The organism is Ruegeria sp. E5, assembly GCF_056534105.1.
Map to the genome: position 1 here is coordinate 1 of NZ_JBQFPA010000002.1, position 57671 is coordinate 57671.

Genomic DNA, 57671 nt, shown 5'->3' on the forward strand with positions numbered 1-57671 from the left:
CTGCGGTCAGCGTGGTCTTGCCGTGGTCAACGTGCCCAATCGTGCCGATGTTGACGTGCGGCTTATTACGCTCAAACTTTTCCTTTGCCATGATGGCCTCCTTTTTCGGTAATGAAGGGAGCGCGTTAGCCGCGCTCCCTCAAATCTTCGCTTATGCGTATTTCGCCTGAATCTCGTCCGAGATGTTCTGCGGAACCGGATCGTAGTGATCGAACTGCATGGTGAACTGGGCACGGCCCGACGACATCGAACGCAGAGTGTTGATGTAGCCGAACATGTTGGCCAGCGGAACGAACGCATCAATCGCAATTGCGTTGCCGCGCGGCTCCTGACCAGAGACCTGGCCACGACGCGAGGTCAGGTCGCCGATGATACCGCCGGTATATTCTTCCGGGGTGATCACTTCGACCTTCATGATCGGTTCCAGCAGTTTCGCGCCAGCTTTGCGCATGCCTTCGCGCATACACATCCGCGATGCGATTTCGAACGCCAGAACGCTCGAGTCAACGTCGTGGAACTTACCGTCCAGCAGGGCAACCTTGAAGTCGATCACGGGGAAGCCAGCCAGCGGGCCGCTGTCCATGACCGAGTTGATGCCTTTTTCAACACCGGGGATGTATTCCTTCGGAACGGCACCACCAACGATGCGGCTTTCGAACGAATAGCCTTCGCCTGCCTCGGTCGGCTGGATCTCCAGCTTGACTTCCGCGAACTGACCCGAACCACCCGACTGTTTCTTGTGGGTGTAGGTGTGCTCAACCGGCATCGAGATGGTTTCACGATAGGCCACCTGAGGTGCACCGATGTTCGCTTCAACCTTGAACTCGCGCTTCAGACGGTCAACCAGGATGTCCAGGTGAAGTTCGCCCATGCCCTTCATGATGGTCTGACCGGATTCCAGATCAGTTTCCACACGGAAGGACGGGTCTTCGGCGGCCAGACGGGCCAGACCCTGAGACATCTTCTCTTGGTCGCCCTTGGTTTTGGGCTCAACCGCGATCTCGATAACCGGATCGGGGAAGGTCATGGTTTCCAGAACCACCGGATCCTTCGCGTCACACAGGGTGTCACCGGTGGTGGTGTCTTTCAGACCCGCCAGCGCGATGATGTCGCCTGCAAACGCTTCTTCGATCTCTTCCCGGTTGTTCGAGTGCATCATCATCATACGACCGATGCGCTCTTTTTTACCTTTGGTCGAGTTCAGGATCGAGTCACCCTTGTTCATGGTGCCCGAGTAGATCCGGGTGAAGGTCAGCGAGCCAACGAAGGGGTCGTTCATGATTTTGAACGCCAGGCCTGAGAAGGCCATGTCGTCGTCTGCACGACGGGCGATGTCACGAACTTCTTCCTCGTCGCCGGGTTTGAAGCCCATGTAATCAACAACGTCCAGCGGGCTGGGCAGATAGTCGATCACAGCGTTGAGCAGCGGCTGAACGCCTTTGTTCTTGAACGCCGAACCACCCAGAACCGGAACGAACGCGATTTCCAAAGTACCTTTACGCAGCAGGGCGCGCAGGGTTGGAACGTCGGGCTCATTGCCTTCCAGGTATTCCATCATCGCGTCGTCGTCCATTTCGACGGCCGCTTCGATCATCTTGCCGCGCCATTCGTCAGCCATGTCCTTCAGGCTGTCGCGGATCGGAGCTTTGATCCAGCTTGCGCCCAGATCTTCGCCCTGCCACAGCCACTCTTCCATGGTGACCAGGTCGATCAGACCTTCCAGCTCGGACTCGGCACCGATCGGAATACCAACCGGAACAGCGCGTGCGCCGGTGCGGTCTTCGATCATGTTGACGCAGTTGAAGAAGTCAGCGCCGATCTTGTCCATTTTGTTGACGAAAACCATACGCGGAACCTTGTAGCGGTCAGCCTGACGCCACACGGTTTCGGTTTGGGGCTCAACACCGGCGTTTGCGTCCAGAACGCAGACAGCACCGTCGAGAACCGCCAGCGAACGCTCAACTTCGATGGTGAAGTCAACGTGGCCGGGGGTGTCGATGATGTTCAGGCGGTGCTTAGGAGTTTCGGCGGTCTGACCGTCTTCGGTGCGCTCCCAGAAAGTGGTGGTCGCAGCCGAAGTGATGGTGATGCCGCGTTCCTGCTCCTGCTCCATCCAGTCCATGGTGGCTGCACCATCGTGCACCTCACCGATGTTGTGGGATTTACCAGTGTAATACAGGATACGCTCCGAGCAGGTGGTCTTACCTGCGTCGATGTGCGCCATGATACCGAAGTTACGGTATAGTTCGAGCGGATATTCGCGTGCCATTTTTGATAAGCCTCTGAATTACCAACGGTAGTGGCTGAAGGCTTTGTTCGCCTCGGCCATCTTGTGGGTGTCTTCGCGCTTCTTCACGGCAGTACCGCGGGACTGTACAGCGTCCAGCAGCTCACCGGCGAGGCGTTCTTCCATGGTGTTTTCGTTGCGGCCGCGCGCAGCGGTGATCAGCCAACGGATGGCCAGTGCTTCGCGGCGCTCAGGGCGCACTTCGACCGGAACCTGATAGGTTGCACCACCAACCCGGCGCGAGCGAACCTCGACCGACGGTTTGATGTTGTCGAGCGCTTCGTGGAACACTTCGACAGGAGCGCGCTTTACCTTGTTCTCAACGCGATCAAAGGCGTTGTAAACGATGCGCTCTGCGACCGACTTCTTGCCGTCGATCATCAGGTTGTTCATGAATTTGGTCAGTACCTTGTCGCCAAATTTGGCGTCAGGCAGGACTTCGCGTTTTTCGGCGGCGTGACGACGTGACATATCAGCCTCTCCTTCTTACTTGGGACGCTTCGCGCCGTATTTCGAACGACGTTGCTTACGATCTTTGACGCCCTGAGTATCCAGAACACCGCGCAGGATGTGGTAACGCACACCGGGAAGGTCTTTTACACGGCCGCCACGGATCAGAACAACCGAGTGTTCCTGCAGGTTGTGGCTTTCACCCGGGATGTACGAGATGACCTCGAACCCGTTGGTCAGACGCACCTTGGCAACCTTACGCATAGCCGAGTTCGGCTTCTTCGGTGTGGTGGTGTACACGCGGGTGCAAACGCCGCGCTTCTGCGGGCACTGCTCCAGGTGCATGGACTTCGAGCGTTTTACTTTGGGCTGCCGCGGTTTGCGGATCAGCTGTTGAATAGTTGGCATTCCGGTTTCTTCCCCGTTTTGCAACACACATGACATGCACGCGCGTTGCGTGCGGTTAAATTCGCTGCACTCATGCGTCCACAAGCGCAAAACCCGCGAGCGTTCCCATTCCGAGGTGAACGTCGCGGTTTGTTATCAGAGGGCGCGAACGATAAAAGTGTCCGGGCCTTGACCAGTTCATTACTGAAATCGGTTATGGGGCGGCCCCCGGTACCGAGATGTCGCGCGTATTAAGGGGAGTCGGCCCAAGTGTCAACAGCCCAGCGGGAAAGGCGTATTGTACATAAGAGCTCCGGCCGTCTATCAGGAACTAATGGAGATTCCCACTGCGCCGACACATTGCAGCACTTCGGCACCGGATGCATAGTGAACATGCCCTGCAAACCATTGGATGCCCCATGCAAGTCTTTGGCCTGTGCCGATTTTCATTCCCTGCTCTGGGCGATTTCCAGATCGAACATGACACGGTCGCAGATCGGCGCGCCCATCTCTACAACCCTGCTCGTCTGGAAGAGCGGTTCCGCTTGTTCGAATCTGTGACGTTGCCCAGCTTTCGCACGCAGACAGATGGGGACTATCAGCTTCTGGTCGTTGTTGGGGACTGTCTGCCGCGAAAGGCGCTCGACCGGCTTAAGGACCTTACCGCTGACATCAAGCAGGTACGAATTGTCCAAAGACCCGTCGAACCAAGCCATAAACACCGGCAGGTCATGAAACGAATCCTTCAGGAAGCGCGTTCAAACCCGGACCGGCCCTGTCTTCAATTTCGCCATGATGACGACGACAGCATTTCGATTGATTTCATCGAAAGACTGCGCGAGTCCGCCGATGATGTTGCCGGGCTGATTGGAAAAAATCAGGCCATAGGCCTCGATTTCAACAACGGATACCAGGCCTGCTTTGGGCCGAATGGGGTTCGGGCGGCACAAGTCTACAAATCTTTGCTTGGGGTGGGCTTGGGCATACTTATCGCGGGCGGGTGCGCCCACACGATCATAAGTTTTACCCACAACCGGATCGGGCGTTTCATGCCAGTGGTCAGTTATCCTGATCGCCCGATGTGGATCAGGACATTGAACAACTCCAACGACTCGCCGCGCGCTGAAAAGCAGAAGGCGCAGCTTGCGCCGATCACGCCCGAAATCGAGACCGATTTTGCCACGCGTTTCGCGCTAAACCCCGGTTTCGTACGTTTGCCTCACTTCTCCGCTTGACGCGACCGCTCGCGAAACAGAGTGAACATCCCTGCCCCAACTACCAATGCACCACCCAGCATTGTGATCGCGTCCGGCCAGTCACCAAACACAGCCCACCCCAGTCCCAGTGCCCAAAGCAGGCTGGAATAGCGAAATGGCGCAACAAAACCGACCTCGCCCACGCGCATCACCATGACACTGAAAAGATAGCCTATCAGAACAAAGACCGCAGCGCTGGCGATCATCGCTCCAGATGCGGTCGAGACCGGCACCCATCCTTCAAACGTGGAGACGATGATCGCTGCCAATGTGATAGTGAGGGATGTCGCCAGTGTTACCACCATAGAAGGTACTTCGGTTGACATTCGGCGGGTGATCAAATCGCGAACTGTAACGGAAGCAACCGCAATCAATGCGTAAATCGCATAGATGCTGAACCCTTCAGGACCGGGCCGAACGATCAACAACATACCGACAAACCCAAGCGCGATTGCAGCAATACGTCTCCATCCAATTACTTCACCGAAGAATAAGGCAGCACCCAAAGTCACGGTCAGCGGCAACGCCTGTAGAACTGCCGTAACGTTGGCAAGCGGCATGTGCATCAGAGCCGTTAAAAAGAAGATGGTCGCCGCCAACTCTGCCAGGCAACGTAATGCGATAAGCCATTTGTCATGGAGGGGAAAATTCAGGTGAAGCGCCCCAAGATAACGGGCCATTATCAACACAAGAACTGTCGCCAAAACTCCGCGCATGGTCACAAGTTGGAACAGAGGCAGATCTTGCCCCACCACTTTCACCAACGCATCATTGACGGTAAAGGCCGCCATGCTGCCCATCATCAGCAGCGCGCCTTTAACGTTAGGACTCATTTAATCAACACCCGGCCTTCAATATATCGTCGTACTAACTGTTCAATCGATCACGAAGTCAATTTGCGCCTGACAATCCTACAGTAATAGTTCCGACGAGCTACACAAACTGTCGACTTTTCAGTCGTTTCAATCTGTCATCTGGGCGGAAGGCGTAGATTTCGAGATCTCGATCTCATCATCCGTCATCTCCTCTTCTACACCATCAAACAATGGCGTCGAAAGGTAACGCTCGCCCGTATCTGGCAACATTACCAACATGACGGAACCTTCCGGAGCAGTCTCGGCCAGTTTCATCGCGACCGCAAAGGTCGAGCCACCAGAAATACCGGTAAAAATCCCCTCTTCCGCGGCCAAACGGCGCGACCATGCAATACCGTCGCTACCGGGAACGGGAATCAACTCATCGTAGTAGGAGTTATCAATGGCCTCCTGCAGAACCCACGGAATGAAATCAGGCGTCCAACCCTGTATCGGATGCGGTTCGAAGTTCGGGTGGCTCTCGGTCGGCTGGTGTATTTCGTTGCGGGTGTTTACATACCCCGACGACACAATGGCTGCATTGGCAGGCTCGGTCAGGATGATCTTGGTCTCAGGGCGCACTTTCCTCAGCACCCGGGCCACGCCCGACACCGTCCCGCCAGTGCCATAGCCCGTAACCCAATAGTCGAGATTCTGCCCATCAAAGTCACCCAAGATTTCCCTCGCGGTGGTATTTTCGTGAATATCGGCGTTGGCTGCGGTTTCAAACTGGCTGGCCAGGAACCAACCGTTCTGCTCGGCCAGTTCTTTAGCTTTTGTATACATGCCGAACCCCTTTTGCGCGCGCGGTGTCAGGACAACTTTTGCCCCCAAAAACCTCATCAGCTTGCGCCGCTCGACCGAGAAACTGTCGGCCATCGTCACAACTAAGGGATAGCCTTTGGCCGCGCAGACCATCGCCAGCCCGATACCGGTATTCCCCGAGGTCGCCTCAACCACTGTCTGACCGGGTTTTAAGCTACCGTCGCGTTCTGCCGCTTCGATGATGTTGAGGGCAAGGCGATCTTTGACAGAACTGGCCGGGTTAAACGCTTCGAATTTTACGTAAACCGTCACGTTTGAGGGCGCGATCCTGTTTATTCGTATACTTGGCGTGTCTCCGACGGTGTCCAAAATACTGTCATACAGTCGCTTTCGCCCATGCGTTTGACGAGTTGTCATTGCGGCCCCCTCCTCTGTTGACGAAAGCATGCCACAAACCGGATCACATTAGTAACTATCTTTGTGAGAGTTCGCCTCGGAGCGCTCACAACAAGAAAGGCCCCGCGAAATCGCGGGGCCTTTCTTAGTTATTGAGGGTGCCTATTCGCGGCTTTCCGGTGTTTCCACCAGAACGTCCAGCTCATCACCGACCATGTCGTCGTCGAAGGTCGGAGCGGCCAGAGCAGCGGCTGCTTCGGCCTCTTCCCTGCGCGCTTCGATAACCACGTTGTCACGCGACTGCGCGATGTGGCGGACGGCCTGAGTGGCCCCACCGGTCCCGGCGGGGATCAGACGACCAACGATTACGTTCTCTTTCAGGCCAACCAGCTTGTCTTTCTTGCCCTGAACCGAGGCTTCGGTCAGCACGCGGGTGGTTTCCTGGAACGACGCCGCCGAGATGAACGAACGCGTCTGCAGCGAAGCTTTGGTGATCCCCAGAAGGATCGGCTCACCCTGAGCCGGACGACCGCCACGCGAGATAGTCTTCTCGTTGGCTGCGTCGAACTCCTGCTTGTCGACATGTTCGCCTTTCAACAGGGTGGTGTCGCCTGAATCCAGGATCTCCCACTTCTGCAGCATCTGGCGCACGATGACTTCGATGTGCTTGTCATTGATCTTCACGCCCTGCAAGCGGTAGACGTCCTGCACCTCATCGATCATGTAATCCGCCAGCGCTTCGACACCCATAATCGACAGGATGTCATGCGGAGCCGGGTTACCGTCCATCAGGTATTCACCCTTCTGGATGAAGTCCCCTTCGGCGACCGGGATGTGCTTGCCCTTGGGTACCATGTATTCGATGGTCTCCATGGACTCGTCAGCCGGTTCGATGCTGATGCGGCGCTTGTTCTTGTAGTCGCGGCCAAAGCGCACGTAACCATCGGCTTCTGCGATGATCGCGTGATCTTTCGGACGACGGGCTTCGAACAGTTCGGCCACACGTGGCAGACCACCGGTGATGTCCTTGGTCTTGGCGCCTTCACGCGGGATACGCGCGACAACGTCACCGGCTTCGATTTGCTGGCCATCTTCGACCGACAGGATCGCATCCACCGACATCGGATAGTGAACCGGGTTGCCCGCGTCATTGCGGACCGGCTCGCCATCTTCACCAACCAGAATGATCTCGGGCTTGAGGTCGCTGCCTTTGGGGGCCGCGCGCCAGTCGATCACGATCTTCTGGGTCATGCCGGTTGCATCGTCGGTCTCATCCCGGACCGCAAGGCCCGAAACAAGGTCGACATATTTCGCGGTACCGGCTTTCTCGGCGATGATCGGCAGGGTGTAGGGATCCCATTCGAACAGCTTGTCGCCACGAGCAACCTTGGTGCCGTCCTTGACGAACAGCTTGGAGCCATAGCCCAGCTTGTGGCTGGCACGCTCTTCGCCGTGTTCGTCGCTGATCACCAGCTTCATGTTCCGGCCCATAACGAGGCTTTCGCCTGCGGCATTGACCAGAATCTGCGGGTTCTCGAAGGAAACGACGCCTTCCTGGCTGGCTTCCTGGAACGACTGCTGACCACCTTGCGCAACACCACCGATGTGGAAAGTACGCATCGTCAGCTGCGTACCGGGTTCACCAATGGACTGCGCGGCGATGATGCCGACAGCCTCACCTGTGTTCACCATCGTGCCGCGTGCAAGGTCACGACCGTAGCAGGTGGCGCAGACGCCTTCCTCGGACTCACAGGTCAGAGGCGAGCGGATGCGCATCGACGCAACACCAGCTTCGTCAACGGTGTCCGCCATGCGTTCGTCGATCAACTGACCAGCGGCCACGATCACCTCATCCGTGCCCGGACGCAGAACATCGTCAGCCGCCACACGACCCAGCACACGTTCGGCCAGCGAGGCAACAACCTCACCGTCATTCACGGCGGCTTCGGCTGTGATCGCACGCTCAGTACCACAGTCGATCTCGCGAACGATGCAGTCCTGTGCGACGTCCACCAGACGACGGGTCAGGTAACCCGAGTTCGCCGTCTTCAGAGCGGTATCCGACAGACCCTTACGGGCACCGTGGGTCGAGTTGAAGTACTCGAGAACGGTCAGACCTTCTTTAAAGTTCGAGATAATCGGCGTCTCGATGATGTCACCGTTCGGCTTGGCCATCAGGCCACGCATACCGCCCAGCTGTTTCATCTGAGTGACCGAGCCACGCGCACCGGAGTGGGCCATCATGTAGACCGAGTTCGGCTCTTGATCTGACCCGTCTTCGGCCTTGGCAACGTCCGAGATGGTGCTCATCATCGCTTCGGTGACGCGGTCGTTACACTTCGACCAGGCATCAACAACTTTGTTGTACTTTTCGCCCTGAGTGATCAGGCCGTCCATGTACTGCTGTTCAAAGTCCTTCACCTGACCGCGGGTGTCATCAACGATGCCCCACTTGTCATCCGGGATGACCATGTCGTCCTTACCGAACGAGATGCCCGCCTTGAACGCTTCTTTGAAGCCCATCGACATGATCTGGTCACAGAAGATAACCGACTCTTTCTGACCGCAGTAACGGTAGACGGTGTCGATCACCTGCTGCACTTCTTTCTTCCGCAGCAGGCGGTTGACCAGCTCGAACGGGGCTTTGTTGTTCATCGGCAGCAATGCACCCAGACGCAGACGGCCCGGAGTGGTTTCATAGCGCTTCTGAACTTCGTTGCCTTCGTCGTCGATCTGCGTGATCCGCGCGGTGATTTTCGAGTGCAGATGCACCTCACCGGCGTCCAGCGCGTGCTGAACTTCTTCGATCGAACCGAAGACCTTGCCTTCGCCCGGCATGCCTTCGCGTTCGAGGGTCACATAGTACAGACCCAGGATCATATCCTGCGACGGAACGATGATCGGTGCACCGTTTGCAGGCGACAGAACGTTGTTCGTCGACATCATCAGAACACGCGCTTCCAGCTGCGCCTCAAGGCTTAGCGGGACGTGAACGGCCATCTGGTCCCCGTCGAAGTCGGCGTTAAAGGCCGAGCAGACCAGCGGGTGCAGCTGGATGGCTTTACCTTCGATCAGAACCGGCTCGAACGCCTGAATGCCAAGACGGTGCAGCGTCGGCGCACGGTTCAGCATGACAGGATGTTCGCGGATCACCTCGTCGAGGATATCCCACACTTCGGGACGTTCTTTCTCGACCAGTTTCTTCGCTTGCTTAACAGTCGAAGACAGACCCTTGGCTTCAAGGCGCGAGTAGATGAACGGCTTGAACAGCTCCAACGCCATCTTCTTGGGCAGACCACACTGGTGCAGTTTGAGTTCCGGACCGGTCACGATGACCGAACGGCCCGAGAAGTCGACGCGCTTACCAAGAAGGTTCTGACGGAAGCGGCCCTGCTTGCCTTTCAGCATGTCCGACAGCGATTTCAGCGGACGCTTGTTGGCGCCGGTGATCACGCGGCCACGACGGCCGTTGTCGAACAGAGCGTCCACGGATTCCTGCAGCATCCGCTTTTCGTTGCGGACGATGATGTCAGGCGCGCGCAGCTCGATCAGACGCTTCAGACGGTTGTTCCGGTTGATGACGCGGCGATACAGATCGTTCAGATCCGAGGTCGCGAACCGGCCACCATCCAGCGGAACCAGCGGACGCAGTTCCGGCGGAATGACCGGGATCACGGTCATGACCATCCACTCAGGCCGGTTGCCCGACTCGAGGAAGGATTCGACAACCTTCAGACGCTTGATGATCTTTTTGGGCTTCAACTCGCCGGTTGCTTCGGCCAGATCAGCGCGCAGCTGCTCGGCTTCGGCTTCCAGATCGATCTGGGCCAGCATCTCACGGATGGCTTCGGCACCGATATTCGCGGTGAACGCATCCATGCCATAGGCATCCTGCGCATCCATGTACTCTTCTTCGGTCAGCATCTGGCCGTAGGTCAGGTCGGTCAGACCGGGCTCGATGACGACGTAGTTTTCAAAGTACAGAACGCGTTCCAGATCGCGCAGCGTCATGTCCAGCATCAGACCGATGCGGGACGGCAGCGATTTCAGGAACCAGATGTGTGCGACGGGCGCGGCCAGTTCGATGTGGCCCATACGCTCGCGGCGGACTTTCTGCAGGGTGACTTCCACACCGCATTTCTCGCAGACAACGCCGCGATATTTCATCCGCTTATATTTGCCGCATAGACATTCGTAATCTTTGATCGGGCCAAAGATACGCGCGCAGAACAGACCGTCACGCTCGGGCTTGAACGTCCGGTAGTTGATGGTTTCGGGTTTCTTGATCTCACCATAGGACCAAGACAGGATCCGTTCAGGGCTGGCCAGCGAAACCTTGATCTCGTCAAAGACTTTCGGCGGTGTCAGCGGGTTGAACGGGTTGTTGGTGATTTCCTGGTTCATTTTGATACCTCAAATTTTGCGGAAGGGGGGACGGGAGGAAGGGCCGAGGCCCTTACTCCTCAACCTCCGCATCCAGGAGTTCCATATTCAGGCCGAGGCCACGGACTTCTTTAACCAGAACGTTGAACGATTCCGGTACGCCCGCTTCAAAGTTATCCTCGCCCTTGACGATCGACTCATAGACCTTGGTCCGACCGGCGACGTCATCCGATTTCACGGTGAGCATCTCCTGCAGGGTGTAGGCGGCGCCGTAAGCTTCCAGAGCCCAGACCTCCATCTCACCAAAGCGCTGACCACCGAACTGCGCCTTACCACCCAGCGGCTGCTGGGTAACCAGGCTGTACGGCCCGGTCGAACGCGCGTGGATCTTGTCGTCCACCAGGTGGTGCAATTTCAGCAGGTACTTGATGCCCACGGTGACCGGGCGCGCGAATTGCTCACCGGTGCGACCGTCGAACAGAACCGACTGACCGCTTTCCGAGAAGCCCGCACGCACCAGCGCGTCGTTGACGTCTGCTTCTTTGGCACCGTCGAAGACCGGAGTAGCGATCGGAACACCACGGGTCACGTTGCCCGCAGCCTCGATCAGGCCATCCTCGTCCAGACCGGTGATGCCTTCTTCGTAGACATTCTCGCCATAAGCCAGCTTCATCGCTTCGCGAACCGGGGTCAGGTCGCCGGACCGGCGGTATTCACCCAGAGCGTCGTCGATGTTCAGACCCAGACCGCGCGCGGCCCAACCCATGTGGGTTTCAAGGATCTGACCAACGTTCATACGCGAAGGCACGCCCAGTGGGTTCAGACAGAAGTCTACCGGAGTACCATCGGCCAGGAACGGCATGTCTTCCATCGGAACAACCTTGGAGATCACACCTTTGTTCCCGTGACGACCGGCCATCTTGTCGCCCGGCTGCAGCTTGCGCTTCACGGCGATGAAGACTTTGACCATCTTCATCACACCCGGGGGCAGGTCGTCACCACGACGGACCTTCTCGACCTTGTCTTCGAAACGGGCGTCCAGAGCGCGCTTTTGCACTTCGTATTGCTCGTTCAGAGCCTCGACGATCTGTGCGTCCTGCTCACCTTCCAGCGCCAGCTGCCACCACTGACCACGGGTCAGGGTTTCCAGCAGCTCCTCGGTGATCACCGACCCTGCCTTGACGCCTTTCGGGCCTTTGACAGCCGTTTTACCCAGGATCAGGCCCTGCAGACGCGCATAGATGTTGCGGTCCAGGATCGCCAGCTCGTCGTCCCGGTCACGGGCCAGACGTTCGACTTCCTCACGCTCGATCTGCAGCGCACGCTCGTCTTTCTCGACGCCGTGACGGTTGAAGACGCGGACCTCAACAACCGTACCGTAATCGCCCGGCTTCACGCGCAGCGAGGTGTCGCGCACGTCAGATGCTTTCTCACCAAAGATGGCGCGCAGCAGCTTTTCTTCCGGGGTCATCGGGCTTTCGCCCTTCGGAGTGATCTTGCCGACCAGAATATCGCCCGGCTCAACATCCGCACCGATGTAAACGATGCCAGCCTCATCGAGGTTGCGCAGCGCTTCTTCACCAACGTTGGGGATGTCGCGGGTGATTTCTTCCGGACCCAGCTTGGTGTCACGGGCGGCGACTTCAAACTCCTCGATATGGACCGAGGTAAAGACGTCATCACGCGCGATACGTTCTGAGATCAGGATCGAGTCTTCGTAGTTGTAACCGTTCCACGGCATGAACGCGACGACCACGTTCTTACCAAGCGCCAGTTCGCCCATATCGGTCGACGGACCGTCGGCAATGACCTCGCCCTTCTGGACGGTGTCACCCACCTTGATCAGCGGACGCTGGTTGATGCAGGTGTTCTGGTTCGAACGCTGGAACTTGCGCAGACGATAGATGTCAACGCCAGCGTCGCCCAATTCCAGGTCTTCGGTGGCGCGGATAACGATACGCTGGGCATCGACCTGGTCGATGATACCGGCGCGTTTCGCTTGAATCGCAGCACCCGAGTCGATCGCAACCTTTTCCTCGATGCCGGTACCGACCAGCGGCGCCTCGGCCCGCAGCAGCGGAACCGCCTGACGTTGCATGTTCGAGCCCATCAGAGCGCGGTTAGCGTCGTCATTTTCAAGGAACGGGATCAGCGATGCAGCAACCGAGACCAGCTGTTTCGGCGACACGTCGATCAGGTCCACATTCTCGCGCGGGGCGAGGGTGTAGTCACCGGCCTGACGGGTCGAAACCAGGTCGTTGATGAACTTGCCATCGGCATCCAAGGTCGCGTTCGCCTGCGCCACGGTGTGACGCATTTCCTCGGTCGCGGACATGTAGTGTACCTCATCGGTCACCTCGGCGTCTTTGACGACGCGGTAGGGTGTTTCGATGAAGCCATACTTGTTCACGCGGGCAAAGGTGGCCAGCGAGTTGATCAGACCGATGTTCGGACCTTCTGGCGTTTCAATCGGGCACATCCGGCCATAGTGGGTCGGGTGTACGTCGCGCACCTCAAAGCCCGCACGCTCACGCGTCAGACCACCCGGGCCAAGCGCCGAGAGACGGCGTTTGTGGGTGACTTCGGACAGCGGGTTGGTCTGGTCCATGAACTGCGACAGCTGCGACGAGCCGAAGAATTCACGAACAGCAGCCGCAGCCGGTTTCGCGTTGATCAAGTCCTGCGGCATGACGGTGTCGATTTCAACCGACGACATACGCTCTTTGATCGCGCGCTCCATGCGCAGCAGACCGACGCGGTACTGGTTTTCCATCAGTTCACCGACCGAACGCACACGACGGTTGCCGAGGTGGTCAATATCGTCCACGTCGCCTTTGCCATCACGCAGCTCAACCAGCGCCTTGATGCAGGCCACGATGTCTTCGCGACGCAGGGTGCGCAGGGTGTCCGGCGCGTCCAGAGCCAGACGCATGTTCATCTTCACGCGGCCAACGGCGGACAGGTCATAGCGCTCGCTGTCGAAGAACAGGGTGTCGAACAGAGCCGACGCAGCCTCGACGGTGGGAGGCTCGCCCGGACGCATGACGCGGTAGATGTCCATCAGCGCGCTTTCACGGTTCAGGTTCTTATCCTGAGCCATGGTGTTGCGCATGTAGGGGCCAACGTTGACGTTGTCGATGTCCAGAACCGGGATGTCGGTGATGCCCGCATCCATCAGGTCCTTGACGGTGCCGCCGATCAGGTCGCCGTCTTTGTCATACTCCAGGGTCAGCTCATCACCGGCTTCGACATAGATCGCGCCGTTTTCTTCGTTGATGATGTCCTTGGCGACATACTTGCCGACGATGTTGTCGAAGGGCACCAGCAGGTCGGTAACAGCACCTTCGTCGATCAGCTTCTTGACCGCGCGCGGGGTGACTTTCTTGCCCGCTTCGGCAATCACTTCGCCCGATTTCGCGTCGATCAGATCATATGTCGGACGGGTGCCGCGCACACGCTCGGGGAAGAAGGGCGTAACCCAGCCTTTCTTCTTGTCCAGCTTGTAGGACACGGTGTTGTAATACGCGTCCATGATCGCTTCCTGATCCAGACCCAGCGCATAAAGCAGGGTTGTCACAGGCAGTTTGCGACGACGGTCGATACGGGCGAACACGATGTCCTTGGCGTCGAACTCAAAGTCCAGCCAGCTGCCGCGATACGGGATGATGCGGCAGGCAAACAGCAGCTTGCCCGAGGAATGGGTCTTGCCCTTGTCGTGATCAAAGAACACACCGGGCGAGCGGTGCATCTGGCTGACGATCACACGCTCGGTGCCGTTCACGATGAACGTGCCGTTCGGTGTCATCAGGGGCATGTCGCCCATGAACACGTCCTGTTCTTTGATGTCCTTGACCGATTTGGCGCCGGTGTCCTCATCGACATCAAACACGATCAGGCGCAGTGTGACCTTCAGCGGCGCGCTGTAGGTCATGTCGCGCTGCATGCACTCTTCGACGTCGTATTTGGGTTTTTCCAGATCGTATTTCACGAACTCCAGAACGGAGGTTTCGTTGAAATCCTTGATCGGGAAAACCGACTGGAACACACCTTTGATGCCTTCGCCGTCTGTGGGCTGTTCTGCATCGCCGGAGCGCAGGAAAAGATCATAAGAAGATTTCTGCACCTCAATGAGGTTCGGCATCTCCAGCACTTCGCGGATTTTGCCGTAATATTTACGAAGACGTTTCTGGCCAAGGAACGTTTGAGCCATGTCAGATGTCACCTTTCGATGTTCTCAGCGGGCAAAGACACCGTCGGGCCCCGGCATCTTGCACAATCGAGACGACACGTCCGGATCAATTCGTGACCACCGTCCCGAAGGTGGCCTCCCGATCCGAAAACCGTGTCTTAGAAAACGCCCCAGACAATGAGGCCCTTTCTAAGACAGGTTCGGCTGGACCCGGATTTCTCCGGACCCAGCCAAATTTTGCGGCGCATCAGCGATGCACCTGTCGGTTGGCTTAGGCCAGCTCGACTTCGGCGCCAGCTGCTTCCAGCTTGCCTTTGACTTCCTCGGCTTCGTCTTTCGACACGCCTTCTTTGATCTTGCCGCCAGCTTCGACCAGCTCTTTGGCTTCTTTCAGGCCCAGACCGGTGATGCCGCGAACTTCTTTGATCACGTTGATTTTCGAAGCGCCGGCGTTCTTCAGAACGACGTCGAATTCGGTTTTTTCTTCCTCAGCTGCGCCACCGGCGTCGCCACCAGCTGCAACCATTACGGCGCCGCCAGCTGCGGGCTCGATGCCGTATTCGTCTTTGAGGATGGTTTTCAGTTCTTGTGCTTCCAGCAGGGTCAGACCCACGATGCTTTCTGCGAGTGCTTTCAGATCAGCCATTGTATTAGCTCTTTCCGTTTTACAGTGTGTGTTCCAACGTCAGGGTGGTTCCCCTACGCAGATCATTCAGTGCCAACCGCTTACGCAGCTTCCGCCTTCTCTTCGATGGTGGAAAGGATGCTTGCGATGTTGCTTGCAGGTGCGCCAATCGCGCCGGCGATGTTCGAAGCAGGTGCGCCAATGCAGCCAACGATCGAAGCAATAAGCTCTTCACGAGACGGCATTTTCGAAACTGTTTCGACGCCTTTGCGGTCCAGAGCGTTCTCGCCCATTGCACCGCCGAGGATCTCAAAATTCTTGTTATCCTTGGCGAAGTCCTCGGCCACCTTGGCAGCTGCCACGGGGTCCTCGGAATAGGTCAGAACGGTCATCCCTGTCAGCAGGTCGGCCATGCTTTCACACGGCTTACCCTCAAGGGCGATTTTGGCGAGCCTGTTCTTGGCAACACGCACGGCACCACCCGCGTCACGAGCACGTGCGCGAAGGTCCTGCATCTCGGCAACTGTCAGACCGGCGTAGTGCGAAACCACTACGACGCCAGAGCTTTCGAAGATTTGGCCGAGTTCCTCGACCACTTTCTCTTTCTGGGCTCTATCCACAGTTCTCTCCAAGTTAGGGGCGATATCTCACCCCGGCTCATATTTGCCGCAGCTTTCGCTCCGGCGTTCAGGTCCGTTGTTACGGGATTGGCCAAAATGCGCCCGAGGATCGTGACCCTCAGAATTCTTTGGTCTTACCCGTCTCAGGCAGGGAATTAAGGGGCCAGATGAACCCACCCACCGTCTTGGACGAAACAAAATAAAGCGCACGACGAATCGCACGCTTTATTCCGCAGGTCTACTTAGGACAGATAGGCCGGGTTTCCAAGAGGTAAATTGGAAGAACGCACCTCTCCTTCACAGCGGCTATACTGCCTAGCTGAAAACGCCCTGAGGCACCTTGATTTCCAGACGTCAAAACGACACCGAGTTCGCCTGAAATTGCCGCGGCTACGCGAACTCGGCTCCCCCTTGGGGACCTCATCGTTCGGCGCTATCAACCGCCGGTGAAATCGTGTTGAAGCATCGGTGCAAACTTGCGGCGCGCAGCCCCCCAATTGAAATGAAAAAGCGGGTCCGGTATCCGCCAATTGTCACCGTAACTTTGAGCCAGCAATGCTGGCGCATCCTTCGGGAGCATGATTTCCCCACCATCAAGCGATTTAAGCGGAAAAATCGCACTTTCCGGCAAGGCATTCATTGAGTAAGGATAAACGCTAAAGCGCCCGTTTTCCGTCCACGCCGGAAACAGATCAATAGCAATACCCAAGTTATTTTTGACTTTGAAGACTGGTATATTTCGCTTCAACAATTTGGTATCCAGGCAATCATTGGCCAGCAACTCTCGCTGATATTCAATCCATTTTTCAGCGACGCCTTCAAGCGTGGACTCGCCCAGATATACTGCGAAATCGACATCGTCGTCGTGATCGATCAATCCACCCTCTCGAACGTGGCCCAACAATGTGCCGGCGTACAGAATGATCGGCTTTCCCAGACGAACTACGGGTTCAAGCTCGGCGTCAAGTTTTGCAAAGATGTCATCGCCTGCCTTTTCCCCGAATGTTCTATTATAGCCAGCCGATGTAATGAAATCAGGGTATAAGGTCTGCTTCACGCGATCAAAAAACGAGGCAAAGCGCGCTTCATTACCCTGTTTCGCATAGCGAGTTTCCATACGCGATAGCCTACCGTGCGTCCGGGCAGGCTTTAGTCTCCTGTGGCAATACAGAAGAATAAAAGTCTCTTCCCAATCATCATAGATTGCTTGGTTCTCCAAGCGCATTATGGGATCCTTAAGCGCCTCAACCGCGAGGCGCGTTTTGCGAGGTCGCGGGAGTGCCGTTTGGGCCGCAGCATGTGTAAAAACATGCTCGCGAAGTGAGGCGAGCTCCTTGATTATTTCTGCTTCGGTCATTGGGCCATTTCATAAATCGCGCGGGCGACGATCGCATCTTCTGTTTTATATTTTGCGAAACCACCGCCTTCTACACCATAGCATTTTCGGAATTCGGAGGCTTCCATTTTGGCATCCAGATCCGTTGCACTTACGTAACGCCGGAAATGCGGTGCCGCTACTTTTGTCGTGGCTCGATCCGCCAACGTTCGATACTCGAACGCCACGACATCGCCCGGTCTGCATCCATTCTGAAGCGCCCTAATCAGAGCATTTTCTTCATCATCTGTGATCGCGTGCAAAAAAAACCGAGCGTATACGCAAACGGTTTCAGATCGCCGTTCGGTTAACACCTGCTCAACCAATCCATCTTTGAGATTGGTCCGAACAAACTCGAGATCATCACCGCCCTGTTTTTGCGCATGCTTTTGCGCCGATGAAATCGCTGCGTCTGACGCATCCAGCCCAGTCACTTTGAATCCGTGGCGCGAAAAGAAAAAACTGTCGCGGGCATTTCCGCACCCTACATCAATGACATGTGACTGCCGATCAATCTCACTTGCCACAAATGCTGCGAATTGCGACGGCAAGGTCAGCTCCCATGATCCTGCCGATTTGGCATAAAACTGGTCCCAAAAGGTTTGCCGATCCTCTGGAAGTGATTTCTGACGAAAGTCTTGGTTCATTGATTAGCATTCTCGAACAGTTATTACACAACACTGGCGGAACTGTGTCAGACCTCAACTTCCAGTTCAATCGCTTCTTTAGCCACCAGCACTGAGGCGGTGAATCTGGGATTTTGCCCCATCACTGCTTTTGAGTCAGCGCAGCTGTCACCGGGTTGGAAATTAACAACACCCCAAGATTTCAATTTGTGCGCTGGAAACCACGCTGTCACGCGCCACTTATGTAGCTTGCGATATCAATCACAAAACTACAGTACGTTTTTTATGTAATACGCAAAGAAAATCCCGGGCAGTTCGCACCACCCGGGATCAAGTTCTCACAGCTAAACGCTAAGGCTTATTCGCCCGCAGCAGCCGCCACGTCCAGAGTCACACCCGGGCCCATGGTCGAGCTCAACGCGATTTTCTTCATATAGGTGCCTTTGGCACCCGACGGTTTGGCCTTCGCAACAGCCGAGATGAAGGCACGGACGTTTTCGACCAGCTTGGCTTCGTCGAAGGACGCTTTGCCAACGCCGGCGTGCACAACGCCGCCTTTTTCCGCCTTGAACTGAACTTCACCACCTTTTGCTGCTTCCACAGCCGCTTTCACGTCCATGGTCACGGTGCCAACTTTGGGGTTCGGCATCAGGTTGCGGGGGCCGAGCACTTTACCCAGACGACCGACGATCGGCATCATGTCCGGGGTTGCAATGCAGCGATCAAATTCGATGGTGCCGCCCTGAATGGTTTCCATCAGGTCTTCCGCGCCAACGATATCTGCGCCCGCTTCTTTCGCTTCGTCTGCCTTGGGGCCACGAGCAAATACAGCAACGCGCATCGCTTTGCCGGTACCGTTCGGCAGGCCAACAACGCCGCGAACCATCTGGTCTGCGTGACGAGTGTCAACGCCAAGGTTCAGAGCGATCTCGATGGTCTCGTCGAATTTCGAGGTCGCATTGCCTTTGACCAGGGAAACGGCTTCTTCGACCGACAGGTTTTCCTTGCCAGCGACAGCTTCGCGCGCAGCGCGGGTACGTTTACCGAGTTTTGCCATCTTACTTCACCTCGATGCCCATTGAGCGGGCCGAGCCCAGGATGATCTGCATTGCGCCTTCGACGTCGTTGGCGTTCAGATCTTTCATTTTGGCTTCGGCGATATCACGAACCTGCTTCGAGGTCACGGTTGCCACGGTCTCACGACCTGGGTTTTCCGCACCACGAGGGCGGTTACGCTTGCCAACCGGCTTCAGACCAGCTGCTTTTTTCAGGTAGTAAGACGCGGGCGGCGTCTTGATGTCCATGGTGAAGGACTTGTCTTGATAGTAGGTGATCACGGTCGGGCACGGAGCGCCGGGCTCCATGTCTGCGGTCTTGGCGTTGAACGCCTTGCAGAATTCCATGATGTTGATGCCGCGCTGACCCAGCGCCGGACCAACTGGCGGCGACGGGTTCGCCTGACCTGCAGGAACCTGCAGCTTCATTGTACCAGCAAGCTTCTTGGCCATTTGGTTTTCCTTTCAACTTAGGTGAAACGCGTTTCACCCAGACTATGTTGCGTGGTCCGATCCGGGATCGCGATCCCAGCAACCTCCCACGAGAGAATCTCGCCCGAAGACGATAGGGGCGGCACTTACAGCGGAACGGCGGGGTTGGCAAGTGGCCTGCCCTGCTCTCACACATCGAATCAAGCCCCCAAGTGGGTCTCATACGCTCACGGCGTACAGATCGTTACTAACAAGGTGCGACTGACAACTTTTAAGAAATTAATATCAATGCAGAATCTGCGCGGTGGTTGCGGGATGGTCGGGTTTCCGCCACCCCCCCTCACCTCAATTCTCGCAGCTGTGCTATACTCGACGAAATTAGTGTTTTTGGTGGAGGTTAATTATGATCATTCGTTTATTAATAACAGTTGGCATCGCGCTGTCATTTGCGGCGTTTTCTCCTCAGACCGCGCGGGCCGATGCTGGCGAGATACTGGGCGGTGCTGTGGTTGGTGGCGTCATCGGCTACGCTATCGGCCGGGATCAGCAGAGAAAACAGCAGGCCCGGACGAGGTCAACAACAACACGCACCTATCGCCCCGGAATTCCGTCGACCACACAAGGGGCGCAAACCCAGACCGCGCTCAACTATTTTGGCTACAACGCCGGTCGCGTTGATGGTCAGGTCGGTCGTGGCACGCGGTCTGCGATCGAACGCTATCAGGTCTCGATGGGCTACCCCGTGAATGGCTATGACTTCCAGCCCTATCAGCGCGACTTCCTGATGCAGGCCTATTACTGGGCGACAAGCGGCGGTCAGACGACAACCCAACTCGCAGGCCAACCGCTTTTGATGGAATACCGTCGGCAGATACAAACCGGCTCTGCCCTGGCTGCTGCCCCTCAGGCACCAGCACAAGCCCCAGCAACCACGATTCCGGTTGTGGTTCCTCAAGCTCAGGAACCAGAGCCCGAGGCCAATACAACTGAAACCGCCTCTGCCAGCCTGCCAAGCCTGTTTTCCGGCGGGACCGGCGGCCCATCGCTGGCCAATCGGTGTAGCGGGGTGATGCTGCAGACCTCGACAAACGGGGGCTACACGACGCTGTCAAATATGACGGATGCCGATTTTGCCCTCAGCGAACAGTTCTGCCTTGCTCGCAGCTATGCAATGGCGCGTGGCGAAGATCTGATGGCGGATATCCAGGGGCTGACGCCGGATCAGGTGAGCGCACAATGCGACTCGTACGGCGAAATGTTGGCACCGCAAGTTGATGCGCTTTCGATCAGCTCGAAGGCAGAAGCTGAAACCCAGGTACGCAAGCTTGCGCTGGACTCGGGCCTCAGCCCCGCTGATCTTGCAGCGACAAGCAAGGTCTGTCTGTCGATGGGCTACCGTCAGGACAACATGGACACGGCAGTCGGTTCCGCATTGATGCTAGTCGCGATGGGTGAGCCTGCCTATGGAGAGTTGATCGGCCACCACCTGCGCGAAGGCTTTGGTGTGCAACAGCGTCGCGATCTTGCGATGCAGTGGTACGATGCGAGCCTTTCGGCACTGGATGCCGGTTCGCAAGCCGTCTTCCTGCCGTCCCAGACCGACCGCCCGCAACTGTTGCGTGCGGCTATGGTTCAAGCGCAGTAAGTCGCGCACTCAGTCGTTTCAGCCACTGCGAGGCTGATACAAATAACGCCGCGGTGTCTGTTTGCATCGCGGCGTTCTATCTTGAGGGTGCCACTATGCCGACCCCACCGGAACCGATCCCAAAACAGGACAAGATCGACACTTTGATCGAGTGGATGGTTGACGGTGCCCGCCCAGCTGGAAATGCGGTCGATATCATCGAAGGTATCTGTACCCGTCTGCTGGATGCCGGTGTCGCCATCGACCGGTTCGGTTTGTTCATCTGGACGCTGCATCCCAATCTGATGGGTCGACGTTTCCTGTGGAAAGCGGACGCTGGCGTTGATCGGGTCGACGCGCCGTCTCAATTGTTCAACGAGGCGATCTACACCGATAACCCCCTGCCGCATGTGATCGAGCGTCAGCAACCCATCCGCCGCCATCTGGAAGACCCCAGCTGCCCCGAGGATTACATCATTGTCGGCGAATTGCGCGAGCAGGGCTTCACCGATTATCTGGCGCAACCGCTGATCTATCTCAACGGCGATACCCATGTCTGCACTTGGTCAAGTGCCACGCCCGGTGGGTTTTCAGAGAGTGATCTAGCGATCCTGAGCCGGGTTCGCGGTCCGCTCGCCCGCCTGACCGAGACCTATATGCTGCGGCTCGACGCGACCTACCTGCTGTCGACCTATGTCGGCCGTAACAGTGGCGCCCACATTCTGGACGGTAAAGTACATCGCGGTGATGGCAGCAAAATTGAGGCCGTTATCCTGTTTGCGGATCTCAAGGGATTTACCCGCCTTTCGAATTCGGTTTCCGGCGCTACGCTGGTCCGGCTGCTGAATGACACGTTTGATTGCCTTGTCCCGTCGGTCATGGACCACGGCGGAGAGATTCTGAAGTTCATGGGCGACGGCTTTTTTGCCATCTTCCCTACCAGCACGGATCTTCCGCCAAAGGTGCAGATTCAGGCCGCCATCGCAGCGGTGCGCGAGGGTGTGGCGTCGCTGGCCGAGGCCGATTTCCAGCACAAGCTAGGCGTACGGACTGCGATCCATCATGGTCGCTTCCACTATGGAAATGTAGGTGGCGGGGATCGGCTGGATTTCACGGCCATCGGTCCCGACGTCAATTTGGCGGCTAGACTTGTAGCGGCGGCCACAGACTTGGATTGCGACCATGTCCTTTCGGATACAGCCGCAGCATTTCTCCCGACACTCTGCGAACCGGTCGGAACTGTATCACTTAAAGGTTTTGGTGAGGATCAAACTGTCTGGCAGATGAGCACGCCCCAAACGTAAAAAGGGTGCCCATAAGGCACCCCAAACGATGGTACGATGGAAACCAATCAGCTCTGCTTGGTGACCTGCGTAAAGTCCAGCTCGACCGGTGTTTCGCGGCCAAAGATCGAAACCGAAACTTTCAGTTTCTGGTTCTCGTCGTCCACACCTTCGACCATGCCGTCGAAATCCTCGAACGGGCCGTCGTTGACCTTGACCTTCTCGCCGACCTCGAAGCTGATCATCAGCTTGGGCGCTTCTTCACCTTCCTGAACGCGGTTGAGGATCTGGTTCACCTCGGCGTCGCGCATCGGCATCGGGCGGCCTTGGGGGCCCAGGAAGCCGGTAACGCGATTGATCGAGTTGATCAGGTGATAGCCCTGATCCGACATTTCCATGTGTACCAGCACGTAACCCGGCATAAAGCGGCGTTCGGTGGTGACCTTCTTGCCCCGGCGCACTTCGATCACCTCTTCGGTGGGCACCAGAACCTCGTCGATATCGTCTTCAAGGCCCTGCTCAGCCACCGACGTGCGTATCTGCTCTGCGATCTTCTTTTCGAAATTCGAAAGAACGCTGACCGAATACCACCGTTTCGCCATGAACCTGTCGTCCTTGTTTGCCTTTGGGCTGCGACGCATCGCGCCCTTCGTTGAAATCCCATTGCGTCACCCGGAACAAAAAGCGGCGCGCAGCCCGATTCGCCGCACGCCCATTCCGAATAGTCATGTCACCTACTCTGACATCGCAAGCTGTGCAAGGGGGCAGTCGCGTTTCGGCTTGCCCAAACCGGCTTAGCTAAACGCGCCGAGTACCAGTTGCAGACCGCCGCGAATGCCCAGATCAACCAGCGCAAAGAACACAGCCGTCAGCGCCGCCATGATGAACACCATGACCGTGGTCAACAGAACCTCACGACGGGTCGGCCAGACGACCTTTGCGACTTCGGCGCGGACCTGCTGAATGAACTGGATCGGGTTTAAGGTTGCCATGAGGCTACAATCTCTCTTCTAGCGGATGGGCCGGACATAGCCGGGCATTGCGGCAATTTCAAGGGCTGTTGACGCCTCTGTCAGGGCTTGGGCTTGTCATCCCATTCGTCGCTGAGGATACGGCGCGCATCGCCTTCCGGATCCTCATACTGGTTCGAGCGGACCGTGTAGATAAACGCAACCAAGCCAACCCCGCCCAAAAGCAGGGAAATCGGGATCAGATAGGCAAGCACTTCCATCAGAGTTACCTCAGCCGCAAAGCGTTCAGCGAAACAGTAATCGACGAGGTCGACATCGCCAATGCCGCAATAAGGGGTGTCGCCAACCCGGCAACGGCCAGCGGGACCGCGATGATGTTATAGACAGTGGCGATCCGGAAATTCTCGCGAATCCGACGCGTCGCCCTGACGGCTGTATCGCAAGCCTCAGCGATCGGGGACAGATCATTGCCCAGTAGCACGATATCCGACGCCACCCGCGCGGCATCCAAGGCGCTGGCCGGAGAAATCGAGACATGCGCCGCCGCCAATGCCGCCGTATCGTTCAGCCCATCGCCGACCATCAGAACGTGCCGACCCTGATCGCTTAGTTCCTGCACTTTGGCAGCTTTGTCTTGAGGCAAGGCCTGGGCGATCCAGTTCTCAATGCCAAGCTTGCCCGCCAAGGCCTGAACCGCGCCTTCCGTATCGCCGGAAATCAGGATGACGTCTTTGCCTGCCGCACGGAAAGCCGCGACCGCCTCGGCAGCGCCTGCGCGCAGACTGTCGGTAAAAGTAAAGCGCGATGGCGTCCGCGATCCGAGTGCGAGCCAGGCTGCGGTCTGCTCACCATCTTCGCCGCCGACCCAGGCCGCTCGACCCAGCCGGACCTGCTGATCACGGTAAACGCCCTCAGTGCCATATCCCGGCACCTCAACAACATCGTGCAACTTGGCAGGCTTGATCCCGGCTTCACGCGCAGCCTTTGCAAGGGCAAGAGACAAGGGGTGCGAAGACGCTTCGGCCAATGCCAGAGCCACTTGCAAATCGGTACGCGAATGATCACCAAGATTGGTCAACTCAGGCGCACCGGATGTTAGGGTGCCGGTCTTGTCAAATACCACAGTATCCACTTCGGCCAGCCGTTCTAACGCGGTCGCGTGTTTGATCAGCATGCCACTGCGGAACAATCGGCCTGATGCTGCAGTGGTTACCGCCGGGACTGCCAAGCCCAGCGCGCAGGGACATGTGATGATCAAAACCGCCGCAGCGATATTCAGCGCCGTCCGGATATCGCCCGAATAAATATACCATCCTAGGAAGCTGAGCGCGGAGAGTATATGCACTCCCGGCGCATAAAGCTTGGCCGCCTTGTCTGCCAGCGAGGTATATCGTGATCGGCCCGATTCAGCGATGGCTACCAGATCCGCCATACGGTGCAGCGAGGTATCTTCCCCGACTGCCGTCGCACGGATGGTCAGGGGGCCAGTCAGGTTAACCTCACCTGCACTGACGTTCAGCCCGGCCTCGGCAAAGACTGGGAGGGTTTCCCCGGTCAGCAGCGACCGGTCCAACTCGGACTGGCCCGAGATGATTTCGCCATCCACTGGCATGCGCCCTCCGGGGCGAACCAGAATCAGATCACCCACGTTAAGGCTCGCCACCGCCACTTCCGCTTCGGTCCCATCCACTAGCCGGATGGCGCGCGGGACCTCCAGCGCGGTTAGTTCTTCGGCAGCCGAACGTGCCGCGGCACGGGTGCGATAGTCCAAATACCTGCCCGCTAGCAGGAAGAACGTCAGGGTCAAAGCCGCGTCGAAATAAGCATGTTCACCGCTGAGTGCAGTTTCCCAAAGCGACGTGACCAGAGCCAGCAGGATCGCCAAAACAATCGGCACATCCATATTCAACCGGCGTACGCGCAGCGCGCTCCAGGCGTTGGAAAAGAAAGGCTGGGCCGAGAATGCAATTGCAGGCAGCGCAATCGCCGCCGATATCCAGTGGAACATGTCGCGCGTCGCATCGGTGGCGCCGGACCAGACCGACACCGATAACAGCATCACGTTCATCGAAGCAAAACCCGCCACTGCCAGCCGCATCAGCAGATCGCGCCCGGCCTTATCGGTTTGCGTAGCCGAAAGCGCACCCGGATCCAGTTCGTGGGCTTCAAAGCCAGCGCGCTCCAGCACCGGGATCAGATCGGCGGCGCGCGTATCCGGTGCCGCCTTGATCATCGCGCGTTTCAGCGTGAGATTGACCCGCGCGTCTTCAACGCCGGGATGGGCATTCAACTCACGCTCGACCGTAGAGATGCAGGCCGAGCAGTGGATGCCCGGCAGCGACAGCGCGATCTGCACATCCTCTGGGATTGGCCGCGCCGCTTCTGCCGGGGCTGCGATGCAGCCAGGACAGGCTGCCCGAGATGGGGTGGCTTGCGCAACCATCTCTAACCTTTCACATACAGGGGCACACGTTGCGCGAACTCGGCACCATCTTTTGCTTTGGCCACAAGGCGAATGTTCCAGTTCCCTTTGCCCAGGGCAGCCGGAGCGGCATAGGCGATGCCATCAAAAGTAAAGTCCGGCGAGAAGTCTTCCTTCACATGGGTGGCGCGCCCCACCACGGCCTGCAGATCTGCCACTTCAACAGGGGAACCGGTCTGATCGGTTATGTATAGCACCAGCAGCCCTCCGGTCAGCTCGGCCTTGATGTTCCAACCCAAGGCCTGCTGTTCCTTCAAACGTTCATTGAACTCCTGGCTGGCTACATAGGAGTTCTTCACCTCAAGCCCCGGAAAGGTCTTGATTGCACTATAAGCCAAGACGAGGTTCACCGTGATGATCACGCCAAAGGCCGCGACAAATACCGCCAATGCGTGTTTGCCTGTGAATTGACGTTCTGCCATTCTCAGCTTCCTCGTCCGTTGAAACTGGTATCCTTGTAGGCTCGCTCACCACTTTCCAGATCTTCGACCCAGATGCGAACCGATGTGCTGTCAGCCGCCGCAGGGGCAGTACCCTGCGGAGCGGTGATATAGACGCGGGTCAATTGTGCCGTATCTGCAGTGACATTAACAGTCTCGCCTTCAACACCTTCGATTTCAATCTGCAGCGATGGATCGCCCGCAATCGTCAGTTTGAATGGCCGATCCTCGCCATGTTTGTTGCGCAGGCGTACATCATAGGTGTTACGGATCGTGCCATCTGAAAGGGTAACGAAAGTCGGGTTCCGCACCGGCGCAACCGTCAAATCGATATCCGAACGAATGAACAGCGCAAAGAGCAGTGCAAATCCGACCAGTGACCATAGCGCCGTGTACAGGATCGTGCGCGGACGCAGGATGTGTTTCCAAACGTTTTTGGGTGGCTGACCTTCGCGTTCGCGGGCCTCATCACTCAGCGCCATGTAATCGATCAGACCGCGGGGCTTGCCTATCTTGGCCATCATGTCATCGCAGGCGTCGATGCAAAGCGCACAGGTGATGCATTCCAGTTGCTGACCGTCTCGGATGTCGATCCCTACCGGGCAGACATTGACGCAAGCCATACAATCGATGCAATCGCCCAGCTCGCTGTCAGCCGTACGTTTGCCTTTGCCGCGTGGTTCACCCCGCCATTCGCGATATCCGACGACCAGGGTATCCTCGTCCATCATCGCGGCCTGAATGCGCGGCCATGGGCAGGCATAGATGCAGATTTGTTCGCGTGCAAAGCCACCGAAGAAAAATGTGGTGCCGGTCAGAATCAGCATCGTCGTATAGGCCACTGGATGCGCGTTTCCGGTGACCAGATCACGCGCCAGAGTTGGTGCATCCGCAAAATAGAAAACCCAGGCGCCGCCGGTCGCGAGCCCGATGAAGAACCAAGCGACCCACTTGGTCAGGCGCAGCCGCGCCTTGCGGAAATCCAGCTTTTTCTGCCTGTGCAGACGCAGGCGCGCATTACGATCGCCCTCAATCCAGCGCTCTACAAGGATATACAGGTCCGTCCAAACCGTCTGCGGGCAGGCATACCCGCACCAGACCCGCCCAAGCGCCGAGGTGAACAGGAACAGACCCAATCCCGCCATGATCAGCAGCCCAGCGACAAAATAGAACTCGTGCGGCCAAATCTCGATCCAGAAGAAATAGAAGCGGCGGTTCGCCAGATCCAGAAGAACGGCCTGATCCGGAAGGCTTGGACCGCGATCCCACCTGATCCAAGGCGTCACATAGTAAATGCCCAGCGTCACCGCCATGATGATCCATTTCAAATTGCGAAACGGGCCGGACACACGTCTCGGGAAAATCGGCTCTCTGGCGGCGTAGAGACTGGGGGTGGGATTGGAATCGCTCACAGGCTGGCTCCGCAACTGGCTATTCTGAGTGTGTGTTCTTCCAGATCACGAGGCAAGGGACTTTGACATGGGTCAAAACGCGCATCGAGCAGACACCTTTAGACGCGTGAATTACTGCTGGCTTCGCGCTTCGCGCCTCAGCCAGTTGATGAAGATTTTCACGGATCGCCTAAGAGCTTGTTTTTGCGTAACTATATGATACCCGCGCGTATCCGGCTCGGCGAACAGTTCGACGATGCGGCCCGCTTTGATGTCCGCTTCGACGAATTGTCGCACAGTGACGGTGACCCCTTGCCCAGACCGCAAACCATCCAGCAGCAGGTTACCGGGAAGCTGCGTACGCCCCGCGCCGCGTTCGGGTCCGACACCTCGCTCAGTCAGCCATTTTGTCCCCTCAGTCGTGCCAATTTCCTCAAGCCACGGCAACTGCGCAAGTTCTGCCGGGGACCAATCGGTCTTGTTACCCAATAGTGTGGGAGAGGCGACGATGACCATCGGCGTCTGCAACAACATCTCACACTCCACCCCCGGCCAACCGCCGGCGCCATAACGGATCGCTACATCCACGCCACCCGGTTGCAGCTCGACCACCTCAAAGGTTGGATCTAGGATCAGGTTTACGTCGGGATGCGTCGCGCGGAAACTCGGCAGTCGCGGCATCAGCCAAGATGCAGCGAAGGAAGACGTCAGCGACACATGAACCGGGCGGTCCTGAGCCGAGCGAGCCAGATCACCCACAGCAGCCTCGATAGCACCAAATCCAAGCTGCAGGGCACGGGCCAGATGCTCACCTTCCGCGGTAAGTGTCAGCGCTTTGCCCGTTCGGTCCAGCAGAGCCGCGCCCAGATGTTTCTCGAGCGCGCGAAGCTGCTGACTGATTGCAGCGTGGCTAACATTGAGCGCAGCACCGGCCTCGACAACACTTCGCTTCTCAGCGAAGGCTGCAAAGGCCCTGAGAGAGGCCAACGGCGGCAGTGATAGCCAGTCCATATGTAAACCCTACTTACACATTGAAATGGTAATTGAGTCGCATTCGGCGTGCGAAAGGTCAATCTTAAAGCTCAGAAACAACTCTGCACAGGAGGGAAACCATGCTGATCGTATTCGCCAGATCTTTTTTGAACGCGACACGCATCAATACGCCTCACATCTACGATGCGCCAAAGCCGGGCCGTCGCAAGCGGCGCTGGTTGCCCGAACATCATTGGTGGAGAGAAAACCCGCGCGATGTAAATCTGAACGATCTTTGATACTGGATTGAATGCCGTATCTGGACCGGCAGAGATTGCAGCCCTATTGTTTGAAAATCGGCACCGGCTGTTCTGGAAACGCGCGAACAGATGGAACAGCCGGTGCCTCGACCTTCGGGCGGGAGACCGCCCGGAGGTGTTCTTTTAACCCTTACTGACCGCCACCCAACTGGTGGACATAGGCCGTGACAGCGCGAATCTGCGCGTCGGTCAGGCGATTCTCCCACGGGGGCATCACACCAAAGCGGCTGTAGGTGACCGTCTCGGTCAGGGCCTCTTGGCTGCCGCCGTAAAGCCAGATCGCATCGGTCAGATTCGGCGCGCCCTGGGAAACGTCGCCTTTGCCGTCATCACCGTGGCAAGCCGCGCAGTTGTCTTCGAACACAACCTTGCCTGCCTGCGCCGCCGCGTCATCGGTCTGGGCGTTAGTCAGGGACATGACGTATTGAACCACTTGAGTGATCTCATCCTTTTCGAGGATCTCACCAAAGGCCGGCATCTCGGAATAGCGCGCGTCGTCGCTTTCCTCGTTCCGGATGCCATAGGCGATGGTGTACTCGATATCCTCAAGCGAGCCGCCCCACAGCCAGGCATCATCCAGCAGGTTCGGGAAACCCGGCGCACCCTGCGCGCCCGATCCGTGGCACTGCGCGCACCAGGTTCGGAACACAGCGCCACCAGAGTTAACTGCGTATTGTTGCAGCTCCGCGTCGGCCGAGATTTCTTCCAGCGGTGTTTCCACCAGCTTGGCGTTCCACGGTGCGTTTGCCTCTTCGAACGCGACCATTTCCTGCTGCACCAGCTCGCGCGAGGACCAACCCAGCACACCGGCGGTTGCCGATTGAACCAAGGGCCATGCGGGGTACATGATCGTGTAGATCACGCCCCAAATGATGGTCGCGTAAAAGGTCCAAAGCCACCAGCGTGGCATCGGATTATCGAATTCCTCGATTCCGTCCCAGCTGTGACCCGTGGTGTTAGGATCGCCCGGCTGTTTTTCAGGTGTCTTACTCATTGCCGCGCCTCCTTGGATGTGGCGGGTTTGTCGTCGCCCCGACGGGGCGCTGGGGCATCAGCGTGCCGGAACGGGATGTTGGCGGTGTCCTTGTATTCCTTGCTGGCACCAGGGCGGAAAACCCAGATGATTATGCCAATAAAAAACGAGAACAGGAGCAGCAACATCCAGCTATCCGCGAACTGCCTTAGAATTGTGTATAGTTCCATCACACCCTCCTTTAACGGCTTGCGTCCGGGGTGAAGGTCGAGAAATCGACCAGCGTGCCCAGCATCTGGAGGTAAGCAACCAACGCATCCATTTCAGTCAGCTCGGGCTGACCGTCAAAGTTACGCACATTGACCTTGTCGCCATAGCGTTCCAACAATCCATCATAATCGCTGTCCGGATCGGCCTGCGCCCGAAAATCGGCCTGCGCCTGTTCAAGCATCTCGTCGGTATACGGGGTGCCGACCACGGCATTTGCCGCCATGATGTCACCGATATACTTGCCGTCTAGCTTACGATCCTCAAGGAAGCCGTATTTCGGCATCACCGATTCCGGCACCACCGATTGTGGATCGCGCAGGTGGTCCACCTGCCATTGATCCGAATACCGGCCACCGACGCGGGCAATATCCGGCCCGGTGCGTTTGGACCCCCATTGGAACGGATGATCATACATGGATTCGGCCGCCAGCGAGTAGTGGCCATAGCGTTCAACCTCATCACGCATTGGGCGGATCATCTGGCTGTGGCAAACATAGCAGCCTTCGCGCAGATAAACCTCACGCCCCGCCAGTTCGAGAGGGGTGTAAGGGCGCATGCCCTCCACCTTCTCGATGGTGTTCTCAAGATAGAACAGGGGCGCGATCTGTACGATGCCACCGATGGTCACGACCAGAAAGCTGAAGATCAGCAGGAGGGTCGCGTTGGTCTCGAGGATCTTGTGTTTGTCGAGAATTGCCATTGCTCCGGCCCTCCTTATTCAGCCGGGACCGCGACGGTCAGGCTGGCCTCTTTGGCCGGCGCTTTCCGTACAGTCATCCACAGGTTGTAGCACATGATCAGCGAGCCAGCGACGAACATCACGCCACCCAGCGCACGCACCACATACATCGGGAACTTCGCGGCAACGGTGTCAGCGAACGAATTCACCAGGAAGCCATTGGCATCCACTTCACGCCACATCAGGCCTTCCATGATACCGGTGACCCACATCGACGCCGCGTAGAGAACGATGCCAATGGTGGCGAGCCAAAAGTGCCAGCTGACCAGCTGCAGCGAGTACAGACGCTCACGCTTCCACAGAACAGGGACTAGGAAGTAAAGAGCACCAAAGGTGATCATACCGTTCCAGCCCAGCGCGCCCGAATGTACGTGACCGATAGTCCAGTCGGTATAGTGGCTGAGGCTGTTCACAGCGCGGATCGACATCATCGGACCCTCGAACGTGGACATGCCGTAAAAGCCGACCGAAATCACCATCATCCGGATCACTGGGTCAGTGCGTAGTTTGTCCCATGCACCCGACAGGGTCATCAGACCGTTGATCATACCACCCCACGAAGGCATCCATAGGATCACCGAGAACACCATGCCAAGGGTCGAGGCCCAATCAGGCAGCGCAGTATAGTGCAGGTGGTGCGGACCAGCCCAGATATACAGGAAGATCAGCGCCCAGAAGTGGATGATCGACAGCTTGTAGCTGAATACCGGACGCTCAGCCTGTTTCGGGATGAAGTAGTACATCATACCCAGGAAACCGGCAGTCAGGAAGAAGCCCACGGCGTTGTGGCCATACCACCACTGGATCATGGCATCCTGAACACCAGACCAGACGATGACCGATTTCGATCCCCAGATGCTGACCGGGATGGTCATGTTGTTGACCAGGTGCAGCATGGCGACAGTCACGATAAAGGCCAGATAGAACCAGTTTGCCACGTAGATGTGCGGCTCTTTCCGCTTGATGATCGTGCCCAGATAAACAGCCAGATAGGCAACCCAGACAACAGTCAGCCACAGGTCAACGTACCATTCAGGTTCGGCATATTCTTTCGACTGCGTTCCACCAAGTATATAACCGGTTGCCGCAAGCACGATGAACAGCTGATAGCCCCAGAACACGAACCATGCCAGGTTTCCACCCCAAAGTCGCGCAGCGCTGGTACGCTGTACGACATAGAACGAAGTTGCGATCAACGCGTTACCGCCAAAGGCAAAGATAACCGCCGATGTATGCAAAGGCCGCAGACGCCCGAAATTAAGATAGCCCTGCGCCCATTCGAAGTTCAGCGCCGGAAAGGCTAGCTGGAACGCAATAAAAGTCCCCGCCAGGAACCCGACTACCCCCCAGAATGCGGTTGCGATCACGCCGTAGCGGATCACGTCATCCATATACTCACCAGAGCGGTCGACGAGGATATCTGGCTCTTCCGTGTTTCTAAGCGTCCAGATGAACAGACCGCCGGCGATCAACATCACCAGAATCGCGTGCACCTGATACGCCAAATCCCGTGCGTAGTTAGAGCCGATGGCTGCGAACAGCACCACCAGCCCAAGCACGATCAGCTTGATGTAATTTGACATATTGCGTCCCTTTGCCATGCCTCGCGCGATTCTTCGTGTCACGCGAAACCTTTTTGACTGCATGCTGTAATGCAGCGAGGTCGCCTTTGACGCTTTGATCTGCATCAAGACAAGCCCCTGTTTTCTGTGAGAGGTATTTTGCAGAAACAGACACGCGCTGGCAACGGACAGCGCCGGAAACATGAGGTCGACATGGCATTTAAATCTCTTCTTACGGTCATGACGGAAACCAAGCTTTCTCAGAACGCACTGGCACAAATGGTGGCATTGGCAGAAGGGCAGGACGCCCATGTCGAAGCGTTGTGTCTTGGCGTCGATCGCAGTCAGACCGGTTATTATTATGCCGGTGCAAACGCTTTGATCCTGCAGGAGACCCTGAGCCGTGCCAATGCCGAGGCGGACGAGATACTCGCCTACGCTCAGGATTATCTGGGTAAGTCGGGCGTGCGCTGGTCCGCTGAAAACGGGGTAGCTCAGATCGCTGATCTCGGGCGACATGTCGCACGTCGCGCGCGCTTTTCGGATCTCGTGGTATTGCCGCGACCTTATGGAAAAGACCGCGACGCAGAAGCTGAACCCATCGTCGAGGCCGCCATGTTCGAAGGCCATTCGCCGGTGCTGTTAGTGCCCGATGATAACAAACCGATTTCGGCCCCAAAAACCGTCATGGCGGGCTGGAACGAAAGCGTCGAAGCGATGCGCGCCATCCGTCGCGCGTTGCCATTCTTGAAGCAGGCCGAACTCACACGGATTGTCGTGATTGATCCACCGCGTCATGGGCCGGATCGATCGGACCCGGGCGGTCTGCTATCTCAGATGCTGGCGCGACATGGGGTGAAGTGCGAAATCGACGTGCTCAGCAAGACCATGACGCGCGTCTCGGACATCCTCAATCGCCACGCTGCCGATACCGAGGCCGATATGATCGTTATGGGGGCCTATGGCCATTCGCGCTTTCGCGAGGCCATTTTGGGCGGTGCGACCCGCAATATGCTGGAGCAATCAGAAATCCCCGTGTTTCTGGCTCACTAACGACGCCAACAAACGCAAAAGCCGTCCGTCTCTGGTGCGGCTTTATGTCTTGCGGCTCAGGCCGATCAGGAACAGCAGGATCACCGCGCCGATAGTGGCAAAGAAGATCGAAGAGATGAGCCCTCCGCCAACCGCAAAGCCCAGGGCGGGAAAGATCGTGCCCGCCAGAAACGCACCGACAATCCCGACTATAACATTCCCGATCAGGCCGAACCCACGCCCTTCCATGATTTTTCCCGAAAGCCAGCCAGCAATCGCGCCGATGAACAGCATGGCGAGTAAACCGCTAAATTCCATAAGGGACTCCCAATTGTTCGAGGGCGGCGGGCTGAGGCATCAGACCAGAAATCCGCCATCGGTATCGTCGCCCGCCTCTTCCATTAGGCGCCCCATATCGGGGATTGTTACATGGCGTTTACCTTCCAGAGTAATGACCTGATCTTTCTTCAAGGCGGAAATCTGCCGGCTGACAGTTTCCAGGGTCAGCCCAAGATAGTCGGCCATCGCCTCGCGCGTCAGTGGCAGGTCAAAGACAATCGGAGCTACCATTCCGGCTTGATGAATCGATGCGTCCCGGCGCGCGATGATCGAAAGCAGGCTGGCAATCTTTTCCCGCGCCGTCTTGCGCCCAAGCACCAGCATCCACTCACGGGCCGCATCCAATTCGTCCAACGTCATTTCCAGCAGGCGCTGCGAGATGTGCGGCGTCGTGATCATCATGTCCTCGAACGGCTTTTTGCGGAAACAACACATCATCAGATCGGTGGTCGCCACCACGTCGTATGGCGCGTTGTCTCGTCCAGGGCGACCCACGAAATCGCTGGGCAGCAGCAGGCCGACCATTTGCCTGCGCCCATCCTCCATCGTCTGTGTCAAAGACGCGATTCCCGACACGACCGAGCCGACAAAATTCATCGGATCGCCGGACCAGATGATCGTCTGCCCCGCCTCAAAGCTGCGGTAGTACTTGATGTTCTCAAGCTCTTCCAGCTCGTCCTTTTCGCAATGCGCGCACACCGCACGATGCCGGATCGGGCATTCTGCGCAATTGGTGTGGTCGAATTGGGCCTTGAGTGTCATTCGCGCTTCCATTTGATTTCGGTCAAAGTACCCTGGGCCCTCCAGCTATAGTCATATCTTTATGACACTGAAACCTCAACTGGCACGGCTTGGACTTTTTGACGCGAAAGTACCGCGTTACACAAGCTATCCCACCGCACCCCACTTCAGCAATGACGTCGGGGCTGATCTGTTTAGCGACTGGATTTCCGGGATTGCTCCGGGCAGTTCAATCTCGCTTTACATCCACGTACCCTTCTGCCGTCGTCTGTGCTGGTTTTGCGCCTGCCGGACACAAGGCACCCAGACGGATAACCCGGTCATCGCCTATGTCGACGTGCTAAAGGCCGAGCTGGATTTGCTGGCGGCACGCCTGCCAGAGGGTGTTACATTGTCGCGGCTGCACTGGGGCGGCGGCACGCCGACGCTGTTGAATGCAGACCTGATGCGGGATCTGGCCGCGCGAATCCTTGAGATTGTGCCTTTAGGCCCAGACGCCGAGTTTTCCGTCGAGATCGATCCGAATGAGATCGACGAAGCCCGGCTGGATGCACTGGCCGAAGCCGGGATGAACCGCGCATCGATCGGTGTTCAGGATTTTGACGACGAAATCCAGAAAACCATCGGTCGCATTCAAAGCTATGACACCACCCGCGAAGCAGCCGAGATGATCCGAGCGCGTGGTATATCCAGCCTGAATGCGGACATCCTTTATGGCCTGCCCCACCAGACCAAGGCGCGCATGACCGAAAGTGTGCAAAAGCTGTTGTCGCTGAACCCTGACCGGGTCGCACTCTATGGCTACGCGCATGTGCCGTGGATGGCCAAGCGCCAGCAGTTGATTCCATCAGATGCCCTGCCCACACCGGAACAGCGACTGGAACTTTTTGAAACCGCCCGGCGACTGTTCCTATGGGACAATTATGCCGAGATCGGGATTGACCACTTCGCGACGCAGGACGATGGGCTGACCCATGCGCTGCGCGCTGGACGATTGAAACGGAATTTCCAAGGCTACACGGACGATCAGGCCCCAATCCTGATTGGCTTGGGTGCCAGCTCGATCTCACGCTTCCCGCAAGGATATGCGCAGAACGCACCGGCAACCTCGGCTCACACGAAGGCCATTCGCGAAGGGCGGTTCTCGACGTCGCGCGGGCATTTGTTCAAAGGTCAGGATGTTCTACGGTCGCGTCTGATCGAAGCATTGATGTGCGATTTCCAAATCAACTCGGCCGAGATTCTGCGCGATTATGACATTTCAACTGCGGAACTGCAGCAAATGTACGCAACAGCAAACGCGGCCTTCGACGGGTTGCTACGCGTGGATGAAAACGGATTGTTCATACCGCCCGAAGCACGTGCGCTGACCCGCATGATCGCGCGCAGCTTTGACACGTATGATCTGAGTAAGGCTGGGCATAGTTCCGCGATCTGAACACTCTTCGGCAGGTCGTTTTTCGCGACCTTCCCTTACAAACCGGCACGGGGGCTTGACGCATGCCTTCGGTTTTCTCCACACTCAAGGGGTGGAGAGATCCACCTCTTCACAGCCTGAGGCAGGCAAACGCAGACAGTTCTTGCCGACGCGCATGCGTTCGACAGCCCTTTTCGTGCAGCCATACTGCAACCTGAAAGAGGGACAGCACTCATGCGCGTTTTCACCGTCCTCGGCCCCAGCCAATCGGGCAAATCCACCTTGGTCGAAGCGATCAGCCGCCTCGACGGGCGGCCCACCACATTCGATGTTGCCGGAACCGTGCATCTGCACGGTTTTTCTTATTTAAACGAACCGTGGTGCGCGGTGGACGTGGACGGAGGCGGCGATGCGCTAGCCTATGTCGGCCCGGCCATGGCGATCTCGGACGCAGCAGTTGTGGTTGTCCCACCCGATCCGGATGCCGCCGTTCTGTGTGCCCCGTATCTAAGGTTGGTCGAAGAGGCGGGCATTCCCTGCTTCTTGTTCATCAACCGCATGGACAGCCCCAATGGCCGCATCCGCGACATCGTTGCTGCGCTGCAGACCTATTGCACCCACCACATCGCTCTGCGGCAGGTGCCGATCCGGGACGGAGACACCATTATCGGCGCAGTCGATCTGATCTCGGAGCGCGCCTGGAAGTATCAGGAGGGGCAGCCCTCGGCCCTGATCGAGCTACCGCAATCAGCGGAAGACCGCGAACAGGAAGCACGCACCGAGTTGTTGGAGACCCTATCGGATTTCGATGACAATCTGCTGGAGCAACTGATTGAGGACAAACAGCCCCCAAGCGACGAGGTCTACGAGCTGGCCGCACAGGTCTTGCAGAACCATCAGCTTATCCCGGCCTGCCTCGGTGCCGCGAGCCATGGCAACGGTCTGACCCGTTTGATGAAAGCGCTGCGTCATGAAGCACCGGAATTCAACATTGCAGCTGACCGGGATGAGGCCGAAGAAAACGCCCGTGCCATTGCCGGCTTTGCGGATGTGAAGAAGCATATCGGCAAGATCACCGTTTTGCGCGGTCTGGGCGACGGCGTGAAAGCACATGAATCCCTTGGCGGCGAAACTGTTGGAAACCTGACAACCTTGGACGCCAAGACCCAGATCAGCGTGCTTGAAGCCGGACATATTGGCCTTGCTGTCAAATCCGACCACCTTAATCCTGGCTTCATCTATGACAGCGCGGCGGCATCGCCGTTGCCGGAATGGGCCTCATCCCATCCTGCCGCGCATCGTCAGGTCGTATCGCCTGCGCATGAGCGAGACGACGTGCGCCTGTCGAATGCGTTGACCCGGCTGGTTGAGATCGACCCCGGCCTGCATCTGGAGCAAGACGAGCTGAGCGGTCATTCCATTCTGGGCTCACAAGGTCCGCAGCATATGCGGCGCGTGACCGCCAAACTCGCCGAGGATTTTGGCATCGAGATCGAGGCCGAGGCCGCCGGAACCGCCTATCGCGAAACCATTCGCACAAAGGTCGATCATCGCCATCGCCACCGCAAGCAATCCGGCGGTGCGGGGCAGTTTGCCGATGTGGTCATATCCATCGCTCCGCTGCCGCGCGGCTCGGGGTTCCAGTTCGAGGAAGTGGTGAAAGGCGGGGCCGTACCCCGGAATTACATTCCTTCGGTTGAACACGGGGCCAAAGACGCATTGATCGAAGGGCCTGAAGGCTTCCCAGTTGTGGACGTCAAGGTGACACTCAGCGACGGCAAACACCATAACGTGGACAGTTCGGATTATGCTTTCCGCACTGCAGGCAAGAATGCCGTGCGCGAAGCGTTGCCAGAGGCGAAGCCCGTCGTCCTGCAACCTATCCTGAACGCCGAAATCCATCTGCCCTCAACCTTCGTCGGCGATCTTGTCCCGACGATCAGCTCGCTGCAGGGGCAGGTTCTTGGGTTTGAAGGCAACCCCAACGCCTCAGGCTGGGAAATCTTCAATGCGACACTCCCCGCCGTGGCCGAGGATGAACTGCACCGCACACTTGCCAGTGCTACCCGCGGGACCGGTTGGGTCAAACTACAATTCGATCACTATGAAGAGCTGCGCGGCCCCGTTCCCGCGTCAGCCAAAAACAAGGAAATAGCCTGACATCAAAGGCGCGGTGTGCGTGTCAGCCCGCCGCCGCAATCAGCTCGCGGGTATAGTCGGTCTGAGCGTGTTCGAACAAATCTTCGGCAGCGCCCATCTCGACGACATCGCCGTTTCGCATGACGATCACGTTGTGGGACATCGCGCGCACGACCTTCAGATCGTGACTGATGAACAGATAGGCCAGCCCGTATTTCCTTTGCAGGTCACGCAGCAGGTCAACGATCTGCACCTGCACGGTCATGTCCAGCGCACTTGTAGGCTCGTCCAGAACCAGCAGCTTGGGCCGCAACACCATGGCGCGGGCGATGGCGATCCGCTGGCGTTGCCCGCCGGAAAACTCATGCGGATAGCGGTCCATCGCAGAGGGGTCCAATCCGACCTCGTTCATCACTTCGGCCACCAGATCGCGCAGGGCGCGATGAGGATCGACCTTATGGATGGCCAGCCCCTCGGCGATGATCTGCATGCAGGTCATCCGCGGGCTGAGGCTGCCGAACGGATCCTGAAATACGATCTGCATGTCCTTGCGCAATCGCCGCAACTCGCGCGTTGACCAGCGGCGCACATTCTGGTCGCGGAAAGTGATCCCGCCCTCGGACGCGATCAGACGCATGATCGCCAGCGCCAGCGTCGTCTTGCCCGAGCCGCTCTCCCCCACGATCCCAAGCGTTTCCCCGGCACGGACGCTGAGGGTCGCGTCGTTGACGGCCTTCACATAGCCTACGGTCCGTTTCAGGAAACCGCGCTGGATCGGGAACCAGACTTTCAGGTGATCGGTGCGGGCTACCTCTTCGGCATCCGGGGCCACCGGGTCGGGGTGCCCGGACGGCTCGGCCTCCAGAAGCTTGCGAGTATAGGGGTGTTGCGGGTTGTCGAAAATCTCCGTTGTCACTCCGGCTTCGACAATTTCACCATCCTTCATCACGCAAACCCGGTCGGCGATGCGGCGGACGATGCCAAGGTCATGGGTGATGAACAACATCCCCATGTTCTCGGACTTTTGCAGTTCGGCCAGCAACTCCAGAATCTGCGCCTGGATGGTGACGTCCAGCGCCGTTGTCGGCTCATCCGCGATCAAAATGTCCGGCTTGTTCGCCAACGCCATCGCGATCATCACGCGTTGCCGCTGTCCGCCGGACAACTGGTGCGGATAGCTGTCCAGCCGTTCCTCGGGATCTCGGATGCCGACCTTGGTCAGCAGTTCTACAATCCGTTCCCGTGCCTCATCGCCGGCAACGCCCTGATGCAGAGCCAGCGATTCCGCCATCTGTTTCTGGATCGTGTGCAATGGATTGAGCGAGGTCATCGGCTCCTGAAAGATGAAACTAATGTCGTTGCCGCGCACGTCCATCAACCTGTCTTCGGACGCGCCAATCATCTCTTGACCGCCATAGGTGACTGAGCCTTCGACAATTGCGCTATCACCCAGCAGCGACACAGTGCTCAACGCCGTCACGGATTTGCCCGAACCGGATTCGCCCACCAAAGCCACCGTTTCACCCCGGTCGACGGTAAAGGACACGCCTTTGACTGCCGCACTCACCTGCCCGTCCTGCCGGAACGAGACCTTGAGGTTGTTCACATCCAAAAGGCTCATGAGAAGGTCTTTCTGGGATCAAACGCATCGCGGACGCCTTCAAAAATGAAGACCAACAGCGACAGCATGATGGCAAAGGTGAAGAAGGCAGTGAAGGCCAGCCACGGTGCCTGAAGGTTCTGTTTCGCCTGCAAAGTCAACTCTCCAAGCGACGGGGCTGAAGACGGCAAACCGAAGCCAAGGAAGTCCAGCGAAGCCAGCCCACCGATGGTTCCAGTCACGATGAACGGCATGAAGGTCAGCGTGGCGACCATCGCATTAGGCAGCATGTGGCGAAACATGATCGTCATGTTACCCACGCCCAGCGCCCGCGCGGCACGGACATACTCCAAATTTCGTGCCCGCAGGAATTCAGCGCGCACGACGCCCACCAGTCCGGTCCAACTGAACAGGATCATCAGAATCACCAAGAGCCAGAAACTTCGCCCAAGAATCGCGAACATGATGATAATGACATAAAGCGAGGGTGTCGCCGACCAGATCTCGATAATACGTTGGAAGATCAGATCCAGCCAACCGCCAAAGAACCCCTGAATGGCCCCAGCAAAAATGCCGATCAGACTGGCCACGCCGGTGACGAGTAAAGTGAACAGGATCGACAGGCGGAAGCCATAGATGACACGAGCTAGCACATCTCGCTTGGTGTCGTCAGTGCCGAGCAGATTCTGACCATTAGGCGGCAGCGGTGCAGCGCCCGGGCGGTCCACGCTGGTGTTGAAGGAATACGGGATTGGAGGCCAGATGGCCCAGCCTCGCTCAAACCCATCCGCTTCGAACGTGCCCGCCTTGATTTCGTCGATGATACCTTCGGGGTCGTCGAAGCACTGATCCAATCCGCCGCTATCGATCAGGCACATGACCTCGGGGTCGCGATAGATCGCCTCGGTCTGGAAATCGCCTCCGAATTCCGTTTCAGCGTAAAAGTTGAAGACAGGCGTGTAGATTTCACCCCGGTACTTTACCAGGATCGGTTTGTCGTTGGCGATGAACTCGGCAAACAGCGATAGGCCGAACAACACCGAGAAGATGATCAGCGACCAGAACGCCCTGCCATTGCGCCGGAAATTGCGCCAACGGCGCTGATTGAGAGGGGAGAGTGCCATTTACCCCTCCCGCTTTTCGAAATCGATACGCGGGTCAACGAGCACATACATCAGATCGCTGATAATGCCGACGACCAGCCCCATCAGGCCAAATATGAAAAGCGTACCAAAAATCACCGGATAGTCGCGCGCCACTGCCGCCTCAAAGCCCAGACGCCCAAGACCATCGAGCGAGAAAATGGTTTCGATGATGATCGATCCACCGAAGAACACACCAATGAATACAGCAGGGAAACCTGCAATCACGATCAGCATCGCGTTGCGGAAGACATGACCATACAGCACCTTGCTTTCACTCAAACCCTTGGCGCGAGCGGTCATCACGTACTGCTTCTTGATCTCATCCAGAAACGAGTTCTTGGTCAGCAGCGTCAGCGTCGCAAAGGCCGAGATGGTCAGCGCGATTATCGGCAAAGCGATGTGCCAGAAATAGTCAGTAATCTTTCCAAACAGGCTGAGGCTGTCCCAATTGTCCGAGGTCAAACCCCGTAGCGGGAAAATCTGCCAGTAAGAGCCACCGGCGAACAACACCAGCAGCAGAATGGCAAACAGGAAACCGGGGATAGCATAGGCCACGATGATCGCACCGCTGGTCCAAGTATCAAAGCTCGACCCGTCCTTGATCGCCTTGCGGATACCTAGCGGGATCGAGACCAGATAGGCGATCAGCGTCGACCACAGACCCAGCGAAATAGACACCGGCATCTTTTCCAGCACCAGATCAATCACACTGATCGAGCGGAAATAGCTCTCGCCAAAATCCAGCGTCAGGTAGTTGCCCATCATGCCTAGAAAGCGTTCCAGTGGCGGTTTGTCGAAGCCAAACTCTTTTTCCAGTTCAGCGATGAATTCGGGCGGAAGGCCACGCGCACCGACGTATTTGTCATCAAAGGCACCACCTGCGGGCTCGGCCCCGGCTCCGGCATCGCCACCACCAGCGAACCCAGCAAAGACGTCGCCCTGCCCTTCGATCTGCGCGATGATCTGTTCAATGGGACCACCGGGCACGAACTGCACCAGCGTGAAGTTGACGATCATGATGCCCAGAAGGGTCGGAATGACCAGCAACAGGCGTCTTAGGATATAGGCGCCCATGTTATCGCAGCGCGCCTTTGGCTTTCAGGTCAGCCTCTTTCTCGGGGTTGATCCACCACAGATCGAGATACCCAAGCGAGAATGGAGGCAGGTTTTCAGGGTATTCGTACATGTCGTAATAAGCCGTCCAGTAATCCGCCACATACCCATCGGGAATGACGAAGAACTCATAACGCAAGACACGATCCAACGCCATCAGCGCAGCATCCTGTTCCGCCTGATTTGTCGTGTCGAATGACGCTTCGATCACAGCGTCAACAAGTGGGCTGGCAAGACCGGCAGGGTTGAACAAGCTAAACGCGGCTTCTTCCGATCCGTACATCTGACTGAGACCCCCGCCGGTCGACAGGAACGAGCCGTAGCGGTTCGAATATACCATATCATAATCACGCTCACGCCGCCGCAGGGTGAATTGAGAAGGATCTACCTTCTCGGCCGAAGCATCCACACCGATCGACTGCAGGTTCTGCACATAGGTCTCGATCATGGTGGCGGTCGAGGTTGGAATGCTCGACGCATACGGAATATTGACCTTCAGCGTCTGCCCATCGGCATTGCGGCGCAGATTGCCGTCGCCGACGGGCCAACCAGCCTCGTCCAGCAGTTTCGAGGCTTGCCGCAAATTGCGACGGTCGTTCAACCGAGCTGGATTGGATTCGTGGACGACAAGCGCAGGCTCGCTGAACACCTCGGCCGGAACCACGTCACCCAGCGTTTCCAGAAACGCCAGTTCGGCACCCTCCGGCACGCCTGTCGCTTCAAGATGTGTCCCCTGCACGAATGAACTGCGCGGTGCGTTCAGACCGAACATCAGCGATTCATTTGCCCATTCGAAATTGAACGCCAGCGCCAGCGCTTTACGCACATTCTTGTCGGCAAATTGAGGCTTGCCCAGATTGAAAACGAAACCCGACGGCGTCGGCGGGCTACCATCCACGATCTCGTCCTGCACGACAAACCCTTCGCTGAGTTTCGGGAAATCGTAACTAGAGGCCCAGAGCTTGGGGTCACTTTCGATACGCATCGTGTATTCGCCCGCCTTGAACCCTTCGAAGGCGGCGGTTTGATCCGCGAAATACTCGATCCGGATAGTGTCGTAATTGTTGCGGCCTATGTTGATCGGCAGATCCTTGCCCCAATAATCGTCGCGACGCTTGTAGACAATACGGCGGTTGATGTCATAGCTGTCCAGTTTGTAAGGACCTGAACCAACGGCGACCTCCAGCCGCGGTTCGTCCAGACGACGGCTTTCATCGGCCTCGAACCAGGCTTTTGAAAATACCGGGGTCGACCCGACGGTTTCGATCAACCCGCGCCGGGTGACATCCGGACTAAAAGTAAATTTTACAGTGTGGTCATCCAGAGCTTCAGCCCCTGTAACCATGCGCCCGACGGCTTGCGCATAAGACGGCAAACCCTGCTCAATGAACAAACGATGACTATAGACGACGTCTTCGGCAGTCACCGGGGTGCCATCCCAGAACATAGCTTCGGGGCGCAGATTGAAGATCACATAATTGCGCCCTTCGTCATATTCCATACTTTCCGCAACAACCCCATAATACTGCCCGACACTGTCCGCGGTACTTTCGATCAGCGGGTCATATTGAAGCGTGGTCAAAGCGCCTGCCCGCCCCTTGCGCGAATAAGGGTTCAGGGAATCAAACGTACCTGAGCCCGCCAAAGACAGCTCTCCGCCCTTTGGTGCGTCTGGGTTGACGTAGTTCAAGTACGGATAGTCGGCCGGATAATCCAGATTTCCGAAATAGGAATACCCGTGGCTGCGCGTGACGCCCTCTTCATTGGCACGGGCAGGATCGCTGCTGCCCAGAACCAGTGTCGCCGAAATCCCCAAAGCCGCAGCCCAAGCGTGAATTCCGGTAAAGCGCATCTGGGGCAGAAGGGGTTTCATCAGGCTCGTCCTCTGAATTTCTGTCATCTTCATTGTCGTGCCCGCCAGCTAAAGGTCCAGCACTGTCAGTTGCAAGTTTAGAATGCGTGAACGCTTTGTGAAGTTCTTCTCAGACAAAAAATAAAGCCGCTGCGCAAGGCAGCGGCTTTAAATCCTGCAAATCTGATCAACAGATCAGTTGCCGATGGTCTGCAGATACGCAATCAGATCGGCGCGTTCTTGTGGTTTTTTCAGGCCAGCAAAGCTCATCGAAGTGCCCGAGATATAGGCGCTTGGGCGTTCCAGGAACGCGTCCAGGGCTTCGGGTGTCCAGTTGCCACCATGCGCCTGCATCGAGGCCGAATAACCGGTAAAGCCTTTAGCTGAGGCAACCGGGCGATCTACGACACCGTAAAGGTAAGGACCTGTACCATTGGCGCCGTCTTCCAGTTTGTGGCAAGCGGTGCACTTGCGGAATACGCGCGCGCCTTTTTCCGGATCGGCTGCAGCCAACATATCTTCAAAGACTACTTCTTCGCCGTCCGCGCTTTCGCCCGAGCTTTCGGTTTCGATAATGTAAGCAGCTTCGGCAAGATGGCTGTCAGAGCTATAGAGGACATCCGCCCCCCATTTTGCCAGAAGCAACACCAGGAAGGTGCCAAACAAGCCGGCTGCGGCTTTGGTAACTGTCATCGTGTCGAACATTTTGATCGCGTGTCCATTTCAGCTGTCTGCGGGGTGTCTAAGGCTTCCCCTGAGAAGACGCAAGGTATAGACACCGCGACTAAACGCCCAATTCAAGAACTTGTTGCACGGAAACGACCAAATGACCAATCGCATAGCATTTCAGGGAGAACCCGGCGCATACAGTCACGAAGCCTGCCGGAACGCGCGACCGGATATGGACGCCCTGCCCTGCCGCACTTTCGAAGATGTGATCGAATCAGTGCGCTCAGGTGAGGCTGATCTGGCCATGCTACCGGTGGAAAATACCACCTATGGTCGTGTGGCCGATATTCACCGCCTGCTTCCGGATAGCGGGCTGCACATCATCGACGAAGCATTTGTGCGCGTGCACATCAACCTGTTGGGCGTACCGGGCGCGACTCTGGAGGATATCACTGAGGCGCATTCCCACCTCGTCTTGCTACCACAATGCGCAGGTTTCCTGAAGCAACACGGAATTCGTGGCAGGGTCAGCCCGGATAATGCTCGTGCCGCACGCGAGGTCGCCGAGATCGGCGACAAACACTCCGCAGCGTTAGCCAGTGAGCTGGCAGGTGAGATTTACGGCCTCAACGTTTTGGCCCGTCACATTGAAGATCAGGGCGACAACACGACCCGTTTTCTGGTGATGTCTCGTGAGGCCGACGAATCGCGCCGTGGTGATAACGGCATGATCACAAGTTTTGTCTTTCAGGTGCGTAACATCCCGGCAGCGCTATACAAAGCGATGGGCGGATTTGCAACCAACGGAATCAACATGACCAAGCTGGAAAGCTATATGGTCGACGGGTCCTTCACCGCGACCCAGTTCTATGCCGATATCGTGGGTCATCCAGGCGATCGAAATGTGCAACTGGCGATGGATGAGCTTGAGCATTTTACCACCAACGTAGAAGTCCTCGGCGTTTATCCGGCGGCGCAACCTCGTGGATAGTGCAGGCAATCTGCTCGCCCCTTCAAAGGAACGGCCTGGATAGGCGGGGCAGCTACGCTTGCAGCTTAGAACGATATCTTGAGTCCTTGGGTGCGACATCCTGAAAGTGCGGCGGATTACGGGTTGGTCACTCCGGTCCCCATGCGAAAGACCTTGCATATCGCGCCATCCATCTGCCGGTACTCTCTGAATCCCATCGCCTCATAATAGCCAAGGCCGTCGAAATTATTGGCCCCGATCGTAGCATCGATAGCGGGCAATCCCTGCTGCCTAGCGGCTTGAAGAGAACATTTGAACAACGCCCGACCGATACCACATCGCGCAGCGGACGGTTTGATATGCGTCCCAATGATGCCCCACCCGACCGCAACGCCATACGGGTTGTTTCGGGTGGCAAGCTTCAACGACTGGAAACCCAGTATCTGTCCGTCCGGCGCAACGGCAAGGCTACACTGAATCCGCTCAGGGTCGCAGATGTAATGCGTCAGTGCAAAGGCGTTGTCGGCGGGCTTGGTCCGCTTTCCGGCCGCTACAAGCGCTGTTAGCACACCGGACAAGCCATCCGCATCGGCTTCGACAGCGTCGCGTATGATCGGTCTCGTTAAAGTGTTCATCTACTTCTCGGTTGTCAGACACCATGGAGGTGTCGTTCCTCCATATCGCGCGCGAATTCGCTGAGACGAGTCTGGAACTGCCGCCTGAATCGGGATTGCCCTAACTTCAGGGATTGAAGCAATAGGCGGGCGGGCAGCGTTTTCGCACCCAGCGATGTTTCAACGCGCAGCCGTGTCCGACGTTGGGAAAGCGCCAAAAGCTCGATCACCGTGTCGCCGTTCATTCCCTTGCTGCTGGACTGGAACCGCATCAAGGACGGGCGGTCGCATTCAGTCATCTCGATAATGATATGACGTGGCTTGCCACGTATCTTGAATTCGGTCTCCCAGGTTATTCCGGCCTGCGGCACAACCGACCCCGTGACCCGACGCACATCGACCCCGCGCCGCAAGGCTTTGCGTTCAAAGCGTTCAAAATCCGAGACCATGTTGAAGACCGTCTCGATCGGGACATCGATATCTTCCTGCGCTGAAAACTGCATGTTTGCTTTTCTCTGCCCTAGATTGGGTTCAGTTTCTCGTCAGTCCAACGTGTCTGCAAGCCAGTGTTGCAACAAAAAGTGCGCAATCGCACCTTTTCGGGCAGGCAACAGCTTAGGGTGATCCCCAGCGAAGGCCTGCATCATCTCGGTCCGTGTGACCCAGATCGCATCCTCGATCTCGACCGGATCGATCTGGATATCGCGCGATAACGCCTCGCCTGCGCATCCAAACATCAGGGATGCGGGAAAGGGCCAGGGTTGGCTTGCGAGATAGCTCACCGCACCCACGGGCACGCCCGCCTCTTCCATCACTTCGCGCCGCACAGCGGCTTCCAGCGTTTCACCGGGCTCAACAAAACCAGCCAAAAGCGAATACATGCCTTCAGGCCAGCCCGGAGAGCGCCCCATCAGCACCGAATTGCCATGGGTAATCAACATGATGACCACAGGATCGGTGCGCGGGAAATGCTGGCCACCGCAGGCCGGGCAACTGCGCTGCCATCCACCCTGAGACATCTCGCTGCGGGCACCACAACGGGCACAGAATTGATGCGTTTCGTGCCAGCCGATCACCGCCTTGGCGGTTGCCGCAATCTCTGCGTCTCGTGGGTTGAGGCGTGTCATGATGCGGCGCAGCTCGGCAAAGACACACCCCTCGGGCAGATCAGGGTGCTGCTGTTCGCTGCGGTCGACAAAATCTCCGACACCGGATAAATCCAGCCCTTCAGCCGCCCAGCCCGAGATGTCCATGGCAAAAAGCGGCGATCCATCCTCGGATTTTCCAAGGAAAATCGGTTGCTCGATCACACCGCCCGGGCCCTGTTCGAGAATCGTGTGTGTCATCGGAAGCCGGACGAGCCGGTCCAGTGCCTCACCCTCAACCAACAGCTTGCCGCGCCACAGCAACACACATGTTGCCAAAGGGTCACGATAAACCTGTGCCAGTTTGTCCGCGTCGCCGCGCAGCAAACCCGCCCGATCCAGTGCCGAGCCGCCAAATGTCACCTGTTCTGCGCGTTTCATGCCTGCCGTTCCTGACTGCCGCGCAAAGGGCTGCCACGTCTTACCTGATCGTGCAACGGGTATCGACCAAACATTTTTCGACCCTGCCGCGGAATAACCGCGGCATCGCCCCGGAAATTGCATTAAATCGACCTCATGGTGAAAGCGTTGGCACACTGACAGCTAGAAGTTTAAAATATTGAAATCAAATCATTTAATGCGACAACGAAGAGATGCGGATGATAGCGCACGGATGCGAATCCTTGCTACATCCGATCTACACATGCACCTGACGTCATATGATTACTATTCGGATCGCCCCGAACCTGCGATTGGTTTGACCCGTACCGCCAGCCTGATTCACGAGGCGCGCAGACAGGCTGAACGCGACGACGCCCTTGTGCTGTTGTTTGACAATGGTGATAGCCTGCAGGGAACGCCATTTGGCAACTGGGCAGCTGAAAACGTGCCAGACGCCCATCCCCTGCCACGCGCGTTCAACACGTTGAACTATGACGCGATCGGATTGGGTAATCACGATTTCGGATTTGGGCTGGAACTCGTCAATCGCATCGCTCGCCAAACCGCCTGCCCAATGATTTGCAGCAATATGCAAACCACTCAGACCGAACAAGGTTGGGATGTACACACGATTCTGCATCGGGTTGTCAGACTAAATGGACAGGACACCGCAATCCGCATCGGGGTTCTTTCTGTTTTGCCCTCTCAAACCGCACAGTGGGAAGCACATCTGCTAACGGACCGGGTCGTGGTAACAGACATTCTGGCCGCTGCGCGGCGCGCTGCTGAAGATCTCAGCGTGCAAGGTTGCGACCTGATTGTCGCCCTTGCGCATACCGGACTGGGATCGGCAATGGCCGAGCCGGATATGGAAAACGCGATCATCCCGCTGGCCGAGATGCCGCTGATTGATGCCGTCGTCGCAGGCCACACCCATCTGACACTGCCCGGAAAGGCGCATGATGGTTATCCATTCGTCGACAGTACGCGGGGGCTTGTCCATGGAACGCCGGTTGTCATGCAGGGTTGGGCCGGGTCTCATCTTGGGATCATTGATCTAACACTGCAAAAAGATACCACCGGCGATTGGCGCATTACAGGCAGCCATGTCGAAGCGCGGGCAATCGCTCAATCAGGCACAGAAATACCCGAATGCCAAAGGATCACAAAGCTGTTTGCGACCGGCCACGCTGCGACGCGCAAAAGGGTGACCAGGCCAGTGGGCACAATCCCACACACGCTGCACAGCTACTTCACATATTGCGTACCGGATCGCGGTCTGGCCTTGGTTGCGGCGGCTCAGGCCGCTGCCCTACGCCCGCATTTGGTCGATACCGACTGGGCAGATTTGCCTATCATATCGTCAGCCGCCCCGGCAAAGTTCGGCGGGCGCGCAGGAAGCAAGTACTACACGGATATCCCCTCAGGCGAGATTTCAGTTCGACATTTCGCCGATCTCAGTGTCTTTCCTAATGAATTGCGCGCGGTGCTGGCCTCAGGTTCTCAGATTCGGGACTGGCTTGAGATGTCAGCCGGGCTGTTCCATCAACTTGGCTCAGACGCCCCGATCGATCTTGCCGATCCTCAGCGCACGGGCTTCAACTTCGATGTCCTGCATGGCGTCACCTACCAGATCGATCTTTCGCAACCGGCGCGGTTCGATACGCTCGGTCGAGTGATTGATCCGGCATTTTCCCGCATACGCAACCTGGAATTCGATGGGCAGCCGATTGCGCCTGACCAGAGTTTCCTTGTCGCCACCAATAACTACCGCGCCAATGGCGGTGGTCATTTTCCAATTGCGCGACAAGCCCGTATGATTGACCTGCCTCAGATCAGCATACAGGATATTCTATGCAAATACGTCGCGGGCACATTGCCCGCCGACCCACTCGCGCATGCACCGCGCCCCTTTTCTTTTGTACCAAACCAAAGGCAGGGCGCGATCCTGACAACGGGGCCGCGCGCGCTACACCATGTTGCAGAACTTGCTGAGTATCATCCACGCATTCTGCCCGACGATGCGGATGGTTTCATGCGTATTCATCTGACCTTCTGACGGGTTGCCATTTTCAGGGGATGCACCTATATCGGCTTTGAGAGGTTGGCGCGGGCGAGCGCCTCGCCAACCTGGTCAGGTCCGGAAGGAAGCAGCCACAACGAGCCCCGCTTGGGTCGATGTCCAACCTCTCACTTAGAACCTATCAGCCGCAGGAGGGCGTTTATGATTGTAACAAAAACCCTTCGGGCAGACCGGTTCTGATCCTTTCCGATCAACTGATTGCCTGAACACGTCGCCGGCGGATGCGCGATTGCCATTCGACGGGATTGCTGTTTCTGATCACAGGCAGACCAATGTTACTTTCCTTTTCGGACCTCGGATGGTCCTCTCATTTCGCGGCTCAGCATACGGCTGATCCGTCACTTCTTCCGTATCGCATCTCGGCCGTACACCGGGATCGACTGATCGGGCTGAGCCCTGAAGGTGAATCGCCTTTGTTATCTCTGGATCAATCAACCGGCGCATATGCCGTTGGGGATTGGGTTCTGGCGGATGAAAACAAACGCATACGCCGCGTGCTGGACCGGCGCAGCCTGCTGCAGCGCCGGGCCGCAGGTACAGGGGCAGCGGCGCAGCTGATCGCTGCAAATGTTGATGTGCTGTTCATCGTCAGTTCCTGCAACGCCGATTTCAATCTGCCACGATTGGAGCGGTATCTTGCGCTGGCGCATCAGGCAGGCTGCTATCCGGTGGTCGTTCTGACCAAGTCGGACATGTGCGATGATCCGAGCCTTTATGTAGATCAGGCCCAATCGCTCGCCCCGTTTCTGACGATACTTGCGGTCAACGCGCTGGATCACGGCGATCTCGAACAAGTTCTGTCGTGGTGTCCGAAAGGACAAACCAGCGCCTTGCTTGGATCATCCGGCGTTGGGAAAACGACGCTCGCCAACGGGATGACGGGGCAGGATCAGGCCACCGCAGGTATCCGTGAAGATGATGCGCGCGGCAGGCACACAACAACTGCACGCGCCTTGCATCGCATGCGCAATGGCGGCTGGCTGATCGATACGCCCGGCATGCGCGCGTTGCGTCTGCTGGATGCGCAGGAGGGGTTGGATGAGGTATTTTCGGACATCTCAGACCTCAGCCTGGATTGCCGCTTCTCGGATTGTCAGCACGAGACCGAGCCCGAATGTGCGGTGCAGGCGGCAATCGACGCTGGTACGCTTGATCCCGCGCGGCTGGACCGCTGGCGCAAGCTGCGGCGCGAAGACCAACACAATTCCGCTTCGGTGGCGCAGGCCCGCGCCCGCGACAAGGCGTTCGGCAAGATGGTGCGCAGCGTGATGCACGAGAAAAAATCCCGTAAAGGGCTATAACGAAGCTGGGCACCGACCTACCGGTGCCCAGCGCTATCAGGCGATCAGTCTAGGCCAGACTGCCGCATTCCGTCTTGCGAATGCACCGATATGGCCGATCTTGGACACTCCGAATTCGCTTGGTGCAAGCAGATGGCGCCCGGCTTTGGGTCCATAGAGATCGGCAAGACGCCAGACAGCATCCGGCGGCACCATTTCATCATCTGCGAAGGTAAACAGATCGACACGTTTGCCCAAGTCTTTCCAGCGGGCGGCGGGCAGTGTCGTGCCGATCTCTGGCACATAGCTTTTGGGGGCGGTGCACCATTTGCGCCATTGCCAATAGACTTGGGCAGGCAGGTCCGATCCAAACCCGACCAACCGCCCGGGCAGGTAGCCAAGCGCCTTGACCACCAGCGGCGCGTGACCATACCAGAACAACGCCGCCAAAGCGCGATAAGGCCAAGGGTGATCCGCCAGCGTTACCAGACCCGAACAGACACAGATCATCCTGTCGATCTGATCGATATCGGGTTGGATCGGGCCAAACATTCCGCCCAAGGAATGACCGATGCTCCATAGCTTGGCCTGCGGAAACCGTCGGCGCATCTCGGCCCGGGCGGATGGAATGTCGATCAACGCCCAATCGGCCATGGTGACATTTGACCGCTTTTGCGAACCCACCAAAGAGTGACCAAAATCCCGGTAATCGTAAGTCAGGCAGGCCATGCCCTGTTCTTCGGCGAGCCATCGGGCGAAGTACTGATAGTAATCCCTCGGCACCCCAGTCGCACCGTTTATGACGACCACCTTTTCGGGGTCGGCAACCGGACGGTAAAGCCGCGCCGACAACATTGCCGGGCCGGACGGGATTTGAAAATCCTCGGTCACAACCGCCTGCTGCGTGTCCAACATGGTGCCCTCCAATACCGACTGAACTGATCAGTTCACCCGAAGCGCCTCAAGTCAAGGTTGACGTGACTGGACCATACGTCACTTGCCTGACGCAATCTTCTTGACTCGGGCACGGCGCAGCCGCTAGCCATGTCGCGATGGTTCTCGCGCCCAATCGGGCCGGGATGAAAAGGGAACACGGTGCGGTTCTGCCCGGATAAATCCGGAAAGAACCTAGTCCGAGACTGCCCCCGCAACTGTAAGCGGAGAGCAATGCCGAGATACCACTGGCCTTGAAGGCTGGGAAGGTCGGCAAAGCGATGACCCGCAAGTCAGGAGACCTGCCATCGGATGTAGAACCGAAACTCGGGCGGGGTGTCCGGGACGGGTTTGATCGTGCTCCGCAACGACCAACCTGTGCCACGCCCGCGCCTTGCGCGCGGAGGGCGCATTGATGATCTGGAAGACCAAAACACACGAATTCGCGGCGACCGTGTGCCAACGTACTGGCGCACCCTGCCCCGCATTGGCACAGATGGCGCGGGCTCTGACGCAGACCATGTCCGCCACAAAACCGGTCACGAAAACTGAGTTTGAGATTGAAGGCACCATAGATCTGTCGCACTGCCCGGAAGGATGCACCGCCCGCTTTCGCGCCCAATGCGACCAGATACGTGTATTCTGCGGAACCGATCCTGAAATCGATACCGGCCGGCTGGATGACTACGCAGACATGATGTTCGGAACCGAGTACCGCAGCCTACCCGCAGACCTGCTAAGGAATCCTCCTTGCGCCATGCTTGAGGCTTCGCTTCTGGTGCAGCACAACGGTGGCGAAATCTCGCCACATGTTGGTGTCTAAGCCGTCAAACGGCTTGAACACGGGCCGGTTCAACGGCCCAAAGCATCTGGGCATTTGTCTCGACTGCGCAAGGACGCACCGTACGCAATCGCTTCAATGCCGCCTCAGGCCGTTCACCGCATTCAACCATCAGACGCAGAACCACCATCCCGGATCGGCCACAGCCACCACGGCAATGCACTAGCACACGGCCACCACCTGACAACGCCTGACGTGCGGTCGCGCCAACGCGGGGCCAGCGGTCCAAAATCTCTTTGGGTGGCGTGCCAAAATCTTCGATCGGCAAATGCACCCATCTGCTGGCACGCCCCTGAATATCAGCGCCAAAATTCCGCGCACCATCCTGAATCATCTCGACCTCAGTCGTCATCGAGATCACAAGTCCCGGCTTCCAGTCTGCTATAAGATCGAGGTCTTCGGTATAAGTGCCTCCGCGCCCGGGCATCGATGACAAGGCCAAGGTGCCTCCGCCAACCTGCAACGCATAAACCACCAGTTGCGACATAATCTCCCCCCAAACAAACTTCACCCAACAACATACTGGTCCAGTAAATAGAATAGAGTGGATTTTAGCCGCATACCCACGCATTCCAAAATGAAAATCGTCCCGGCCGGCTGTGGACGCGGGCGGCGGGGGCCTCTACGCTGCGGCGTAACGCGAATCCGACAGAGCAGACATGACCGAGACGCCCAGCCCCGCCTACCAGGTTCTTGCCCGCAAATACCGCCCCGAAACCTTTGCCGATCTAGTCGGTCAGGACGCCATGGTGCGCACTCTGAAAAACGCCTTCGAGGCGGACCGGATCGCGCAGGCCTTCATCATGACCGGCATCCGCGGTACCGGCAAGACGACGACCGCTCGGATCATAGCCAAGGGTATGAACTGCATCGGTCCCGATGGCAGCGGCGGCCCTACCACCGAACCCTGCGGTCAATGTGAACACTGCGTAGCCATCATGGAGGGCCGCCATGTCGATGTGATGGAGATGGATGCCGCCAGCCGCACCGGTGTCAATGACATCCGCGAGATCATCGACAGCGTCCGCTATCGCGCTGCGTCCGCGCGCTACAAGATCTATATCATCGACGAGGTTCACATGCTGTCGACCAGCGCTTTCAACGCGCTGCTCAAGACGCTGGAAGAACCCCCCGAACACGTGAAGTTCATCTTTGCCACCACCGAGATTCGCAAGGTCCCGGTGACCGTCTTGTCCCGTTGCCAGCGCTTTGATCTGCGCCGGATCGAGCCGGAGGATATGATCGGACTGCTTCGCAAAATTGCAGGTGCCGAAGGGGCACAGATTGCCGAGGATGCGTTATCGTTGATCACCCGGGCCGCCGAGGGATCGGCGCGCGATGCGACCTCACTGCTGGATCAGGCGATCTCGCACGGGGCCGGTGAAACCAGAGCGGATCAGGTGCGCGCGATGCTGGGGCTGGCCGATCGGGGCCGGGTGCTGGATCTGATGGATATGATCCTGCGCGGCGATGCTGCAGGCGCGTTGACCGAGCTGAGCGGGCAATATGCCGAAGGGGCTGATCCACTCGCCGTCTTACGCGATCTGGCTGAAATCACGCATTGGGTTTCGGTGGTCAAGATCACCCCGGATGCCGCCGAAGATCCCACCGTTTCCCCCGACGAACGCGCCCGAGGTCAACAAATGGCCGAGGCTCTGCCCATGCGAGTCCTTACACGCATGTGGCAAATGCTGCTGAAAGCGCTCGAGGAAGTTTCCGCCGCACCCAACGCAATGATGGCTGCGGAAATGGCCGTGATCCGCCTGACCCATGTGGCCGACTTGCCTAGCCCGGAGGAGCTGATCAAGCGTCTGCAAGATACGCCTCCGCCGCCCAATGGTGGCCCCGGCAAGGGAATCGGTGCGCCGGGACATGCTCCTGCCGCGCCACAGGCTGTGGCCCGATCGGCCTATGCCGCATCGGGAATCGGCGGCAACGCAGGCGGGCCAACGGCCGCGCTGGCCCAGGATGTGCAGGCAGCGCTGGCACGCTATCCAACATTTGAACATGTGGTCGAACTGATCCGAGCCAACCGGGATGTGAAGTTGTTGGTCGAGGTCGAAAACGGCGTGCGTCTGGTATCCTACCAACCGGGCAGGATCGAGTTCGCCCCAACCGACAACGCCCCGACCGACCTGTCACAACGATTGGGCGCGTCGCTGCAGCGTTGGACGGGCAACCGGTGGGCCGTTTCTATTGTCGCTGAGGGCAACGCACCGACCATTGCCGAGGTACGGGACGCTGCAGACTTGGCACTGAAGGCCGAGGCTGAACAGCATCCTCTGGTGCAAGCAGTGCTGACTCATTTCCCGAAAGCGCGGATCAAGAGCATCGAAACCGCAGAACAACGCGCCGCTCAAGTCGAAACCGAAGCCCTGCCCGAGGTCGAAGACGAATGGGACCCGTTTGAAGAGGACTGACTTTCGAGCATAAGCGCACCTCAACCAAATGCTCCCGCACCCGCCACGGGCCATCGGCTGACGCCGATACCCCTGAGCGGCTTTGGGCCCGGCAGCGCGCCTTGCGCGCTGCCGGGCCCAACGGGAGGAAAGGTCTTGCCAAAGACCTTGACGACGGGCGGGAGTATCCTGACCTCTTGTGCCGCGCGGTTACGCTTCGTATCTAGGCCACAAATCGAGTGACAGGAGATTACCGATGCTAAAAGGTTTAGGCGGCCTGGGTGACATGGCCAAGATGATGAAATCCGCGCAGGATCTGCAGACCAAGATGACTGACATGCAGGAAGAGCTGAACACCATCATGGTTGTCGGCGAATCCGGTGCCGGGCTGGTCAAGGCCACCGCGACCGCCAAGGGCGAGTTGAAAGGTCTGGATATCGACCCGTCGATCTTTAACGGTGACGATAAGGAAGTAGTCGAAGACCTCATCCTCGCCGCGATCAAGGACGCCCAAACCAAGGCGCAGGAACGTTCGCAGGCAGAAATGGCCAAGCTGACCGAAAGCATGGGCCTGCCCGCAGACATCAAGCTGCCGTTCTGATACACCCTCCTGACGGATCTATGGCCGGGGCGTGTTTCCCTGGCCCAATTGCGAGGGTCTCACGGTGAGTTCGAACAGTGACATCGACAATCTGATCGACCTGATGGCCAAGCTGCCCGGTCTCGGCCCCCGCTCGGCCCGCCGCGCAGTCCTGCACCTGATCCGCAAACGCGCCCTGCTGCTGACGCCGCTTTCTGACGCCATGCAGCAGGTAGCCGTAACTGCCCGTGAATGCCTGAACTGCGGCAATGTGGGCACCACTGATATCTGCGACATCTGCAATGATGAGGCCCGCGCAACCGGAGAACTGTGCGTAGTCGAAGACGTCGCAGATCTTTGGGCGATGGAGCGCGCCGGGGTCTTCAAGGGCCGCTATCACGTTTTGGGCGGCACGTTGTCGGCTTTGGACGGAGTCGGCCCGGATGAATTGCGCATCCCCCGGTTGAAGGACCGGGTTGTGGCCGAGAGTATCACCGAGATCATCCTCGCCCTGAACGCCACCGTCGATGGTCAGACCACCGCCCACTACATCGCGGATCAGTTGGAGGGGCAGGTTCGTCTGACATCCCTGGCACAAGGTGTGCCGATTGGGGGCGAGTTGGACTATCTGGATGATGGGACGATTACGGCGGCTTTGCGGGCGAGGAAGGAAATCTGACAAAGTGTGTTCGGCATGCACTGTCAATCTACACTAGAAATTAGCTTGTGGGTAATTCAGGAAACCGCATTGACCAAGTACCCCGATCTGTTTGTCCTAAGACATGGCGAAACCGAGTGGAATACCTTGGGCAAGTTTCAAGGCCGCAAGAACTCTCCGCTAACGGAAACCGGTATCTATCAGGCGCGGCAGCAGCGGGAGATACTTGGCCGTATCCCCAACCACCCTAAACGCGTGTTCGTCAGCCCGCAGGAGCGGGCGCAACACACCGCAAGGCTGGCGATTGCACCCCAGTTTGATTTCGCAAACGATGACCGGTTAACGGAAATCGCATTTGGCCAATGGGAAGGCGCGACGCGGGAATTCATTCGGACTCAAATCGATTGCCCATACGAGTCCTATCATTGGTATTTTCGCAGCCCGGATGGCGAAAGCTTTGACGAGATCTATGAGAGGGTACAATCGTTCTTAGACGAGCAAGACGAATCCGCAATCGTGGTGACGCACGGGGTTACGTCACTGATATTGCGCGGGATTTGGCTGGGCCTTGGCATCAACGATCTGTTAAAACTTCCCAGGACCCAAGGATGTGTTTTTCGCCTGTCAAACGGCACCGAGACGATCTTGACCAAGACGGGTAGTTTGCAATGATCTTGGCGGATAAGTGTTTTTGGTGTCCTTTTAGATTCAAATCTCAAATTAGCTTGAAAAACGAACAGAGTTAAATTCCACTGAGCGAAAGACTTGGAGCACATAATGACCCGCCTTCTCGCACTCACCTTAGCCGCCTTCGCCGCCACTGCCGCCCTGTCGCAGGAACTTATCGACAAAGGTTTTGTCGAAGGCTGGAACATCATGATGGACCCCAATCTTGGCAATGGGTGCCTGATACAAACCGTTTATCAGGACCTCTCGGTGGTGCGGCTAGGCTATGACGCGTTGGATAATCGCGGGTATTTCACAGTTTACAACAAGGCTTGGGGCGACATTAA

General features: G+C 57.5%; 53 protein-coding genes, 1 other RNA gene and 1 riboswitch (1 of these 55 running past the window's edge). Of the genes, 17 read left to right on the forward strand and 37 right to left on the reverse strand.

What is annotated here, in order from left to right; genetic code table 11:
- The 4 genes from ACR0BI_RS08170 to rpsL form a co-directional block, all read right to left on the reverse strand.
- Positions 1-91: GTP-binding protein (locus tag ACR0BI_RS08170; protein ID WP_036223564.1), on the reverse strand; the 91-nt coding region annotated here is incomplete at its 3' end.
- Positions 92-151: 60 nt separating this feature from the next.
- A complete protein-coding gene (gene fusA, locus ACR0BI_RS08175; RefSeq protein ID WP_170328783.1) occupies positions 152-2269 on the reverse strand; it encodes an elongation factor G in 2118 nt (705 codons plus the stop codon).
- Positions 2270-2287: 18 nt separating this feature from the next.
- Positions 2288-2758 (reverse strand): 30S ribosomal protein S7, encoded by a 471-nt coding sequence (gene rpsG, locus ACR0BI_RS08180; protein WP_010441203.1) that lies wholly within the window; start codon positions 2756-2758, stop codon positions 2288-2290.
- A 15-nt stretch (positions 2759-2773) separates the two neighbouring features.
- Positions 2774-3145 (reverse strand): 30S ribosomal protein S12, encoded by a 372-nt coding sequence (rpsL, locus tag ACR0BI_RS08185; RefSeq protein ID WP_005621086.1) that lies wholly within the window; start codon positions 3143-3145, stop codon positions 2774-2776.
- 359 nt (positions 3146-3504) lie between these two features.
- On the opposite strand from rpsL, the gene ACR0BI_RS08190 reads away from it, so the two are divergent.
- Positions 3505-4359 carry a glycosyltransferase gene (locus ACR0BI_RS08190; protein ID WP_480878452.1) on the forward strand — a complete coding sequence of 285 codons (855 nt, stop codon included), beginning with the start codon at positions 3505-3507 and terminating at the stop codon, positions 4357-4359.
- On the opposite strand, the gene ACR0BI_RS08195 is transcribed toward ACR0BI_RS08190, so the two are convergent.
- From ACR0BI_RS08195 to rplK, 10 genes are all read right to left on the reverse strand, one after another.
- Positions 4344-5213 (reverse strand): DMT family transporter, encoded by an 870-nt coding sequence (locus ACR0BI_RS08195; protein WP_480563098.1) that lies wholly within the window; start codon positions 5211-5213, stop codon positions 4344-4346. The genes ACR0BI_RS08190 and ACR0BI_RS08195 overlap by 16 nt on opposite strands.
- A 129-nt stretch (positions 5214-5342) precedes the next feature.
- Positions 5343-6416 (reverse strand): PLP-dependent cysteine synthase family protein, encoded by a 1074-nt coding sequence (locus ACR0BI_RS08200; protein WP_480563099.1) that lies wholly within the window; start codon positions 6414-6416, stop codon positions 5343-5345.
- A gap of 141 nt (positions 6417-6557) precedes the next feature.
- A complete protein-coding gene (gene rpoC / locus ACR0BI_RS08205; protein ID WP_480563100.1) occupies positions 6558-10799 on the reverse strand; it encodes a DNA-directed RNA polymerase subunit beta' in 4242 nt (1413 codons plus the stop codon).
- A 52-nt stretch (positions 10800-10851) separates the two neighbouring features.
- Positions 10852-14988 carry a DNA-directed RNA polymerase subunit beta gene (gene rpoB, locus ACR0BI_RS08210; protein WP_170406492.1) on the reverse strand — a complete coding sequence of 1379 codons (4137 nt, stop codon included), beginning with the start codon at positions 14986-14988 and terminating at the stop codon, positions 10852-10854.
- Between the two features lie 250 nt (positions 14989-15238).
- Positions 15239-15613, reverse strand: a complete 375-nt coding sequence (gene rplL / locus ACR0BI_RS08215; RefSeq protein ID WP_010441182.1) for a 50S ribosomal protein L7/L12 — start codon at positions 15611-15613, stop codon at positions 15239-15241.
- An 80-nt stretch (positions 15614-15693) separates the two neighbouring features.
- Positions 15694-16212, reverse strand: coding sequence for a 50S ribosomal protein L10 (gene rplJ / locus ACR0BI_RS08220; RefSeq protein WP_010441181.1), 519 nt, complete (start codon positions 16210-16212; stop codon positions 15694-15696).
- Between the two features lie 436 nt (positions 16213-16648).
- Positions 16649-17569: a LicD family protein gene (locus tag ACR0BI_RS08225; RefSeq protein ID WP_170398574.1), complete on the reverse strand. Its 921-nt coding sequence runs from the start codon at positions 17567-17569 to the stop codon at positions 16649-16651.
- On the reverse strand, positions 17566-18234 hold the full coding sequence (locus ACR0BI_RS08230; protein WP_170398577.1) for a class I SAM-dependent methyltransferase: 669 nt from the start codon (positions 18232-18234) through the stop codon (positions 17566-17568). The genes ACR0BI_RS08225 and ACR0BI_RS08230 overlap by 4 nt, the downstream gene beginning before the upstream one ends.
- Positions 18235-18571: 337 nt before the next feature.
- Complete coding sequence (gene rplA / locus ACR0BI_RS08235; protein ID WP_010440987.1) at positions 18572-19270, reverse strand: 50S ribosomal protein L1; 699 nt, start codon at positions 19268-19270, stop codon at positions 18572-18574.
- 1 nt (position 19271) lies between these two features.
- The gene (gene rplK / locus ACR0BI_RS08240) at positions 19272-19721 is read right to left on the reverse strand and encodes a 50S ribosomal protein L11 (protein WP_480563101.1); all 450 of its coding nucleotides are present in this window, start codon (positions 19719-19721) and stop codon (positions 19272-19274) included.
- 382 nt (positions 19722-20103) lie between these two features.
- Between rplK and ACR0BI_RS08245 the strand changes: the two genes are divergently transcribed.
- On the forward strand, positions 20104-21345 hold the full coding sequence (locus ACR0BI_RS08245) for a peptidoglycan-binding domain-containing protein (protein WP_170406505.1): 1242 nt from the start codon (positions 20104-20106) through the stop codon (positions 21343-21345).
- 95 nt (positions 21346-21440) lie between these two features.
- Entirely contained in the window at positions 21441-22628 is a 1188-nt protein-coding gene (locus ACR0BI_RS08250; RefSeq protein ID WP_170406509.1) for an adenylate/guanylate cyclase domain-containing protein, read from the forward strand.
- Between the two features lie 47 nt (positions 22629-22675).
- Here ACR0BI_RS08250 and nusG read toward each other — a convergent pair whose 3' ends face one another.
- The 7 genes from nusG to ACR0BI_RS08285 form a co-directional block, all read right to left on the reverse strand.
- Positions 22676-23209, reverse strand: coding sequence for a transcription termination/antitermination protein NusG (gene nusG / locus ACR0BI_RS08255; protein WP_152459924.1), 534 nt, complete (start codon positions 23207-23209; stop codon positions 22676-22678).
- 192 nt (positions 23210-23401) lie between these two features.
- A complete protein-coding gene (gene secE / locus ACR0BI_RS08260) occupies positions 23402-23599 on the reverse strand; it encodes a preprotein translocase subunit SecE (protein WP_170398600.1) in 198 nt (65 codons plus the stop codon).
- 80 nt (positions 23600-23679) lie between these two features.
- Entirely contained in the window at positions 23680-23838 is a 159-nt protein-coding gene (ccoS, locus tag ACR0BI_RS08265) for a cbb3-type cytochrome oxidase assembly protein CcoS (protein ID WP_074737762.1), read from the reverse strand.
- 5 nt (positions 23839-23843) lie between these two features.
- Positions 23844-26021, reverse strand: a complete 2178-nt coding sequence (locus ACR0BI_RS08270) for a heavy metal translocating P-type ATPase (RefSeq protein WP_480563102.1) — start codon at positions 26019-26021, stop codon at positions 23844-23846.
- Between the two features lie 2 nt (positions 26022-26023).
- A complete protein-coding gene (locus ACR0BI_RS08275; RefSeq protein ID WP_170398607.1) occupies positions 26024-26482 on the reverse strand; it encodes a FixH family protein in 459 nt (152 codons plus the stop codon).
- A 2-nt stretch (positions 26483-26484) separates the two neighbouring features.
- Positions 26485-27912, reverse strand: a complete 1428-nt coding sequence (gene ccoG, locus ACR0BI_RS08280; protein WP_170398610.1) for a cytochrome c oxidase accessory protein CcoG — start codon at positions 27910-27912, stop codon at positions 26485-26487.
- 111 nt (positions 27913-28023) lie between these two features.
- Positions 28024-28902 carry a LysR family transcriptional regulator gene (locus ACR0BI_RS08285; RefSeq protein WP_170406517.1) on the reverse strand — a complete coding sequence of 293 codons (879 nt, stop codon included), beginning with the start codon at positions 28900-28902 and terminating at the stop codon, positions 28024-28026.
- Between the two features lie 101 nt (positions 28903-29003).
- On the opposite strand from ACR0BI_RS08285, the gene ACR0BI_RS08290 reads away from it, so the two are divergent.
- Positions 29004-29162, forward strand: a complete 159-nt coding sequence (locus tag ACR0BI_RS08290) for a hypothetical protein (RefSeq protein ID WP_170406520.1) — start codon at positions 29004-29006, stop codon at positions 29160-29162.
- A 151-nt stretch (positions 29163-29313) separates the two neighbouring features.
- On the opposite strand, the gene ccoP is transcribed toward ACR0BI_RS08290, so the two are convergent.
- Genes ccoP through ccoN form a run of 4 tightly spaced genes read right to left on the reverse strand, consistent with a single transcriptional unit; the run spans position 29314 to position 32748 of the window.
- On the reverse strand, positions 29314-30177 hold the full coding sequence (gene ccoP / locus ACR0BI_RS08295; RefSeq protein WP_170398621.1) for a cytochrome-c oxidase, cbb3-type subunit III: 864 nt from the start codon (positions 30175-30177) through the stop codon (positions 29314-29316).
- Positions 30174-30386: a cbb3-type cytochrome c oxidase subunit 3 gene (locus ACR0BI_RS08300; RefSeq protein ID WP_170398624.1), complete on the reverse strand. Its 213-nt coding sequence runs from the start codon at positions 30384-30386 to the stop codon at positions 30174-30176. The genes ccoP and ACR0BI_RS08300 overlap by 4 nt, the downstream gene beginning before the upstream one ends.
- An 11-nt stretch (positions 30387-30397) precedes the next feature.
- Entirely contained in the window at positions 30398-31126 is a 729-nt protein-coding gene (ccoO, locus tag ACR0BI_RS08305; RefSeq protein ID WP_170398627.1) for a cytochrome-c oxidase, cbb3-type subunit II, read from the reverse strand.
- Positions 31127-31140: 14 nt separating this feature from the next.
- Positions 31141-32748 (reverse strand): cytochrome-c oxidase, cbb3-type subunit I, encoded by a 1608-nt coding sequence (gene ccoN / locus ACR0BI_RS08310; protein WP_170398630.1) that lies wholly within the window; start codon positions 32746-32748, stop codon positions 31141-31143.
- Positions 32749-32940: 192 nt separating this feature from the next.
- On the opposite strand from ccoN, the gene ACR0BI_RS08315 reads away from it, so the two are divergent.
- Positions 32941-33780, forward strand: a complete 840-nt coding sequence (locus tag ACR0BI_RS08315) for a universal stress protein (RefSeq protein ID WP_480563103.1) — start codon at positions 32941-32943, stop codon at positions 33778-33780.
- Positions 33781-33822: 42 nt separating this feature from the next.
- Here the strand turns inward: ACR0BI_RS08315 and ACR0BI_RS08320 are convergent, their stop codons facing one another.
- Both ACR0BI_RS08320 and fnrL read right to left on the reverse strand, forming a co-directional pair.
- The gene (locus ACR0BI_RS08320) at positions 33823-34077 is read right to left on the reverse strand and encodes a GlsB/YeaQ/YmgE family stress response membrane protein (RefSeq protein ID WP_480563104.1); all 255 of its coding nucleotides are present in this window, start codon (positions 34075-34077) and stop codon (positions 33823-33825) included.
- Positions 34078-34116: 39 nt separating this feature from the next.
- Entirely contained in the window at positions 34117-34860 is a 744-nt protein-coding gene (gene fnrL, locus ACR0BI_RS08325; RefSeq protein ID WP_170406526.1) for a transcriptional regulator FnrL, read from the reverse strand.
- A gap of 61 nt (positions 34861-34921) precedes the next feature.
- Here fnrL and hemN point away from each other — a divergent pair, with 61 nt between their 5' ends.
- On the forward strand, positions 34922-36277 hold the full coding sequence (gene hemN, locus ACR0BI_RS08330) for an oxygen-independent coproporphyrinogen III oxidase (RefSeq protein WP_170398643.1): 1356 nt from the start codon (positions 34922-34924) through the stop codon (positions 36275-36277).
- A gap of 213 nt (positions 36278-36490) precedes the next feature.
- Entirely contained in the window at positions 36491-38416 is a 1926-nt protein-coding gene (locus ACR0BI_RS08335) for an elongation factor G (RefSeq protein ID WP_480563105.1), read from the forward strand.
- 22 nt (positions 38417-38438) lie between these two features.
- Here ACR0BI_RS08335 and ACR0BI_RS08340 read toward each other — a convergent pair whose 3' ends face one another.
- From ACR0BI_RS08340 to ACR0BI_RS08360, 5 genes are all read right to left on the reverse strand, one after another.
- Positions 38439-40016, reverse strand: a complete 1578-nt coding sequence (locus ACR0BI_RS08340) for an ABC transporter ATP-binding protein (protein ID WP_480563106.1) — start codon at positions 40014-40016, stop codon at positions 38439-38441.
- Positions 40013-41119 carry an ABC transporter permease gene (locus tag ACR0BI_RS08345; RefSeq protein ID WP_170398652.1) on the reverse strand — a complete coding sequence of 369 codons (1107 nt, stop codon included), beginning with the start codon at positions 41117-41119 and terminating at the stop codon, positions 40013-40015. The genes ACR0BI_RS08340 and ACR0BI_RS08345 overlap by 4 nt, the downstream gene beginning before the upstream one ends.
- Positions 41120-42214, reverse strand: coding sequence for a microcin C ABC transporter permease YejB (locus tag ACR0BI_RS08350; protein ID WP_170398655.1), 1095 nt, complete (start codon positions 42212-42214; stop codon positions 41120-41122). It abuts the gene before it with no gap.
- A 1-nt stretch (position 42215) separates the two neighbouring features.
- The gene (locus ACR0BI_RS08355; protein WP_170398657.1) at positions 42216-44126 is read right to left on the reverse strand and encodes an extracellular solute-binding protein; all 1911 of its coding nucleotides are present in this window, start codon (positions 44124-44126) and stop codon (positions 42216-42218) included.
- 174 nt (positions 44127-44300) lie between these two features.
- The gene (locus tag ACR0BI_RS08360) at positions 44301-44810 is read right to left on the reverse strand and encodes a c-type cytochrome (protein ID WP_170398660.1); all 510 of its coding nucleotides are present in this window, start codon (positions 44808-44810) and stop codon (positions 44301-44303) included.
- 121 nt (positions 44811-44931) lie between these two features.
- Here ACR0BI_RS08360 and ACR0BI_RS08365 point away from each other — a divergent pair, with 121 nt between their 5' ends.
- On the forward strand, positions 44932-45765 hold the full coding sequence (locus tag ACR0BI_RS08365) for a prephenate dehydratase (RefSeq protein ID WP_480563107.1): 834 nt from the start codon (positions 44932-44934) through the stop codon (positions 45763-45765).
- A 116-nt stretch (positions 45766-45881) separates the two neighbouring features.
- Here the strand turns inward: ACR0BI_RS08365 and ACR0BI_RS08370 are convergent, their stop codons facing one another.
- The 3 genes from ACR0BI_RS08370 to nudC are packed head-to-tail and all read right to left on the reverse strand — an operon-like array spanning position 45882 to position 47884.
- Positions 45882-46379, reverse strand: a complete 498-nt coding sequence (locus tag ACR0BI_RS08370) for an N-acetyltransferase family protein (RefSeq protein ID WP_480563108.1) — start codon at positions 46377-46379, stop codon at positions 45882-45884.
- A 14-nt stretch (positions 46380-46393) separates the two neighbouring features.
- Entirely contained in the window at positions 46394-46861 is a 468-nt protein-coding gene (locus ACR0BI_RS08375; RefSeq protein ID WP_170406543.1) for an SRPBCC family protein, read from the reverse strand.
- A 39-nt stretch (positions 46862-46900) separates the two neighbouring features.
- Positions 46901-47884 (reverse strand): NAD(+) diphosphatase, encoded by a 984-nt coding sequence (gene nudC / locus ACR0BI_RS08380; RefSeq protein WP_170625812.1) that lies wholly within the window; start codon positions 47882-47884, stop codon positions 46901-46903.
- 196 nt (positions 47885-48080) lie between these two features.
- Here nudC and ACR0BI_RS08385 point away from each other — a divergent pair, with 196 nt between their 5' ends.
- The 3 genes from ACR0BI_RS08385 to rsgA all read left to right on the forward strand — a co-directional run bounded on the left by ACR0BI_RS08385 (position 48081) and on the right by rsgA (position 51268).
- Positions 48081-49943, forward strand: a complete 1863-nt coding sequence (locus tag ACR0BI_RS08385; RefSeq protein WP_480563110.1) for a bifunctional 2',3'-cyclic-nucleotide 2'-phosphodiesterase/3'-nucleotidase — start codon at positions 48081-48083, stop codon at positions 49941-49943.
- Between the two features lie 38 nt (positions 49944-49981).
- Positions 49982-50080: signal recognition particle sRNA small type (gene ffs / locus ACR0BI_RS08390), an RNA gene on the forward strand.
- Between the two features lie 159 nt (positions 50081-50239).
- Positions 50240-51268 carry a ribosome small subunit-dependent GTPase A gene (rsgA, locus tag ACR0BI_RS08395; RefSeq protein ID WP_170636355.1) on the forward strand — a complete coding sequence of 343 codons (1029 nt, stop codon included), beginning with the start codon at positions 50240-50242 and terminating at the stop codon, positions 51266-51268.
- 36 nt (positions 51269-51304) lie between these two features.
- On the opposite strand, the gene ACR0BI_RS08400 is transcribed toward rsgA, so the two are convergent.
- Positions 51305-52162 (reverse strand): alpha/beta hydrolase family protein, encoded by an 858-nt coding sequence (locus tag ACR0BI_RS08400; RefSeq protein ID WP_480563111.1) that lies wholly within the window; start codon positions 52160-52162, stop codon positions 51305-51307.
- A 121-nt stretch (positions 52163-52283) separates the two neighbouring features.
- Positions 52284-52504, forward strand: a riboswitch (cobalamin riboswitch).
- 91 nt (positions 52505-52595) lie between these two features.
- On the opposite strand from ACR0BI_RS08400, the gene ACR0BI_RS08405 reads away from it, so the two are divergent.
- Entirely contained in the window at positions 52596-53003 is a 408-nt protein-coding gene (locus ACR0BI_RS08405) for a hypothetical protein (RefSeq protein ID WP_170562413.1), read from the forward strand.
- A 4-nt stretch (positions 53004-53007) separates the two neighbouring features.
- On the opposite strand, the gene ACR0BI_RS08410 is transcribed toward ACR0BI_RS08405, so the two are convergent.
- On the reverse strand, positions 53008-53508 hold the full coding sequence (locus ACR0BI_RS08410) for a phosphatase domain-containing protein (RefSeq protein ID WP_170398687.1): 501 nt from the start codon (positions 53506-53508) through the stop codon (positions 53008-53010).
- A 172-nt stretch (positions 53509-53680) separates the two neighbouring features.
- On the opposite strand from ACR0BI_RS08410, the gene ACR0BI_RS08415 reads away from it, so the two are divergent.
- From ACR0BI_RS08415 to ACR0BI_RS08435, 5 genes are all read left to right on the forward strand, one after another.
- The gene (locus tag ACR0BI_RS08415; protein ID WP_480563112.1) at positions 53681-55441 is read left to right on the forward strand and encodes a DNA polymerase III subunit gamma/tau; all 1761 of its coding nucleotides are present in this window, start codon (positions 53681-53683) and stop codon (positions 55439-55441) included.
- 235 nt (positions 55442-55676) lie between these two features.
- A complete protein-coding gene (locus ACR0BI_RS08420) occupies positions 55677-56021 on the forward strand; it encodes a YbaB/EbfC family nucleoid-associated protein (RefSeq protein ID WP_170398693.1) in 345 nt (114 codons plus the stop codon).
- Positions 56022-56085: 64 nt separating this feature from the next.
- Positions 56086-56679 carry a recombination mediator RecR gene (gene recR / locus ACR0BI_RS08425; protein WP_170398696.1) on the forward strand — a complete coding sequence of 198 codons (594 nt, stop codon included), beginning with the start codon at positions 56086-56088 and terminating at the stop codon, positions 56677-56679.
- 69 nt (positions 56680-56748) lie between these two features.
- Positions 56749-57330, forward strand: coding sequence for a histidine phosphatase family protein (locus ACR0BI_RS08430; protein WP_170398699.1), 582 nt, complete (start codon positions 56749-56751; stop codon positions 57328-57330).
- Positions 57331-57435: 105 nt separating this feature from the next.
- Positions 57436-57671, forward strand: partial view of a hypothetical protein gene (locus tag ACR0BI_RS08435; protein WP_170406567.1) — the 5' end (the start) only. Its footprint extends 253 nt past the window's final position; only the first 236 of its 489 coding nucleotides appear in the window; it begins with the start codon at positions 57436-57438; its stop codon lies off the right edge, out of view.

Excerpts from the sequence above, each read along its gene's own strand:
- fusA (WP_170328783.1), bottom strand. The coding sequence starts at position 2,269 with ATGGCACGCGAATATCCGCTCGAACTATACCGTAACTTCGGTATCATG.
- rpsG (WP_010441203.1), bottom strand. The coding sequence starts at position 2,758 with ATGTCACGTCGTCACGCCGCCGAAAAACGCGAAGTCCTGCCTGACGCC.
- rpsL (WP_005621086.1), bottom strand. The coding sequence starts at position 3,145 with ATGCCAACTATTCAACAGCTGATCCGCAAACCGCGGCAGCCCAAAGTA.
- ACR0BI_RS08190 (WP_480878452.1), top strand. The coding sequence starts at position 3,505 with ATGCATAGTGAACATGCCCTGCAAACCATTGGATGCCCCATGCAAGTC.
- ACR0BI_RS08195 (WP_480563098.1), bottom strand. The coding sequence starts at position 5,213 with ATGAGTCCTAACGTTAAAGGCGCGCTGCTGATGATGGGCAGCATGGCG.
- ACR0BI_RS08200 (WP_480563099.1), bottom strand. The coding sequence starts at position 6,416 with ATGACAACTCGTCAAACGCATGGGCGAAAGCGACTGTATGACAGTATT.
- rpoC (WP_480563100.1), bottom strand. The coding sequence starts at position 10,799 with ATGAACCAGGAAATCACCAACAACCCGTTCAACCCGCTGACACCGCCG.
- rpoB (WP_170406492.1), bottom strand. The coding sequence starts at position 14,988 with ATGGCTCAAACGTTCCTTGGCCAGAAACGTCTTCGTAAATATTACGGC.
- rplL (WP_010441182.1), bottom strand. The coding sequence starts at position 15,613 with ATGGCTGATCTGAAAGCACTCGCAGAAAGCATCGTGGGTCTGACCCTG.
- ACR0BI_RS08225 (WP_170398574.1), bottom strand. The coding sequence starts at position 17,569 with ATGACCGAAGCAGAAATAATCAAGGAGCTCGCCTCACTTCGCGAGCAT.
- ACR0BI_RS08230 (WP_170398577.1), bottom strand. The coding sequence starts at position 18,234 with ATGAACCAAGACTTTCGTCAGAAATCACTTCCAGAGGATCGGCAAACC.
- rplA (WP_010440987.1), bottom strand. The coding sequence starts at position 19,270 with ATGGCAAAACTCGGTAAACGTACCCGCGCTGCGCGCGAAGCTGTCGCT.
- rplK (WP_480563101.1), bottom strand. The coding sequence starts at position 19,721 with ATGGCCAAGAAGCTTGCTGGTACAATGAAGCTGCAGGTTCCTGCAGGT.
- ACR0BI_RS08245 (WP_170406505.1), top strand. The coding sequence starts at position 20,104 with ATGATCATTCGTTTATTAATAACAGTTGGCATCGCGCTGTCATTTGCG.
- ACR0BI_RS08250 (WP_170406509.1), top strand. The coding sequence starts at position 21,441 with ATGCCGACCCCACCGGAACCGATCCCAAAACAGGACAAGATCGACACT.
- nusG (WP_152459924.1), bottom strand. The coding sequence starts at position 23,209 with ATGGCGAAACGGTGGTATTCGGTCAGCGTTCTTTCGAATTTCGAAAAG.
- secE (WP_170398600.1), bottom strand. The coding sequence starts at position 23,599 with ATGGCAACCTTAAACCCGATCCAGTTCATTCAGCAGGTCCGCGCCGAA.
- ccoS (WP_074737762.1), bottom strand. The coding sequence starts at position 23,838 with ATGGAAGTGCTTGCCTATCTGATCCCGATTTCCCTGCTTTTGGGCGGG.
- ACR0BI_RS08270 (WP_480563102.1), bottom strand. The coding sequence starts at position 26,021 with ATGGTTGCGCAAGCCACCCCATCTCGGGCAGCCTGTCCTGGCTGCATC.
- ACR0BI_RS08275 (WP_170398607.1), bottom strand. The coding sequence starts at position 26,482 with ATGGCAGAACGTCAATTCACAGGCAAACACGCATTGGCGGTATTTGTC.
- ACR0BI_RS08285 (WP_170406517.1), bottom strand. The coding sequence starts at position 28,902 with ATGGACTGGCTATCACTGCCGCCGTTGGCCTCTCTCAGGGCCTTTGCA.
- ACR0BI_RS08290 (WP_170406520.1), top strand. The coding sequence starts at position 29,004 with ATGCTGATCGTATTCGCCAGATCTTTTTTGAACGCGACACGCATCAAT.
- ccoP (WP_170398621.1), bottom strand. The coding sequence starts at position 30,177 with ATGAGTAAGACACCTGAAAAACAGCCGGGCGATCCTAACACCACGGGT.
- ACR0BI_RS08300 (WP_170398624.1), bottom strand. The coding sequence starts at position 30,386 with ATGGAACTATACACAATTCTAAGGCAGTTCGCGGATAGCTGGATGTTG.
- ccoO (WP_170398627.1), bottom strand. The coding sequence starts at position 31,126 with ATGGCAATTCTCGACAAACACAAGATCCTCGAGACCAACGCGACCCTC.
- ccoN (WP_170398630.1), bottom strand. The coding sequence starts at position 32,748 with ATGTCAAATTACATCAAGCTGATCGTGCTTGGGCTGGTGGTGCTGTTC.
- ACR0BI_RS08315 (WP_480563103.1), top strand. The coding sequence starts at position 32,941 with ATGGCATTTAAATCTCTTCTTACGGTCATGACGGAAACCAAGCTTTCT.
- ACR0BI_RS08320 (WP_480563104.1), bottom strand. The coding sequence starts at position 34,077 with ATGGAATTTAGCGGTTTACTCGCCATGCTGTTCATCGGCGCGATTGCT.
- fnrL (WP_170406526.1), bottom strand. The coding sequence starts at position 34,860 with ATGACACTCAAGGCCCAATTCGACCACACCAATTGCGCAGAATGCCCG.
- hemN (WP_170398643.1), top strand. The coding sequence starts at position 34,922 with ATGACACTGAAACCTCAACTGGCACGGCTTGGACTTTTTGACGCGAAA.
- ACR0BI_RS08335 (WP_480563105.1), top strand. The coding sequence starts at position 36,491 with ATGCGCGTTTTCACCGTCCTCGGCCCCAGCCAATCGGGCAAATCCACC.
- ACR0BI_RS08340 (WP_480563106.1), bottom strand. The coding sequence starts at position 40,016 with ATGAGCCTTTTGGATGTGAACAACCTCAAGGTCTCGTTCCGGCAGGAC.
- ACR0BI_RS08345 (WP_170398652.1), bottom strand. The coding sequence starts at position 41,119 with ATGGCACTCTCCCCTCTCAATCAGCGCCGTTGGCGCAATTTCCGGCGC.
- ACR0BI_RS08350 (WP_170398655.1), bottom strand. The coding sequence starts at position 42,214 with ATGGGCGCCTATATCCTAAGACGCCTGTTGCTGGTCATTCCGACCCTT.
- ACR0BI_RS08355 (WP_170398657.1), bottom strand. The coding sequence starts at position 44,126 with ATGAAACCCCTTCTGCCCCAGATGCGCTTTACCGGAATTCACGCTTGG.
- ACR0BI_RS08360 (WP_170398660.1), bottom strand. The coding sequence starts at position 44,810 with ATGTTCGACACGATGACAGTTACCAAAGCCGCAGCCGGCTTGTTTGGC.
- ACR0BI_RS08365 (WP_480563107.1), top strand. The coding sequence starts at position 44,932 with ATGACCAATCGCATAGCATTTCAGGGAGAACCCGGCGCATACAGTCAC.
- ACR0BI_RS08370 (WP_480563108.1), bottom strand. The coding sequence starts at position 46,379 with ATGAACACTTTAACGAGACCGATCATACGCGACGCTGTCGAAGCCGAT.
- ACR0BI_RS08375 (WP_170406543.1), bottom strand. The coding sequence starts at position 46,861 with ATGCAGTTTTCAGCGCAGGAAGATATCGATGTCCCGATCGAGACGGTC.
- nudC (WP_170625812.1), bottom strand. The coding sequence starts at position 47,884 with ATGAAACGCGCAGAACAGGTGACATTTGGCGGCTCGGCACTGGATCGG.
- ACR0BI_RS08385 (WP_480563110.1), top strand. The coding sequence starts at position 48,081 with ATGCGACAACGAAGAGATGCGGATGATAGCGCACGGATGCGAATCCTT.
- rsgA (WP_170636355.1), top strand. The coding sequence starts at position 50,240 with ATGTTACTTTCCTTTTCGGACCTCGGATGGTCCTCTCATTTCGCGGCT.
- ACR0BI_RS08400 (WP_480563111.1), bottom strand. The coding sequence starts at position 52,162 with ATGTTGGACACGCAGCAGGCGGTTGTGACCGAGGATTTTCAAATCCCG.
- ACR0BI_RS08405 (WP_170562413.1), top strand. The coding sequence starts at position 52,596 with ATGATCTGGAAGACCAAAACACACGAATTCGCGGCGACCGTGTGCCAA.
- ACR0BI_RS08410 (WP_170398687.1), bottom strand. The coding sequence starts at position 53,508 with ATGTCGCAACTGGTGGTTTATGCGTTGCAGGTTGGCGGAGGCACCTTG.
- ACR0BI_RS08415 (WP_480563112.1), top strand. The coding sequence starts at position 53,681 with ATGACCGAGACGCCCAGCCCCGCCTACCAGGTTCTTGCCCGCAAATAC.
- ACR0BI_RS08420 (WP_170398693.1), top strand. The coding sequence starts at position 55,677 with ATGCTAAAAGGTTTAGGCGGCCTGGGTGACATGGCCAAGATGATGAAA.